The sequence below is a fragment of the Vibrio sp. Vb1127 genome (assembly GCF_033338735.1).
Classification (GTDB): Bacteria; Pseudomonadota; Gammaproteobacteria; order Enterobacterales; family Vibrionaceae; genus Vibrio; species Vibrio alginolyticus.
Map to the genome: position 1 here is coordinate 172,262 of NZ_JAWOTF010000002.1, position 57,360 is coordinate 229,621.

A 57,360-nucleotide genomic window follows, 5' to 3' on the forward strand; every position below is an offset into this window, starting at 1 on the left:
CGACCGCGTTGCATCTTTGCATTGCACAAACGATAGTTAATATTTTTCGAATCCAGATAACGTTGAGCATCTTTGCAGTGAGGGCATTTGTCTTTGACGTAAAGGACGACACGTTTCATTGAGTTTCTCTCCATTATCATTGGGAGGCGAAGTTTAACGGCCTTTCACCATAAATGAAAGGCGAAAGCTAAGGTGAAACTGTCCTTTATCTCAGGTATATTGAGCGCCTTTGTTTTGTCATAACAGACGTTAATTCTATGCATCCGTCACTTCGATACATTCAAGGCTACCCACAAAACATCGTAGAGCAGGTGAGCTCATTGATAGCGAGTGGCAAGTTTGTTCCTTGGTTCGAGAAGCGTTATCCCGATAGGCACCAAATCAAAAGCGAAAGGGCGCTCTATGAGTACGCCATGGCAATCAAAAACCGCTACATGAAGAAAGCCGCGCCAATCAGTAAAGTTGTCTACGATAAGAAAATTCACGCGGTAAACAACGCGCTTGGTTTGCACAGTGTAATCAGTAGAAACCATGGCGGTAAGCTGAAGTCGAAAAACGAGATTCGCATTGCCAATGTATTTAAAGATGCGCCCGAGCCACTATTAAGGATGCTGGTGGTACATGAGTTGGCACATACTCGTGAGAAAAACCACGACAAGGCGTTCTATCAGTTATGTTGCTACATGGAGCCTGAGTATCACCAACTCGAATTTGATGCTCGTTTGTTTATGATTTATCTCGATTTAAAAGCGAATTTGAATGAAGAACAATAATCACAACGCGAAGCAAGCAAAGCCAAAGGCTTCAATGGCGGCTCAGAAGAAAGACGCGAATAAAGACAAGCCGAAGCGTGTTAAAGACAAAGTTGCGCGCAAATCCCCTCAGCCTGCAGGAAAGAGCGAAGTCGAGTTCATAAAAATAGCGAAGAATGGTTTGCATGAGCGTAATGTTCATCGAGGTCGTTACGATTTTAAAAAACTCGTGGAAAGTGAACCACAGTTAAAGCCATTCGTTATCAAAAATCCGAAAGGGGAAGATTCCATAAACTTCTCTGATCCTAATGCTGTTAAAATGCTCAATAAAGCATTGCTTGCTGCGTATTATGGTGTCGAGTTCTGGGACATTCCCGACACCTACCTTTGCCCACCGATTCCGGGCCGCGCTGATTACATTCACCGAGTGGCAGAACTACTTGATAGTGAAGTAAAAGGTCAGTACGCGCACCAAAAAGTGAAAGCGTTGGACATTGGCGTGGGAGCAAACTGTATTTATCCGATTGTTGGTGTAACAAAATACGGTTGGCACTATACGGGCAGCGATGTCGATCCAAAATCCATCCAATCGGCTCAAACGATCGTAGAGCACAATCGTGTTTTGACGGGAAAAATTGCACTGATACAGCAACACAATGATGCCAATATTTATCGAGGTATCATTCAACCGAATGATCGTTATGATGTGACGACATGTAATCCGCCATTCCACCGTTCGGCGGAAGATGCCGCTATGGGCAGCCAGCGTAAAATCGATAATCTAAAAGCAAACCAGCGTAAGAAAGGGCTAAAACCTCAAACCGCACAAGTAAAGACAAGTAAGCCCGCGTTGAATTTTGGCGGTCAAAACGCTGAATTGTGGTGTGAAGGTGGAGAAGCGGCGTTTATCCGAAAAATGGCGAATGAAAGCCAAGCTTTTGCCGCGCAGGTCTTGTGGTTTACAACCCTTATATCCAAAAAAGACAACGTTCGCCCGATGCGTAAGCAGCTTGAAAAATTGGGTGTGAAAGCCATTCGTGTGGTTGAAATGAGCCAAGGACAGAAAGTGAGCCGCTTTGTAGCTTGGTCATACATGGATAAGCAACAGCGCAAAGCATGGATTGAACTAAAGTAACGTTGACCGTTTCACACTGAACAATAAAGTAGGAAGCCCGCTGATATCAGCGGGCTTCTCTTTTTGGGAGATCTAAAACTTAATGATGGGCTCACAATCTAGTGAACTGAGAGTGACAAAGGTATCTGTTTTGGCGTAGTACAAGCCACAGGTTTCACCTCTTATCTGCAACGTATATTGGTCTGGAAGATCCGTATAGCTGCCATCCAGCAGTTGATTGTTGTTACCTTTTACTCGTCCTTTTTCAATCAACAAATGCGGTGAGGATTCAAATACGTTATTTGCGATTCTAGGTGCTGGTGTCCCTTGGATTTCTGCGATCGCGTTTTGAATTTCTATGACTGTTTCCGGAGAGTTCTTTTTACTCAATGCTTCAACGGGTTCTTGTGACATAGCTTGACATCCTATCAAAGAAATTGAAGTGCCTAGGAAAAGCGCAACCCGAATCAGCATTCGTAAAAAGTTAGTTGATCTCAACATGAATTGCCTCTGTTCGTAGCGGAGAGCGAAGATCGCTTAACTCCGGAGATGAAATGTTACGCGGCATGGCGTTGAAACTTGAAGGGGATACTGGCGGACAGGTTCCTGTTTCCATGTAGTTTAGCGCCGCAGAAAGCATACCTTCAGACGGATCGCCTAATGGTTTTGTTAGGTCATCATTGACCCAGCAACCTTCCACTCTATTGTTTAAGCCTAGCTCGGTATTGATTTGGCTCTTTGGAGTAGGAATAAAACCATCAGCGAAGTCGCCAAATTTTTTCTCGTTCGCCGACTTGAACTGAATAGTGTAGTACATAGTGCCGCAGTTTTGTTCTGGTGAGAACCCATACGGTTTACCTGTGGTTGTTGAACCTATTTGGATAACCTCCACGTCAATGCCGCGCAAAGCGTTGATTAGCAGTTCACTTGAGGAAGCCGTGCCTCCTGAAGTCAGCACATATACGCGCTTTTTGTTCAGTGTCGGAAGCACTTGATCCGAATATTTCTGTGCTGCCCAGTCTATTGCTAGATTCGTAAAGCGATAGATGTTATCCCCATCTTTAATGGTACGCATCACTTTGTCATTATGAATCAACTCACTGAAGACTCGGTTCTGACCAGCACCGCTTAGCATGTAGCCTACTTGCGAGGACTGAAGGACTAAGCCACCGCCGTTGTAACGTAAATCAACGACGATCTCGTCAACATTCTCTGCTGAGAGCGTACTGAACGCCTCAATAAGCGGGGCTTGAGCGCTTGGTTCAAAGGAGTTGTATTGCAGATAGCCGATCCGCATACCATTTTGTGTAATCACTTTGGCATTTTTAACTGGAGAGGTCATGACATCAGAGGCGGTAAGCGTCACGGTTTTCTCTAGACCGCCAACACTCTCAAATGTGAAGGTGTAATCTTGATTGATGTCAGGGTTAAAGAGCGTTTTATTAATAAAATCAATGTCGGACTGACTACCGGTGTTAACCACATCAATATTATTGATTTTCAGAAGCTTATCACCACGAGCAATGCCGCTTCTATCAGCTGGCGAGGCTTCTTCAGTGTAGGAAATACGAACGTCTCGAGGTTGTACGCCACGTAGGAATGCCCAGTTAAAACCAAATCCAGCAACTAAACCGGATTGCGATGATTTCATATCATCCTCATAAGGGACGGTAAAATGGAAGCGATCTTTTGGTTTACCCGTCGCGGTAGTAGCAGAGGTGACCAGCGTATTGAAGTAATCAGTAACAGTTTTGTAGTTTGCTGGATTATTATCAGGAACCTCGTCATACCATAGATACGTTTCGTTAGTAAAAGCTCTTAAAAAGAGTTTTTCGTGTAATGCAGAGCCCAATTTATCTGGATAGGCGGCATAGTTGTCATATGGGTCCAGTCCGACGCGGGGCGTTTCACATTGGTTGATAAACGTTTTCGACGGTTGGCTAAAATCATGAACTTTCCACGTTGGACCGTTTGCACTGCTAGTGGACGGAGTAGGTGATGAGCTATCACTGCCACCACCGCCACAGCCTTGTAATAATGCGAGAGTGACTGCCGTTGCTAAAGAATACTTAAATTTCACTTTTCTATGTCCTTATAAATAATAGAATTATAATTATGTGTTTTGCTTTTGTTTTTATTAGCTAGGTGAATGTATTAATTTAATTTGTTCGTCTGCAAATTTATAGTTAAATAGTGTGAGGTAAATAACGTAAAAAAGTTGTCTTTTATACTTAAGCTAAATTAGTCATTACTTAAGTTTTCTGTCTATTTCAAAAGAGCTAACAAGACAATTAATAAGTGTGAAATTAAGACAAGTTCTTAGTTGACTAAGCGACGCTTGCTAAATAAAAAATCAGAATTAGATTCAGGAAACGCTTTGAATCAATAGTTTGGTAGGGATATATGATGTTATCTCGGGGGTGTTTGATTTATTTATCTGATGCTTTAACTTAATTTAGTGAGTTGAGCGACGTGCTTTAATAAGCTTCCGTCAATGTTAGGTAAATCATCAGCGAAAAATATCTGAGCACCGGGAGTGCAGCGCATTAATATATTTGTTAGTTCACCTTCATTGTTGGAAGTGTTAACTGCGTTAAGTTTCGCTAATTTATTACAAAGCTCGTCCTCTATTTGCACTTTCTGCTCTTCGGTGAGCCTAATGCGACCTATACATACGCCTGGGTTGATATCATGAGAAAGCGAATCTTGTTGAAATCGCTCTTTGAATAAGGTGTCTAATGCCGTACCTTCTTCCATAATAAATCGACGACCAGAACGGTAAAACAAGCCGTCTCCGAAGTTTTCGACATATCCTAGAATTTCCGCGATACGCAAATAGAATCGTAAGCTTGTATCAGAAAGTCCGTAAGTTTGGGCTATCTCTTGCGGTTTAATATCACGAGAAGTCAGCATATAAATAAAATCAAGTAAATAAGGATGCTCAACGAAAAGGGCGCTCTCTTCATCTGTTAGCATTTGCTCGTTTTGGTGCTGAAGCTCGTTGGCTAAGGTTGCGAGTTCGACGAGATCGGTATTCAGGTAGTTCAGATAAATAAGTACTTTATCCAAACCTAAAGCTGGATTATGTAGGTGGCGTTTAATACTAGATAAAGGGATGCCACTTTTCTCTGACAAGGAATTGTAGCAAAGCCCTTCTTCTTTAATCTTTTGTCGTAGCGCTGCAAGTAAAAACTTTGGTCCAACATTCATCCTTGAATATCACCTTATTCGTTATTCCGTTTACTGGCTGATATTTTGCCTTTCAAGCAGCAGGTTTCGAATCGCTGTGCCCGCTTCTAGAATGTGTTTTTTCAGCAGGTACTTGGCGCCTTCGATATCGCGATTTTGGCACATTTCAAACAAGCTTAAGTGCTCTTCTTCTGCCTTTTTAATGCCTGTAGTAAACAATAGCTGCATGCGTATGTATCGGTCACACTTTGTGTTCAGGTTGTAAATGACGTCCATAGTTTCAGGCATGTTGGCTGGCGCATATAGGGCTTTGTGGAACTCGTAGTTGTAGTTGCTCCATTCTTCTACTTCGTCACCACTGTTCACTACTGACTCGAAACGTTCACGAACTTCGCGCGCGCGTTCAAGGTCAGCGTCTGTCATATTTTGAATCGCGCGCTCTAAAATGTGGCATTCCACGACAGCGCGCAGTTCAAATAGCTCATTGATTTTCTCTGGAGATAGCTCAGTGACCGTCGCACCTTTGTGAGGTTCAAAGCTAACGAGTCCTTGTGCTTCCAATTGAACTAACGCTTCACGCACAGGAATTCGGCTAACATTAAACTCTTTTGCTAACGCATCTTGACGTAAAGGTTGACCAGTTTTTAACTCGCCCTTCAAGATCTGAGTTCGAATTGCTTCCTCAACGAGCTGAGTGCGCGTTTTAAAAACAGGTTTCTGTGACATTGAAGTCTCCCGTGAAATTAATATTGTATCCAATCCATTTTACTTTAGTAGTTTATTGTTTTTCTGGCACAAACCAACTAGGAAAGAAGGTTTTGAGAAGTAGAGTGAAATAAAAGGCATCAGTTGATGCCTTTTTGAGCCATTTGTTGATCTTATTGGGACACACTGCCATCTATGGCGCGTTGGATACCCAGTGGGTTCGACGCTTTTAATGAATCCGGCAATAAAGATTCTGGCAAAGCTTGATAAGAGACCGGACGCAACCAACGATGAATAGCCTCCGCACCGACAGATGTTGAGGCAGAATTGGTTGAAGCCGGATATGGTCCACCATGAACCATAGCGTAACCAACCTCGACGCCAGTTGGCCAACCGTTGAATACAAGGCGTCCGGCGATTTCTTCCAAACTTGGAAGCAGTTGCTTGGCTTGTTCTTCGTCTTCAGCGGTAGCGTGAAGGGTTGCGGTGAGCGATCCAGTCAGTGAATCACTCAGTTTCAACATGTCATCGAAATCTTCACAGATTACGATTAACGATTGAGGACCAAATATTTCTTCCTCCCATTGCGGGTTTTCACGCCAGTTTTTACTGTCCGTCACGAACAGTGCTGGTGAGACATTGGTCGTTTCTGCTTGTTCAGAACGAGTGACGTTAATGCCTGTTTCGGAAGCTCGCTTATCCACTTCGGATTCATACGTTTCTCGGATTCCTTGCGTTAGCAAAGTGGCCGTTGATTGTTGTCGAATTAACCCTTGAGCGATTTCGATAAAGGCTTGCGTTTCTGGGCTATTCAAGACAAATACAACGCCTGGTTTTGTACAAAATTGTCCACAGCCCAAAGTCATAGAAGCCACAAACTCTTCAGCCAATGAGGCGTTTGCTCGTATGGCTGAAGGGAGAATAAATGTTGGATTAATCGCCCCTAGTTCACCATAGAAGGGGATTGGCTCTGGTCTTTGCTGAGCTAGATTGAACAGCGCACGGCCACCACCGACGGAGCCTGTAAACCCAACCCCTTTAATTTTTGGATGGGTAACGAGTGCTTGGCCAAGTGCGCGTTTGTTACCTTGCAATAGCGTGAAGATGGCTTGCGGTAAGCACTCTTTCTCAAGTGCAGCCTCAATACACTCAGCAACAAGTTGACTGGTGCCAGGGTGGGCGGTATGGCCTTTTACAATCACAGGGCAGCCAGCAGCCAGTGCCGAAGCCGTATCACCACCTGCAGTAGAAAATGCGAGCGGAAAATTAGACGCACCAAACACGGCGACAGGGCCAATTGCTATTTGCTGACGACGAATATCTGGTTTTGGCAGTGGTTGGCGGTCTGGGTTTGGCGTATCGAAGATTGCTTGATAGTGATTACCCGAGCTCACAACCTCGGCAAATAGTCGTAATTGGTTGGCGGTACGTCCTATTTCACCGCTTAAACGTGCTTCGGGAAGGGCAGTTTCCAAATGAGCACGAGCAACGATTTCTTCACTCTTCACTTCCAATTCAGAGGCGATAGAGCAAAGTAAGCTCGCTCGCTTTGCATTGCTTAGTTGGCGAAACTCACGCGCAACGCTTTGGGCGGCTGAGGCGGCTTGATTAACTTCTTGCTCTCCATGTACCGGAAACGCTATAGGTAGAGGCTCACCAGTAAAGGCGTTGACTGCGTAAAAAGTGGTTGGTTCTTGTGGGTTCATCATTCTTCCTTACTATCCTTATTACTTCACTTCAAATCCGTACGCATATGGGTCTTCATCGTCTACCCATATCGTGTTGTGACCGTATACTTGTGCCCATCCTTCAATGCTTGGCAAAATAGCGGCTTTGCCATTCACTTCGGTAATGCCTTCTATACGTCCTTGAAATAGGCTGCCGATGATACTTTCGTGAACAAAGTCTTCCCCTTGAATGAGTTTGCCTCTTGCATGCCATTGCGCCATACGTGCACTTGTTCCCGTACCACATGGCGAACGATCCAATGCTTTGTCGCCGTAAAACACAGCATTTCGGGCGGTGGCGTTTTCTTGAGTGGGCTCTCCGGTCCATAGCACGTGAGAAACACCGCATACTGTTGGATCTTCTGGATGTACGCACTCAACCGCTCGAGATACCGCTTCGCGAACTTTTGGTGAAAGCATCAAAATTTCATCTGGAGAGTAGTGTTCAAGTCCGGCATAGTTTTCTTGAGGATCGACGATTACGTAATAGTTTCCGCCATAAGCAACATCGACAGTGAGCTCACCTAAGCCCTCTATGTCCACGGTTACGTCTTGGTGGGCAAGGTAAGCTGGTACGTTAAATATCCTCACTGACGTGACCTTGTCACCTTTTGTTTGGTAGTGCACTTCGATTTGTCCTGCTGGGACATCAAGTATCAAACGGCCTTCTTTTTTGGGAGTGATAAGGCGATTCTCGATAGCGGTAGTGACGGTTCCAATGGTGCCGTGGCCACACATTGGTAAGCAGCCACTGGTTTCAATAAACAGAATTGAAGCGTCTGCGTTATCGCTGCAAGGAGGCAAGACAACTGACCCCGACATCATTGAGTGTCCGCGAGGCTCAAACATGAGTGCCTGACGAATCCAATCATAATGCTCAAGAAAGTATTGGCGCTTTTCGCTCATGGTCTTGCCTTCGAGTGGAGGCACACCGCCTGCGACCAGCCTAACTGGGTTGCCGCAGGTGTGGGCATCAATACAGAAAAAAGTTCCTTGTCTCATTTTTCGCTCCTTGCTGAAAAAATGGTTGAATTAAACAATAGCGATGTTAACGTAATGTAAAATATATTGTATACAATCTGCGTTTTCAAGTGTGACTCGGAGCATATTTATGTTGGTCAAGGATGAAACAAAAAAGGAAAGGATCGCCGTGATAGGTGCGGGGATTATTGGCTTATCAATTGGATTGAAGTTGCAGCAGCAAGGTTATCAAGTCACAATTTTTGATCCCAATGGCGTGGGGAATGGATGCTCTAAGGGAAATGCAGGTCATATCGCGACTGAGCAAATCTTCCCTCTTGCAACGCCAGCGCTGCTTCCACAATTACCTAAAATGCTGCTAGATCCCAAAAGTCCGGTTTCGATCCGTTGGCAAGATATTCCAAGCACTATCGGGTGGATGATTCGTTTTCTATTACAAACAAAGCCATCAGCCGCGGAGCAGGCAAAAAACGCGATTAAAACTCTTAACGAGCGGTCAGTGGCAAGTTGGCGTGGCGTGCTTGATTCAATCGGAAAAGCGCATCTAATAAAAATGAATGGTTCATTGCTCACTTTTGAAAACGAGAAACTGTTTAAAGACTACCAAAGTACGCTTAACTCACTGGCCAAAAACGGTGTGGCGTATCAAGTTTGGACGCAAGAGGCGATTCGAAAGCGGATACCTGATCTCAGCCATAAGGTTCGTGTCGGCGTCTTTTTTCCCGATACAGGACATACGCTAGACCCTTATCAGATCTGTGTTGAGCTAAGTGAAGCTTTTGAAGCTCTTGGCGGTAAGATTTTACAAAAAGGTGTATCTGCGTTGGAGAAAAATGGTGATGTGTTGGTTGAGTCTCAAACACATTCATTTGACCGAATCATTGTTGCCGCTGGTGTACATTCTAAGCCTTTGATATGGCAGCTAACCGGAGTCAAAGTGCCTATTCAAGCCGAGCGTGGTTATCACCTAATGGTGGATGACAAGCGTGATGTACTGCCATTTCCTATTAGCTCTGCCGATAGAAAATTCATCATGACTCCGATGTCTGGCGGGCTACGCTTGGCAGGCACTGTTGAGTATGCCGATGTAGAATCACCACCCAATATGAAACGTTCAGAAATGCTTTTTCAGTTAGGTGATGAGATGTTTGAATCGGAGTTAAATCCACTCAAGCAAGGAGAAAAGTGGATGGGTAATCGGCCTTCAACAGTCGACTCGTTACCGGTTATTGATAGCATTTGGGATGGAAATGTATTACTGGCATTTGGCCACCAACACCTTGGATTAACTCAAGCGGCGATTACGGCAGATCTCCTTTTAGAGCTTATCGAAGGAAAGCCGACATCGATTGATCTATCACCTTTTTCATTACAACGATTCGCCTGAAAAATTTAATATTAAATATTGTATAAAATATATTAAGTGCTAATGTTAACTTAATTTTAACAAAAATGGTGTCCAACAGCCGTACTCGGATGCCTCCAGAAAAACAACCAAAAGGAGTAAAACATGTCACGAATGACCAAAGCACCATTGGCGCTGTTGATTTCAGGAATGCTGTTGGGGGCCTCTGCTTATGCTGAAGACAAATTGACGGTCGTATCTTGGGGTGGTGCATTCACCAAGAGCCAAGTGGAGGCATATCATAAGCCTTTCATTAAAAGAACAGGTGTTGAGATCGTATCCGAGGATTTCAGCGGCGGATTAGCTGAAATTAAAGCACAGGTGGAAGCGAACAACGTGCGCTGGGATTTGGTTTCTCTCGACAAGCCAGACATTGTTCGTGGTTGCGCCGAAGGGTTACTAGAACCAGTGAACCCAAGTATTTTGCCTCCGGGCGCAGATGGAACACCAGCACAAGAGGATTTTATTGATGGTGCGATTCACGAGTGCGCAATCAATACCATCGTAGTGTCCACTGTATTAGCGGTGAACGAAGACGCGTTTAAAGGTAAGGCTTTGCCAAGCAAGTTGACCGATCTTTTTGACCTAAAAACTTTTCCAGGTCGACGTGCATTGCAAAAACAACCTCAGGGCAATCTTGAGTGGGCACTATTGGCTGATGGTGTAAAGCCAGAAGAGGTCTACAGCCTGCTCGAAACCGAAGCGGGGCGTGAGCGTGCTTTTGCTAAGTTGGATACGATCAAATCAGAAGTACTGTGGTGGACAACAGGTGCCCAGCCACCTCAAATGCTTGCAGACAAAGAAGTGGTGATCGCCTCGGCGTTTAACGGCCGAATCCACAATGCCCGTAAGGATGAAGGTCAACCATTTCGGATTATATGGGACCGTCAAATGGGTTACATGAATGGATGGGCGATACCTAAAGGGAGTGAGAACACAAAGCTTGCATTGGACTTCATTGCTTTTTCTTCAGGAACAAAACCATTAGCTGATCAAGCTAAGTACGTTGCCTATGGGCCTACGCGTAAGTCGTCTTCGGCGGAGGTGAACCCAGACATTTTAGCGAACCTTCCTACCGCACCTCAAAACTTCCAAACCGCCTTCCTGATTAACGATGAATGGTGGTCAGACTACGCGGATGAACTCAATGAAGAGTTCAATACCTGGCTGCTTAACTAGGCGTTAATTTGTGTATGGGGTCGAGTTTTCATCCATAAGCGAGGTTCCGTACTTTCCTCAACTGTATTTATGTTTTCGGAGAAATGATGAAAGTCATCGAAGCACAGCAAGTCGCGCAATGTTTAACAATGAAGTCTCTTATTGAAACGATGCGTGAAATGTACTCGCGGCCAGCAACAATACCTCAACGCCGAGTCATGCCCTTAGAAGAGGGAGAATACGAGGCGTTTGCGCTACTTCCAGCTTGGAACCAGGAGTTGATTGCGGTGAAAGCCTTTACGTATTTCCCGCATAACCCTGAGCAAGGCAAAGATACGCTTGCATCTAAGCTGCTTGTTTTTAGACGAAACGATGGTGAGCCGCTCGCACTCGTGGACGGTAAAGTTTTAACGTTTTGGCGCACCGCCGCAGCTTCTGCGTTGGCAGCGGACTATTTGGCGCGTCCCGATGCTGATCGTCTGTTGATCTGCGGAACGGGCAATCTTGCGCCTTATTTTGCGTGGGCATACGCTGCGGTTCGCCCACTTAAGCAGGTTTATATTTGGGGGCGTAACTCAGATAAAGCCGAGGCGACGGTAGATGCCATTGTGTCATCTTCAGAGTATCAGTCGCTTCCTGATGAGCGTCGGTTTCGCGTTTCAGTCGTAGAAAAAGTGGACCACGTTATCAAACACGTTGACATCATCAGCTGTATTACTGCATCAGCAGAGCCTTTGTTTAATGGCGCAGACGTGCAGCCGGGCACCCATATTGATTTGGTCGGTAATCATGACTTGGACAAGCGTGAATGTGACTCTGAAGCAGTGCAACGAGCACAGGTGTATGTTGATAGCCGTATTAATGTATTAGCCGAAGCGGGCGATCTTCTCATTCCAATTCAAGAGGGCGTATTCACGTCAGACGATATCAAAGGGGAATTACCGCAGCTTTGCGCCCAACAAATCTCAGGACGTCAAAACGATGAGGTCATTACTTTATACAAATCAGTTGGCAGTGCTTTGGCTGATTTGGCCGCTGTAAAGGCGGTGTTGTTAGAAAATGGCATAGATAGCCATGTCTGAGCATTTTCGCTCGTTTATTTAAATTGCATACAATATACATATAAGGAAAGTAGTTCATGAAAATTGATTGGAAAGGTGTTTATCCGGCGGTCAGTACGCAATTTCGTCAAGATCAGTCAATCGACTTAGACGCAACGCAAACCGTTATAGACAACCAGATTAAAGATGGTGTGAATGGCATTATCTGCTTGGGTACCGTCGGTGAGAACTGCGCGTTGTACCCGGAGGAGAAACGCCAGGTCTTGCAAGCGGCAAAAGAAGTCGTAAATGGCCGTGTGCCTTTGATTGCTGGTACAGCAGAGTCTATTACCACAGCAGCTGTTGATTACATGCAGGATGCGTACAAAATTGGTATCGATGGTTGTATGGTGATGCCTGCCATGGTTTACCGCACGTCTGAGAGCGAAACGTTCGAATATTACCGCACGCTAGCAGAAGCAACGCCAGAAATGCCAATCATGATTTACAACAACCCGGTTGCTTATGGTGTAGATGTAAACCTCGATATCATGGCGAAACTGGCTGAGTTTGAAAGCATTGTAGCTATCAAAGAGTCGACCACTGATACTCGTCGTATCACTGAGCTTTACAATAAATTTGATGACCGCTTTACCGTGTTCAGCGGTGTTGATGACATCGCTCTTGAATCATTGATGCTAGGTGCGACCGGCTGGATTTCTGGTTTAACCAACGCATTCCCAGAAGAATCCGTCGCGATTTATAAACTGGCAAGCCAAGGTCGTTATGCTGAAGCGTTAGAAATCTACCGTTGGTTCTTACCGCTACTGCGTTTAGACACCATTCCTACGCTGGTTCAGTGCATTAAATTGGCCGAGCAAGTCTGCGGACGTGGCTCTGAACAAGTTCGTGCGCCACGCCAACTCTTACAAGGTGAAGAGCGTCAACAAGTCATTCAAATGGTTGAACACGCGTTAGAAACCCGCTTAGACCTATCCAAATACAATCTGTAATTGTGCTGTTTAGTAGAGCGTTAACTGACGCTCTACTCATTCGTAATATTCAAAAAATGAGAAGAGGGAAGTCATGAGCACGGAAAACAAGGACTATGTAAGCTTTCAACACGTTAAGAAAACCTACGATGGCACGAATTTGGTGGTGAAAGACTTCAACTTAGATATTGCTCCTGGAGAGTTCGTTACTATGTTGGGGCCGTCAGGATCGGGCAAGACCACTTGCTTGATGATGCTAGCAGGCTTTGAAACTGCGACCGGTGGAGACATTTATATCGATGGCGTTCCTGTCAATCATCTCGCGCCGCACAAGCGCGATATTGGTATGGTGTTTCAAAACTATGCGTTGTTTCCACATATGACCATTGCTGAGAATCTTGCGTTTCCTTTAAAGGTGCGAAAACTCGACAGTGACACGATTCAAAGCAAAGTTCAGAGTGTATTAGAAATGGTCGAGCTTGAGCATGTTGCGACTCGATACCCGAAGCAGTTATCAGGTGGTCAACAACAGCGTGTTGCGTTAGCGCGAGCATTAGTGTTTGAGCCTAAACTCGTATTGATGGATGAACCACTAGGCGCGTTAGATAAGCAGCTGCGTGAGCAAATGCAGATGGAAATTAAACATTTGCATGAAAAGCTTGGCATTACCATTTTGTATGTGACGCACGATCAAGACGAAGCTCTCACTATGTCCGACCGTATTGCGGTTTTTAATCACGGTGAAGTGCAACAACTCGCGACACCAACCGAGCTTTATGAATCTCCGAGTAATACGTTTGTTGCGCAGTTTATCGGAGAAAACAACCAACTCTCAGGTTTAGTCAAAGAGTGGAACGGAAAGTATTGCCAAGTGCTCGTTGGGAAAGAGTTATTTACTGCGAAACCTGTCAGAGTCTCTGAGCAAGGGCAGAGAACAACACTTTCCATTCGACCAGAAAAGATTGTTATTCAACCAGAGAAAGCGTCTTGCGAGAACCAAGTCTCGGGCGTCCTACGAGAATTGATTTATCACGGTGATCATTATCGTCTGGTCGTCGAAGTAGAGAGCGTTGGTCACTTCATCGTTAAAGTACCTAACGATAATCGTAAACACTTGCAGTTAACGCCTGGCTCAATTTGTCGTATTGGTTGGCAAAGTGACGATTGCCATGCTCTTGATGGGACACAAACTCAAAGTAGCGAGGTAGCAGCATGAGTCGAGAGCTAACCGCATTAGATTCTGTATTGGAAATCGAACGCCAAGTTCATGAGCAAGAAACCAATCTGAAAGCGCAGTTGCAAAAGGCCGAGCGCCGAAAAAAGCTTCGCTCCATTATGCTCACAACGCCATTGGTGTGTTTTATTCTGCTTACGTTTGCTTTTCCTATCCTCGACATGCTTTATCGAAGCGTGGATAACCGAGAAATATCCCTGTCACTACCACAAACTATTCAAGCCTTAGAAAGTTGGGATTATCAAGGTCAGCCTCATCAAGAAGTCATTGAGGCATTCTCTGTTGAGGTACTTGCGCTTTATCAAAGCAAAGAGCTACCGAAAATAGCCAACCGGATGAATATTGAAGAGTCTGGTATGCGCAGTTTACTCATGAAAACCGGCAGAAAGTTGTCTCGTTTGACGTCGCTGCCGAGCTCGGTGACACAGCTAGCTAAGCTGGATAAGCGTTGGGCTAATCCTAAATATTGGGCGGCGTTTAAGAATCTTAGTGGCGCATTAACATTCAGTCATTATCTTGCAGCGCTAGACTTGCAAGTGAATGAGTTTGGAGACATTGAGCCCCAACCAGAAAAACGCCAAATATACGTCGACCTTTTCTTTAAAACTTTTTGGATGTCTATTTCAATCACCTTAACTTGTTTGGTGATGGCGTACCCCGTTGCTTACCTGCTTGCCAATTTACCTGATAAGCGCGCGAACTTACTTTTAATTATTGTGCTGCTGCCATTTTGGACATCATTGTTAGTCAGAACCACGTCTTGGATTGTTCTGCTGCAAAACCAAGGGGTCATTAATGATCTCCTTATTTGGTCGGGTTTTACTTCTGAGCGAATTCAGATGATTCACAATACCTTCGGAACGGTGGTGTCTATGGTGCACATTCTGTTGCCTTTTATGATCCTGCCTCTGTATAGCGTAATGAAAGGAATTAGCCCAACTTATTTCCGAGCCGCTCGTTCTCTAGGCGCGACGCCTTTCATTGCGTTCATCAAAGTTTATATGCCGCTTACGTTACCGGGTATAGGTGCGGGGGCCTTGCTTACTTTCATTCTTTCTATTGGCTTCTACATTACGCCCGCTTTGGTTGGTGGAAGAAGCGGACAGATGATCTCCAATATGATTGCCTATCATATGCAGACATCACTGAACTGGGGGATGGCTGGCGCATTGGGTGGACTGCTTTTGTTCGTTGTACTGGTTCTGTTTTATATGTTCAACCGTGTGGTTGGCATTAACAACCTTAAGGTAGGGGGATAACCATGGCATTACCAAACTATGCATCAAAAGTAGAGCGAGTTGCTTACGCAGGTTACTTAGCTTTTTGTGGGGTGGTGCTGTTCTTTTTAATCGCTCCAATTCTGACCATCATCCCGTTATCGTTTAATGCAACGCCTTACTTTACTTTTACCGAGGGGATGTTAAACCTTGACTCGGCAGCGTATTCTACTCGCTGGTATCAAGAAATGTTTACTAGTGATCAGTGGCTGTTGGCGCTGAAAAACAGCACGTTTATTGCTTTTATGGCGACACTCGTTGCAACAGGGCTAGGAACTCTGGCGGCGTTGGGTTTAGCAAGTAGTAACTTGCCTTTTCGCAATACGATTATGGCGCTGTTGATCTCACCCATGATCGTACCAGTCATTATCTCTGCTGCTGCGATGTACTTTTTCTACACACGCTTTGGCTTATCACAAACTTATTTAGGCATCATTTTGGCACACGCTGCGTTAGGTACGCCTTTTGTCGTCATTACCGTTACTGCGACGTTAAGCGGCTTTGACCATAGCTTGGTAAAAGCGGCGGCTAGCTTAGGCGCAAACCCTGTTTATACTTTCAGACACATTACCTTTCCGCTGATTCGTCCGGGGATGATATCTGGCGGCTTGTTTGCTTTTGGCACCTCGTTCGACGAGGTTGTGGTGGCGTTATTCCTGACTGGGGCAGAACAAAAAACCGTTCCGAGGCAGATGTGGTCAGGAATTCGAGAGCAAATTAGTCCGACCATATTGGCGGTCGCTACGTTGTTGATTTTTATGTCGGTGTGTTTGCTCGTGACATTAGAAGTTTTGCGTAGACGTAATGTACGCATTCGAGGCATTCAAGAGTAACCAAACTTTTTCTTTGTTGGTCACTTTGCACTTTTGTTTAGGGGCACCTCAATTTTTGACCAAATGCGCCTCATTGTAGGCGCTTGTCTTTTTTGTGTATCTTCAGCGATGACTGACATATCACTCTGGTAGCTTAATGCCAGCTTGCTCGAAACGTGCCAAAGGCGACTTGTTTGATTGCTGATACCAACTAGCTGGCATGTTTGATTTAAGTCGCGCTTTTTCTTCCTTGCTAATCACAACATAATGCAAAAACGTATCAAGTGTGGTTCCCATCACGTCAAATGTCATTTCCCCATCTTTGCTGATGGCTTTCAATAACCCAACCACGGCTTCCTCAGGGACTAACGGTTCAACCACCGCCTTTTTTCGCTCTTTTATTGATGTTGAAGCGGGCAGTCTTGCACGTGCCGTCTCCCAACAAACTTTGTTGGTTTTACTGACAAGGTTGTGCTTGTAGCAGTAGTAACTGAATAAAAAGCGTGGCAGGTTTTGCCAGCGTTCGGCTTGGACTTCTAACCAAAGATGTTGTAGCTCAATATCAGCGTCGGTCATAGGAGTTGTTTAGCAAAAAGAAAAGAAACCTTTTTATCGCTTTTGTGAGGAGCAATAAAAGATATTTGAATGGAAAGATAAACAACTAGTTGATCAATATTACTAAAGCAAATCGATTTCTGGCAAGCTCGTGCAACGGCAACTCGAGTACCAAAAACTGACACCGTCACGTTCAGTTGTTAACAAAATGTTTCATCTTGTCTTGCGAGTAGATTATATGGAGATGCTCTTGCAGTAATAAGGGCAGTGGCGATGCAAAAGACGTAATGCATTTAAGGAAAACTCAATATAGAAGAAATTAGATGGAACTGAAGACTTTGAGTGTCGCGATTGCGACAACATTAACCAGCACTGGCGTATTTGCGTTAAGCGAGCCAGTTTCTCAAGTTACAGAGCAACATGCACATTCGGCTCATACACACGGTGTTGAATCCAATCGAGTTGAATACCAACCAACCGCAACTCTCCCTATTCAGCCCTCCAAGGCAACTCGAGTACAGTCACTTGAAAGCCTTGATGAGTCGAGCACTGCTTGTGATTTGGAAGCATTGGTTACCGAAAGCAGTAACCAATTGATCAGCGAAATTTTAAGTCAGGGCGCGACGTGCGTGAACCAGTTATTCTCTGCTGAAAGTCGGATTCAGGAGTCGGTATTTAGCTCCGATCATATGTACAACATTGCGAAGCGCACTACGACATTGGCGAAGGGGTATACAGGTGGCGGGAGCGATGAACTCGAAACGTTTTTCTTATACTTGCGCGCGGGTTATTACGCCGAGTTTTACAATGACAACATCTCATTTATTGAATGGGTTACCCCAGCGGTGAAAGAATCCGTGGATGCGTTTGTTAATAACGCAAACTTCTATGAGAACAGCGACCGTCACGGCAAAGTGCTTAGTGAAGTCATCATCACTATGGATAGTGCGGGCTTGCAGCACGCGTACTTACCGCAAGTGACCCAGTGGCTTACACGTTGGAATGATCAATACGCCCAGCACTGGTATATGCGCAATGCAGTTAACGGTGTTTTCACTATTTTGTTTGGTGGGCAGTGGAACGAGCAATTTGTGCAAATAATTGGCAACCAAACGGACCTTGCCAAAGCTTTAGGCGATTTTGCTCTGAGGGCATCATCAATCGGTGCTGAAGATGAGTTCATGGCCGCGAATGCGGGGCGAGAGCTCGGGCGTTTAACCAAGTATACGGGTAACGCGAGTTCTGTTGTGAAGAGTCAGCTGAGTCGAATCTTTGAACAGTATGAAATGTATGGTCGGGGTGACGCGGTTTGGCTTGCGGCGGCGGACACTGCCTCATATTACGCAGATTGTAGTGAGTTCGGAATTTGTAATTTCGAAACTGAGCTAAAAGGCTTAGTGCTATCGCAAACTTATACTTGTAGTCCAACAATTCGAATATTGTCCCAGAATATGACGCAAGAGCAACACGCGGCCGCATGTTCTAAAATGGGTTACGAAGAGGGTTACTTTCATCAGTCATTAGAAACTGGTGAACAGCCGGTAAAAGATGACCACAATACTCAGCTCCAAGTCAATATCTTCGATTCAAGCACCGATTATGGTAAGTACGCAGGGCCAATTTTCGATATTAGTACTGACAATGGCGGTATGTACTTGGAAGGCGATCCTTCCCAGCCGGGGAATATTCCCAACTTTATTGCTTATGAAGCCTCTTATGCGAACGCGGATCACTTTGTCTGGAACTTAGAGCACGAATACGTGCATTACTTAGATGGTCGATTTGATCTCTATGGAGGGTTTAGTCATCCAACTGAAAAAATAGTGTGGTGGAGTGAAGGCATTGCAGAGTATGTCGCTCAAGAAAATGACAACCAAGCAGCACTTGAGACGATTTTAGACGGCTCGACATATACCTTAAGTGAGATTTTCGAGACTACTTATGATGGGTTTGATGTCGATCGAATTTATCGTTGGGGGTACTTAGCTGTACGTTTTATGTTTGAAAATCATAAAGATGACGTAAACCAAATGCTGGTGGAAACACGCCAAGGGAATTGGAGCAATTACAAAGCAACGATCACCCAATGGGCGAATTTATATCAAAGTGAGTTTGAGCAGTGGCAGCAAGCCCTTGTCTCAAATGGTGCACCTAATGCAGTCATAACCGCAAACAACAAGGGGAAAGTCGGTGAAAGCATTACATTTAGCAGTGAAAACAGTACAGACCCAAACGGGAAGATCGTCAGCGTCTTATGGGACTTCGGTGATGGCTCGACAAGTACACAAACCAAGCCGACGCACCAATATGGGAGTGAAGGGGAGTATTCGGTCAGTCTAAGTGTGACAGACAGTGAAGGCTTGACGGCAACCGCCACTCATAGTGTTGTTATCTCAACGTTGGGCGGTAATGACACATTGCCACAAGACTGCGCGGTGCAAAGTAAAGTAAGCGGTGGACGCCTAACAGCAGGAGAGCCCGTTTGCTTGGCAAATCAACAAACCATTTGGCTAAGCGTGCCAGCGGTGAATGAGAGCTCAAATCTGGCGATAACGACGGGGAATGGTACGGGCAACCTAAAGCTTGAATACAGTAACTCTGGTTGGCCGGATGATACTAATCGTCACGGGTGGTCAGATAATATTGGTAATGGAGAGTGTATTACGTTGTCAAATCAGAGTAACTACTGGGGCTACGTTAAAGTCTCTGGTGACTTTGAGAATGCCGCCATCGTCGTTGATTTTGATGCTCAGAAGTGTCGTCAGTAGGGCATTTTAACTGCATCATTTTAATTTAATTGATCGCCTCGCTAACATTGCGGGGCGTTTTTGTTTTTCACGCCGTTATCTCTATAAAAAAAACCAGCCCGAAGGCTGGCAAACAAGGAGTTTGAGATGAAAATGAAAACGTTATAAAGCTTGCTGATATCCTATTTCTCAATAAGTTGGGTTGTGCGTTGAAGCCAGTTTTTATCTTGCGTATCAAGAAAAGGGCTAAGTGCTTGATAGACTCGTGAATGGTAATGATTGAGCCAGTCTAGCTCTGCTTGATCTAGCATTGATAAATCAAGGGCGTTGGTCGCAATTGGAGCAAGAGTGATGGTCTCAAAACCGTAGAACGTGCCGAACTCATTTTGTTCTACTTCTACAACTTTAAGAATGTTCTCTATTCTTACCCCGTACTCACCTTCGCGATAAGCGCCTGGTTCATTAGTAATGACCATACCCGGTTTTAGCTCAACCTCATGGTGGCTTTGCGAGAAATTTTGTGGGCCTTCGTGAACATTCAAGCAAATGCCCACGCCGTGTCCAGTGCCGCACTTGTAATCAATACCATGTTGCCATAAGACGCCACGCGCCATGATATCAAGATTGGCACCCGTAGAGCCTTTCATGAATCGAGTCTGAGTCAGTCGGATGACCGCTTTGAGCACCAAGGTATAATCTTTGCGCTGCTTAATGGTCGGTGACCCGAAGTGGAAAGTACGGGTGATGTCTGTTGTCCCGCCAAGGTATTGGCCACCAGAATCGACGAGAAAGAAGTTGCTTTCATTGACTGCCGCATTGCTTTCTTCATCGGCGGCATAATGCATTTTTGCCCCGTGAGCCGCGAAGCCTGCGATAGTGCGGAAACTGTCACTCACATAATGTCGGGTTTGACGGCGATAGTGGTTCAGTTGTGCCTCAGCAGACAATTCTGTAACGAATCCGCTTGGAACTTGCTCTTCGAGCCAGTTCATAAACCTTACGATTGCCACACCATCGTCTGTTAATGCCTGCTCTAGGCTGGTTAGTTCGGTCTCATTTTTTATGGCCTTCATTGCCGTTACAGGGCAAGCCATTGGTTTTAGATTCACATTCCCTTCAATCGAACTCACCAATAAGCTGTCTGTGTGGGTCGGGTTAAAAGCGAGCGATAATCCCTCACATTGCTGATTCAAATACTGACTTACGTAGTTGTAATGGCGAATGTGTACACTCTGCTCGGTCAGCGCTCTTTCAACGTCTTGAGGCAGTTTGGCTTTATCAATAAACAGTGTCGCAAGTGATTGCTCTACGACTAGATAGGCTTCAGAAACTGGGCAGTAATTCGTATCACCACCTCGAATATTCATTGTCCACATGACATCATCTAGCGTTGACACTAATAAGCTATCTACTTGGTTCTCGGTTAACCAAGAACGGATTCTCGCTAACTTATTTTCAGTGTCAACGCCAGCAAAAGCGGTGGGGTGCTCGAATACGGGTGCACTTGGGCGAGGTGGTCTTTCAAGCCAAATCGGTGTGAGTAAATCCAGGTCGACAATGATCTTAATGTTTTTCGTTTCAAAGGCTTGTTTGAGGCCTTGATAAAAAGCGTAACTGATGGCGCGCCCGTCAACCGCGATAATACTGTTTTCTGGTAGCGTGGTAGCCAGCCATTTGGCAACTGTCGGCGTTTCTGGTTGTTTGGCTTTAAACAGTTCAAGTCCTGTGCCGTGTAACTGTTCTTCAGCTTGGATATAGTAACGACCATCAGTCCACAGGCCACCACCTTGTTGGGTAATGACGACATCGCCTGCTGAGCCGGTAAAACCTGAAATCCAGCTTCGCGCTAACCAATGATTCGCTGAGTATTCACTGTTATGTGGGTCATTGTTGGTCACGATATATGCAGACACGTTGTGAAAGGACATTGCCTCACGCAATAACGTAAGGCGTTGGTTTACTGAGTTAGTATTGTTCATTAAATGGTTCCTAAAGTCATATTTGAGCAATAGATATGATGCTGCTCCGAGCCTGTTTTTATTGGGTTCTGTTGCCCGCATACTTCTGTTGCTTCTGGGCATCGAGTACGAAAAACGCAACCGCTAGGTGGGTTAAGTGGAGAAGGAAGGTCGCCGGGCAATAGTTGTATTTCACGGTCACGTGCTAATTGCGGATTAGCTATCGGGACAGCAGATAACAGTGCTTTGGTGTAGGGGTGTTGTGCATCATCAAATACTTTATCGTAACGTCCTACTTCCATAGGTTTACCAAGATACATCACCATAACGCGGTCGCTGATGTGGCGCACCACGCTTAAGTCGTGCGCAATCATCACCAGTGTTAACCCCATTTCTTGTTTAAGATCATCTAGAAGATTGATGACCTGAGCTTGTATGGAGACATCTAGCGCACTAACGGGTTCATCACACACGACCAAATCTGGATTGAGAATTAACGCTCTAGCAATGCCCACACGCTGACATTGACCTCCGGAAAATTCATGTGGATAGCGGTTTCGCTGGCTCGCCAAGAGACCCACTTTATCCATCATAGCGATGACACGCTTTTCTACCTCTGCCCGTTTAAGTTGCGGCTCATGGGTGAGCAGTGGTTCGGCGATGCATTCTGAGATGGTTAACCTCGGATTCAAACAAGCGGATGGGTCTTGAAACACCATCTGAAATTCTCTACGTCGAGAGGAAAGCTCTTTCTTACTAAACCCGAGCATGTCTTGACCTTTCCAAGTCAACTCGCCATGTGTAGGTTCAATTAAGCGAAGTAAGGCGCGTGCAAGCGTTGATTTTCCGCAGCCTGATTCCCCCACAATGCCAAGTGTTTCGCCTCGATAAACATCTAAGTCGATACCATTGACCGCTTTCACGATTTTACGTCGACTTGGAATAAGGTGACGTGACACAGGAAAGTGGACGTTTAAATCACGAGCAGACATGAGGACTTCTTTTTTATTCATAACGCCTCCTTAAGCTTTTATTTGAATAGGAGTGATAACACTGGGTGCGTTAACGTGACAGGCAATGGACTGGCTCGTGTTTAATGGAGAAAACCGTGGGGTTTCGTATTGGCAACGCGTCTCTCGATGCTCGCACCGCTCTCTAAACGGACACCCTTGATGGTTAATCAACGCACTTGGTGGGTTACCTGGGATGGTTGGTAAACGCGGCATATCTTCAGTGATGGAAGGAATCGCCTTTAGCAGGCCTTGAGTATAGGGGTGCGCAGGTTGAGCGAACAATGTCTCGGTATCTGATTGCTCCATTTTTTGACCACCATACATGACCAATACGCGATCACACATCTCGGCGACGACGCCCATATCGTGAGTGATCAGTAAAATTGCGGTGTTGAACTCTTGTTGTAAGTCTCGTAATAGCGTCAAAATTTGAGCCTGAACGGTTACATCTAATGCGGTGGTTGGTTCGTCTGCAATTAATAACTCGGGCTTACACAACAACGCCATCGCTATCATGATTCGCTGACGCATTCCGCCAGATAATTCGTGAGGGTATTGATTCATCCGAGTTTCGGGAGAGGGAATACGCACCGCATCCAACATGTGAATCGATTCAATTTTTGCTTGTTTTCGGCTCATTCCTTTATGAATCATGAGAACTTCACAAAGCTGCTTGCCAATTTTCATGAATGGATTAAGTGACGTCATCGGATCTTGAAAGATCATTCCGATTTTCTCTGCACGGATGCGGTTGAGCTGCTTTTTCGACATCGCGAGTAAATCATCACCGTGGAACATTGCGCTTCCAGACACGGCGCCGTTATCCGTGGTTAACCCCATTAATGCGAAAACAGACTGGCTTTTTCCCGAACCTGATTCCCCAACAATCCCAAGAGTTTCGCCCGCTTTAATCGAGTAGGAGAGATTACTGACCGCTTGCACTTGCCCATCTGGCGTATCGAAGCGCACGTTCATGTTTTCAATAGATAGCATGGGTTTGTCCTTATCGGTCTTTCGGGTCAAGAGCATCACGCAAGCCATCGCCGATGAAGTTAAAACAAAAGAGGGTGGCAACTAAAAACAGAGAGGGAAAAAGCAGCATCCACAATGCAACGTCAATCGTTTTTGCGCCTTCGGAAATTAGGATTCCCCAGCTCGTGTCGGGTGGTTGAACACCAAGCCCTAAGAAGCTCAAAAACGATTCGAACATAATGAATCCTGGTACCATTAAGGAGGAATAAACCATCACGATCCCAAGCACATTAGGCAGAACATGGCGTCGGACAATTGTTAATTTAGAAACCCCAATAGAGTGTGCGGCTTCGATGAACTCTCGCTTTTTTAGACCGAAGGTGACACCACGTACAACACGGGCAATGCCCAGCCAAGATACCATTCCGATCACGATAAAAATCAGGTAGATGTTGTTGCCAAAAAGGGTAACAAACAGGATAACCATAAACATAAATGGCACCGAATCGAGCACCTCAATAATGCGCATCATTACGCTATCGACAACGCCGCCAAGATAGCCGGAAATACTTCCCCAAATCGTACCAATAACAACGGCGACTAAGGCGCCAACAAAACCTACCAAAATAGAGAGCCTGCCACCTTGCATCGTGCGAGCGAAAACATCTTGCCCGAGATCATCGGTACCAAAGTAATGACCACTGCTCAGTGAAGGTTTTCCTAGCTCGTATGGATCGATGAGCACTTCCCAGTCAATTTCATCATGGCCAAAAGCGGCAAGAGAGGGGCCGAAGGTGATGCATAAGGTAATGAACGCCAAAACATACACTGATGTCATCGCGGCTCTGTTTTTACGAAATCGAGTCCATGCATCCTGCCAAAGACTGCGACCTTCGACGGCTTCAATATTGTCGACGACTTGATCTTGAAGAGCTTGTGTATCCAGTTTTTTGATCGTTAACATGCCGTACTCCTAAACGCGTATACGAGGGTCGATAATCGTATATAGCAAGTCGACCACAAGGTTAAAGAAGATAGTGAGTGAAGCGACAATCAGAGTAATGCCCATTACTAGGCCGTAGTCGCGGTTGAGAGCACCAGACACAAAGTGTTGTCCCATGCCACCTGTACCAAAGAAAATGTCGATAATCACCGAGCCTGTCACAACAGACACAAACGCAGGGCCGAGCATCGCAACGACGGGAATAAGGGATGGTCGCAAAGCATGATGGAATAAAATGTAGGTTGTGGACAAACCTTTGGCCTTTGCCGTTCGAATGTATGGTTGGTTGAGTGTTTCAATCATTGCGCCACGCATGACGCGTGCAATACTCGCAATGGAGCCAATCGCCAGGCTGAGCACGGGAAGAACAAGAAAAGCCAGCTTTCCTCCTTCCCAACCACCAGCAGGGAACCAGCCGAGCTGAATGGCGAAGATCATGACTAAAACTGGAGCAAGCACGAAAGCCGGAACCACAACTCCAGTCATCGAAAGTGTCATCAGGCCGTAATCTAGGCGGCTATTTCGGTTCAATGCCGCAATGGTGCCAAGCAACATGCCAAGTGGAACGGAAATGCAAAAGGAGAGTACGCCTAATACTGCTGAAACTGGCCATGATTGTGCGACGAGCTGTGTAACACTGAAGTCTTGATAAACGAAGCTCGGACCGAGATCTCCTTGTATGAAATTACCAATGTAAATCCAAAACTGAGTAAGGAAGGGCTGGTCCAAATGGAATTTTGCTTCGATATTCGCACGTACCACCTCTGGCATAGGCCGTTCCATATCAAATGGCCCCCCTGGTGCAATGTGCATCAGCCAAAATGATACGAGTGCGATGAATAGAAGCGTGGGGATAGCGATAGCTAATCGCTTAACAATGTACCAAATCATGATCCATCATCCTTTGGTCATCCGAAATCACTTCGAACGGTTATGAATAAAAAATGGTCTGAGCTCAGGTTGCCTTCTCCACCGAGAGATATGAGGAACGGCAAGTAAACATTGAACTTGCCGACTCAGACCGAAAACATGCTTTTAGTGGGCTTTGACATAGACATTCTTGCGGTAGTACGACGACTCAGGGTTTGTCAGTTCGTAGCCGCCCACGTAAGGCTTGATGAGGTATTGATCGTTACCCGGACGATAAATAGGAATAATGGCCATGTCTTCAATCAGCATGCTTTCTGCTTGTAGATACAGTTCTGATGGGTTGCTCATGGTCTTTGAGCGAGCCATTAACTCGTCGTATTGCGGGTTGTTATAACGAGAATCGTTGTACTCGCCATTAGAAACAAAGATATCTAACCACGTAGAGGCTTCATTGTAGTCGGCTGTCCAGCCGCCGCGAGTAATGTCGGTCGGCTCTTTAAGTGCGTAGAACACTTTCGGTTCTAGCTGTTTTATCGTGACTTGCGCACCCAGTCGGCTTTTCCACATGCCTGCCATGGTGGTTGCCATTTTTACGTCCATCGAGAAAGTTGGTACGGTAAACGTTAACTTAAGCGGATTGCTTTTATCGTATCCAGCTTCTGACAGTAATTGCTGCGCTTTTTCGATACGTTTATGGCGGTTCCAAGTTGCGAACTCAGGAGTGTGAGATTTAAAACCATCTGTTTGAGGTGGCACAAGGGTATACATTGGAACCCCACCGTTTCTCAAAATAGCACTCGTTAACAGTTGACGGTCAATGGCATATGAGAGGGCTTTACGAACCCGCACGTCTTTTGTTGGCCCTTGTTGAGTGTTGAGGTAATAGAATGTGGAGCCAAGAGAAACACTGGTGCTTGCCACTTCTTGTGGGCGTTGTTGAATTAACTTTTTCTTCTGGGCGGCAGGAATGGAAACCGCTTGGTCTATCTCACCAGCTAGGTAGCGGTTTAGCACTACGTTTGCATCACCAATTGGTAGCCAAGTGACTTTTTCCAGCACTACATTGCTTGTGTCCCAATAATGTGGATTTTTAACCATCACCAGTTTTTCGTTAACTTTCCATTCAGAGACAGTAAACGCACCATTTGTAACTATATGCTCAGGCTGGGTCCAACGGTTGCCATGTTTTTCAACGGTCGCTTTATGAACGGGTGCAAGTACGGGATGACTTAATAGTTTCGTAAAGAAGGGAATAGGCTCTTCGAGTGTAACCTGGAATGTTTTTTCATCCAGCGCCTTCACGCCCAAAGACTCAGGCTCGGCTTCGCCCTTCATAATGGCTTGCGAGTTTTCGATATTTGGAATGGCCGCAAACCAAGCGTACGGTGAAGCAGTGCTTGGATTCAGTAAGCGTTGCCAGCTGTAGACAAAATCTTGTGCAGTGACCGTTTCGCCATTTGACCATTTTGCATCACGTAAGTGGAAGGTATAAACCGTATTGTTGTCATTGACTGACCAAGACTCAGCAACACCAGGAATGGTTTTACCTTGCTTATCTTGAATGACCAGACCTTCAAACAGGTCTCGACCGAGATTAAAAGCGGGCTCTGCGGCTTGCTTGGCTGGGTCAATAGAAGTAACTTCAGCTCCATTGTTTAGCGTAATTTCTTGTATCTCAGCGAGGGTCACACCTGCGGGATACGGTGCGGCATAGCTTGATGTTGCCAGTATTGGGCTCATCATCGACGCTAATAAAAGCAACTTAGGTAATTTCATCCTTGTCTCACTCTTTTCATCCTGAAAGATGCCAAAAATGTATATTGTATAAATTGTCTACACAATCGAGTTTTAACATTACTCTAACAGGGTGTCAGGTGTTGAGCTGTCTGGTCTCAAAAAGTGAGCTAGGGGAATTTCTTTGAAGATCTGATATCAAGTTGGCATGACGGGAAGTAATTTTGCTTCGATACAAATTAAAATCCCCTTCAAGCACAGGCTAGAAGGGGAAGATAGTCAGTCTGCTCTTCAAAAGGCACGACGTTAACTGACTAGGAAATGTTTCACGAACTCAGTGATTTTGACCATATCACTTACCGCGATAAACTCTTCTGTCGTGTGTACTTTTGCCATGCCAGTTGAAAGGTTGACCGTTGTGAGACCTTTCTTGTTAAAGTTATTGGCATCGCTACCGCCGCCAGTGCCTTTTGTGAAGGCGTCAATTCCCAACTCTGAAAACGCTGTTTTTATAGCGTTTACGTGTGGGTGGTTTTCTTCAATAACAAAAGCGTCGTAGGCTCGGCTAGATTCAATTTCGACTTCTGCACCGTGTTTTTTACAGACAGACTCTAATGTTGAGATCATATGATTGACCTGAGCATCTAGTTTATCGCCATTCAGGGAGCGTGCTTCTGCCACGATTTTTAATTCAGGCATAACAATGTTTGTGGCCTGACCGCCGTTAACCATACCGATGTTGGCTGTCGTTTCTTCGTCGATGCGAAGTAGCTTCATTTGGTTGATAGCATCAGCCGCCACCATGATCGCACTGATGCCTTCTTCTGGCGCAAGCCCTGCGTGTGCTGGTCGACCTTTGATTTTTGCCATGATCTTTTGCTGGCCTGGGGCTGCGGTCACAATGGTGCCAATAGGGCCACCCGTATCTAACACGATTGCTTCCGTTGAAGTGACGTGTGACATATCGAAGTATTGTGAACCGAATAAACCGCCTTCTTCATACACGGTGAAAGCAAGTTCTAACGTTTTGTGCTCACGGTTTTCCGCTTGAATACAACGAACGGCTTCCATGATGGCAGCAATACCAGATTTATCATCGCCACCAAGAATCGTATTGCCTTTTGAACGGATAACGCCGTCTTCGATGAGTGGCTCAATGCCAATACCTGGAGTGACCGTATCCATATGACAGCTCATTAGAATAGAGCCGTCTTTTTTGCCGTCTAAACGGGCGTACACGTTAAAACCGTTAGAAATGTGCTCAGGTACTGGAAGTTTGCGTACGGTAAAGCCTAGCTCGCCTAGCTGTTCTGCCAGTGTTTCTGCAATTTGTTTTTCGTTTTTTGATTCGCTGTCGATACGTACTAGTTGGCAAAAGTGTTCAACTAAGCGTTCTTGATTGATGTGTGTCATTAGATGTCTCTTTTTCTGATCGAGCGTGAAGCCTTGTGGCTCGGCTCGATAGGGAACAGAGCACCACTTATGGCACAGTTACTTTTGAATAAAACTGAGGTGAATCAATAAAGGGGTATCCATGACACGATTCTGACCGATGAGCCTTTCGAACTGTATGAAGCGTCACGAAATATTACTTTTGATGTTTTGCAGGATCAAATGAATAAATCGGATAGAGATAGGGTGCAATAGACTTTCCATCCCCTTTTGCTTTTTGAGCTACGTTGCCAAGATAAAATGCCAAAGTAACAACTTGTTTACATTTTATGTGGTGGCGTAAAGCCGAAAATATCAATCTAATATATTGAAAATAAGCAGTTTGTTTGATGTTTACGAAAGTGGGTTCGACGTGCTCTCTATGTGTAACATATATTTTACAATTATGCGTAAAAATCGCCAAGATAAAGATTTCTCCCCACGTATTCCAATTTCTCAAGACCTGCGCCAAGTTAGAAAAATAAGTCCAAACAAAAGCTACTGAGACAAGGAGAAAGTCATGGTTGATGCATATAACCCACTAGGAACAGACGGATTTGAGTTTGTTGAATATACCGCTGCTGACAACAAAGGCATTCAACAGCTTAAAGATCTGTTTATATCGTTAGGTTTTGCGGAGATTGCAAAGCATCGCTCAAAAGAAGCGTGGTTATATCGACAAGGTGACATTAGCTTTATTGTGAATGCGCAGCCGCATAGCCAAGCTGAGGGATTCGCCAAAGTTCACGGTCCGTCGGTTTGTGGCATGGCATTTCGTGTGAAAGACGCCACCGTTGCTCTGGCGCATGCGTTAGAGAATGGCGGTAAAGAATATAAAACGGAAATTGGGCCGATGGAGCTTAGCATTCCTGCTATTTATGGCATCGGTGAAAGCTTGCTTTATTTTGTCGATCGTTATGGAAAGCAGAGCATTTATGATGTCGATTTTCGTTTTTATGATGATGCTGATGAGCGTTTATCAAAAGCGAATGTTGGTCTTTACGAAATCGACCACTTAACGCACAACGTTAAGCAAGGCAACATGGATGTCTGGTCAGGTTTCTATGAGCGCATTGGTAACTTCCGCGAAATTCGTTATTTCGATATCGAAGGTAAGCTGACTGGTCTTGTCAGCCGTGCGATGACCGCACCTTGCGGCAAAATCCGAATTCCTATCAATGAGTCGTCAGATGATAAATCACAGATTGAAGAGTTTATCCGTGAATACAATGGCGAAGGTATTCAACACATCGCATTGACCACTGACGACATCTACGAAACGGTCAAAACCTTGCGTGAGCGAGGCATGGACTTTATGCCAACACCAGATACTTATTACGAGAAAGTCGATCAGCGTGTTGAAGGCCACGGCGAAGATGTAAGCAAGCTTCGTGATTTGCAGATTCTTATTGATGGTGCGCCAACGAAAGATGGCATCTTGCTACAAATCTTTACTCAAACCGTTATCGGCCCTGTGTTCTTCGAAATCATCCAACGTAAAGGCAATGAAGGCTTTGGCGAGGGTAACTTCAAAGCGTTGTTTGAATCGATAGAAGAAGACCAAATTCGCCGAGGAGTATTGAGCGATGCATAAATGGATCACATTCCCTCATCGGGAGGGAGTGTGCTCTAAACAAGCACATGCTGACTTCCCGGAAGAGGCAATTTATGAACGTGAGGCAGGTCGAAGTGGCTTCTTCGGCCCCGCAACACATTTTCATCATCAACATGCCCCAACGGGGTGGTCTGAGTGGGAGGGCGAGCTACGTCCACGAGCGTTTGATTTTAATCTAGTCGAAAAAGCCAGCCATATTACCCCTTGGGCAGTCCCGCATCTATTACACAACGCGAATTGTAAAGTTCGTGTTTGGCGTATGGATGAAAAAATGGACTTCTTGGTGAGAAATGCAGATGGCGACGAACTGCTATTCATCCACCAAGGTACGGCAGATCTCTACTGTGATTATGGTCATTTGAAAGTGAGCGAAGGGGATTATGTCATGATCCCGCGCTCAACGAGCTGGCGTTTAGAACCAAGCGAGCCGATGTTCATTCTGATGATTGAAAACACCGATGCGGCTTATACATTGCCCGAAAAAGGCATGGTTGGAAACCACGCGGTGTTTGATCCGGCGGTTTTAGAAACGCCGTCGATCAACGATCAGTTCCGTGCTCAATATTCTGAGAATCAAACACAGGTTCAGGTGAAACGCTACGATAAAGTCAGTGTTATCACTTACCCATTCAACCCGCTGGATGCGATTGGGTGGCATGGTGATTTGGCGGTAGTAAAAGTGAACTGGCGTGATATTCGTCCACTTATGTCACATCGTTACCATTTACCGCCTTCTGCACATACTACATTTGTAGGAGCAGGATTTGTGGTGTGTACCTTCGTTCCTCGTCCAATTGAAAGTGATCCTGGAGCGCTCAAAGTACCGTTCTACCACAACAATGACGATTATGACGAAGTCTTGTTCTACCATGCAGGTGATTTTTTCAGCCGTGACAACATTGAAGCAGGCATGGTGACATTCCATCCAGCAGGATTTACGCATGGTCCTCACCCGAAAGCATTCAAAGCAGGGCGAGAGCATAAGAAGACTTTCACCGACGAAGTTGCGGTCATGATTGATACGCGTCACGCACTTCAGTTTTCGGATGAGCTGGAAAAAGTAGAAAACAAAGAATACGTCTATAGCTGGCAAGAGAAGTAAGAGGCAAGGATGAAATTAGCAACCAAGAAAAATGGCACTCGTGACGGTTTGTTGATGGTCGTGAGCAAAGACTTAACGCGCTGCGTACCAGCGACAGAAATTTTCCACCCCATGAACTTAGCACCGACGATGCAGGTGGCACTTGATAACTGGGATACGCTAGCACCGCAACTGGAAGAGCTATACGTTGCACTGAACAATGGCACGGTTGCAGGGTATGAAGAGTTTGAAGCGCACTACTGCGAGTCGCCGCTTCCTCGCGCTTATCAGTGGGCTGATGGCAGTGCTTACGTAAACCACGTTGAGTTGGTTCGAAAAGCTCGCGGCGCTGAAATGCCAGAGAGTTTTTGGACGGATCCGTTGATGTACCAAGGAGGCTCTGATGCCTTTATTGGTCCTTGTGACAACATCGAGTTTGCGAGTGATGAATGGGGTATTGATTTCGAAGGTGAAGTTGCTGTGGTAACTGGTGACGTACCAATGGGCGCGAGTGTTGCAGAGGCTCAGGAGTCGATTCGTTTGATCATGCTGGTGAATGATGTCTCACTACGTGGCCTAATTCCGGCAGAGTTAGCTAAAGGGTTTGGTTTTTTCCAATCTAAACCTTCTTCTGCGTTTTCTCCTGTGGCAGTAACACCTGACGAACTCGGCGAAGCGTGGTACGAAAGCAAAGTGCATTTACCATTGCTCTCGACCTACAACCACAAGCCGTTTGGTCGCCCAAATGCGGGTATCGATATGACGTTTGATTTTGCAGACTTAATTGTTCATGCGACTAAAACGCGCCCGCTATCTGCTGGGGCAATTATAGGTTCTGGCACGGTATCTAATAAGCAAGGCACCGAACATGGCACTTCGATTGAGGAGGGTGGTGTTGGTTATTCATGTATCGCGGAAGTTCGCATGATTGAAACCATTCGTGATGGTAAGCCGTCGACTAACTTTATGTCGTTTGGAGATTCAATCAGATTGGAAATGTTCGATGCGGATGGCAACAACATATTCGGTTCGATTGACCAACAAGTTAGCCAATATCTCAAGCACTAATAGTGCTGGTTGGGAGACGATATGAGCGATAGCATGATTTTATACGGATACTGGCGATCATCGGCGGCGTATCGTGTGCGTATTTGCTTGAATCTTAAAGAGTTATCGTATGATTCAAAATCGGTACACTTGGTGCGCAATGGTGGCGAACAACATAGTGACGAGTACCATGAGTTAAACGCTTCTGAACTGGTTCCTTTGCTGGTGGATGGGGAGGTTCAGTTAACCCAGTCACTGGCGATCATTCAATACTTAGAAGAACACTACCCGGATGTCACTGTGATCCCCGAGCAAACGCCGCTTCGATACCAAGCGCTAGCTTTGGCTCAGGATATTGCAATGGAGATTCATCCCCTGAATAACTTGAGAGTTCTACAGTATTTAGAGGGGGAGTTAGCTTGCGAGCCAGAGCGCAAAGTCGCTTGGATTCATCACTGGATCCACAAAGGTTTTACAGCATTAGAAGAGAAACTTCAGAAGCATCGTAAACTAAATGGTGATTGCAAGTTTAGCCTGACAAGCTCGCCATCTATTGTCGATATTTGTCTGGTACCACAATTTTATAACGCACAACGCTTTGGTGTAGATACCTCTCTTTATCCAACCATTAACGCTGTTGTGCAGTCATGCAATCAACTGCCCGCTTTTATTGATGCGATGCCAGAGAATCAGCCAGACGCTAATAGTTGATTCTTAGCATACATAATGTATTAACAAAATTTAAACGAGCCAATCCAAGTGTGTGATTGGCTTGTTTTTATTGGTGAGCAAAATTTTCTGTTTCTCGCTATCGTCGTGGCGCCTCAAAATTGCGAGGTTTTGTTGCTCTGCATAACATTTCCATTTACGCTTTGAGCAACGAGTTGTTTTGGATGCACTTTATTTATGACCAACATTTTTATCATTGTTGTTCTTCTGGTTTTATTCTTCTTTGTTATTCAAAAGTACGTGATTAAGCACGATGACACGCGTGATTATCCTTATCGCTCGAAAGGCCCTCTGCTCAGAGGTCAAGAGGGTGCGTTCTATAATGCGTTAAGAGCTGCGGTCGGGGAGCATGCCGTAGTATTCGCGAAAGTAAACATGTCCAGTTTGGTTACGCCAAAAGAAATCAAAAATAAGAAGCAGTTTTTTGTCGCGAACAATCGTATATCTCGAAGCTATTTTGATTACGTTATTTGTGACCCAAGGACACTAGAGCCGCGCGTTATCGTTGAATTGGATAATGGGCAGGAGCTAAACAAGGGTAAGATAGAAAGACAAAAGTTATTGATTCATGTTTGTAAGACGGCCAACCTGCCTTTAATTGGCGCCTCGGTAAAGCACAGTTATCAAGTTGGGCGATTACGTCGTTTGCTTGCGGCACACATTGATTTGATTGAGCCTGATAAAGAAGTGCGCTTTTGCAAAAAATGCGGCAGTCCGATGATCATTAAAACCGCAAGCCAAGGTGAGTTCAAAGGGAGACGTTTCTTTACTTGTAGCCGTCAGCCGAATTGTACATACACCGAAAATTATAACGTTGTGTTTGAGGCGGACGACTAAACACGACAATTAACCTGCAGAAATAAGGGGCTTTGATTAGAGATGATCAAAGCCTTTTTTGTATCTGTCCTCAAGGCAAGACCTATACTTTGAAAAAGAGTGCAGAATAGGGCAGCCATATGCGATACGGATGGATTTTGTCAGCATTGTTCATCGCATCTAATGTTAGTGCGATACCTAATTTGAAACCACTGGAGTGTGAATTGACAGAGACACCCCAAGATCATTTCTTGTTTTACCGAGAGCAAATGGTTTACCACAGTGAGCAGTTTGTCATATTTCAAAACTTCAAAGGCAGGGTGAGCACTCAAGTGGACGTCAAAACAGGAGAGTTGATTCGTACAACCTATATCGGCGAACCATTTAAACCTAAATATCAGATTTTGTTCGGCACTTGCCCTAAGGTATCGCAAACCTTACAGATTTGGATGCTCAGTGAAGTGCCTTACGACAATTAAGTGAGATAATAAAAGTTATATAGATCACACTTTTAAACCCTGCAGGCCCAGTTCTTGTCGATAAAATCATCTGAAAACGCGTGTTGAGTTTACATTTTCGCCAAACGGTTCAAAGTTGGCAAATTTGTGCTTGCACCGTCGTTCGCTTATAGCTAATATCCTCGTCGTTCCAGAGAAATGCGTCCGTAGCTCAGCTGGTTAGAGTATCGCCTTGACATGGCGGGGGTCGGTGGTTCGAGTCCACTCGGACGCACCATTCTGAATTGAATGGTTAGGAACATAAAAATTTGGGTCCGTAGCTCAGTTGGTTAGAGTACTACCTTGACATGGTAGGGGTCGGCGATTCGAGTTCGCCCGGACCCACCAAATTTTAAAAAAGCCCACCTTTTGGTGGGCTTTTTTGTGTCTGTAATTCATTGATACTCAAGTAAAACTACTTCTTTTCTTGTCCCTTGTTTTTGCTCTGCTTTAGCCCCTTGTCAGAGATAAAAGCGCACTACTTGATCCGCAACACAACCTCAAAACCCTAAATGCAATGCATAAGGTGCATACGCTTCAAACCCACTAGAGCCGTCTATAAATCATGTTGCGTGCCACTAGCCGTGGCATTAGAGACACTGACTATTAATCTAAATTATCTGGCGTGTGAAGATTGGTGCCGCATATTGTACATTTGTAGTCACCAGTCGCTTCGCCTTCCATTAATGAGCTAATTATTGCTGCAAATAGACCTGAGAAGAAACCTTTAGCTTTTTTCTCGGTCTTTTCCTGCGCTTTAGAGAAGCTTTCGTACCGATGTAGCGTTACTTCTTTACAATTACAGCAAAACGCTCTTGTCTCTTCAGAACCGTACATTTTTACCAATTGATTTACTCCCTGTAAGTTAATTTCCCCAAGTGGCGTTATGTTCAAGGGTAAGTCACACAAGACTGATGTGTGACTTACCCTAAACACTAAAACGAACGTAATGTAAAACACCACATGTTATGAATGATTATTTAATGCCTTGTGATCCGAGCTTGCTAACTCTGCTGATTGAATAGTTGTGGCAATAAGCTCTTCAAACAGCTCTAATTGCCCAGCAGGTATCAATTGATTTTGTATAGCTTTTCGTTTGTTTGAGTCAAATAGCCGCTCTGTTAACCAACCAATTAGATACATCAGTGAAAGGCAGCCACCGGCCGTCGCTACATTACCGTCTATCACGAGAGGCAGATCCTGAACATCTCCTCCCATACTTTGTAGAACATCCTTTGCATCTGGGTTTGTTGTTAATCGCTTGCCTTTTAGTAAACCGAGTTCATGGAGGATGAATGATCCCGCACAAATCGAACCTATTAGCTGCCTATTTGGATCAAGATTCAACGCTGACATAAATTCAGCATCTTTTAAAGCGGCTGGAATACCCCGTTTGCCGCTTGTAATAAGAACGACATCTTGATTCGTCACCTCAGAAAGGTGTCCGTCTGTTTTAACTTTCATACCGAGGTGGGAATGATGTTCAGATTTAGTTCCAAGTATACTTACTGTCCAACTGTCGGTTGTGCGCCCCAGCAAGTCATACATAAGAAAGAAATCGACATCCGTGAAATCATCAAATAAAACAACGCCGATTTTATACATAACATTTATCCTTTTGGACTTACTCGTAAGTCGCAAAATGTGTAGTAGGAGGGGAGGGGCATTCGATACACAAGCTTCTGCTAAGCACCTTAAATACCAAAGGCGGTGCAAACTAACAATGCCATGTGTACCAAATCCCTATTATAAAACTTTGTTATGTTTGTTTTATGAGCCTGCCCAGAAAAACTCAACCCCAATACCACTTGGGTCGTAACACATTAAATGTTTTGCGGGTCTTGTTTTAACAAGCTCGGGACCAAACTCAATTTCGATTCCCGACGCCATAAATTGATCACGCAACTCATAGAGTTGCTTCTCAGTCTCTACGAGTAAAGCTAAGTGATGCAAACCAATATTCGTTTTTCTGTCAAATGGAGTGGCGGCATCAGCCTTAGCCGCCCATAGTGTAAGCATGATATGCCCATCACTCACAAATATTGCCGGGTAGTCTGGATTTCTTTTTACTTCACTCCAACCTAATTGTTCAGTGAAAAACTTCGCGCTTGCTTCTAGGTTAGATACGGTTAAACCTACGTGGTGTATGCCTTTTGTTAACACAGTCACTTTGTTTCCTTACTCGTTTTAATGGCTATCAAACAAAGATAACTCGATAAAAAGTAAGCATCAATACACATATGTTGATTAACTTCGTCAATCTATTCGAATACGGTAATCCAACTGGAAACATAACATTGTAAACACGAAACCCAACCTTGAACTAAAAATTAAACTTTGAGTTCATTCTTAAGGGCTTTATTAATCAAATGCATTAATAGCCATAATATTTAAGCCAGCCTATAGGGCATATCATTCCATTAAACGTTTGAATGTTCTTATTCAAGCTAACGTCTTCCAATTTGTAACAGTGAACAACATTACTAGTCGAAGTAGATGCTGGTGTTGAATACGTCACAGGTTTAGAAGCGTTTGCTTTATGTATTTCATGTGCTCGCTGCTGGTTTATCGCCACTTGATTCTTATGATTGTTAACTTCTCGCAATCCAGATTCTAAGGGTAGGTGCCAATCCTTACATGTTGTTCCTAAACCATCATTCTGAGACTGATATTCTGATAACGCTACACGAGCTTCATTTACCGACTGATCGATATCGGACTGATCGACTAGCCAAGTAGAAAAAGAATAGTTAATGGCCTCTCGATAGTTTACCGATTGCTCTAAGCTATAAGCATCGGAATGAAAACAGGCCTCTACCACTGCCCATTGAGTCGATAGGTTTGATAATACGTTTTCAGGTATAGGCTGTAGCTGGCTTTGCGTAGACTGGCAACCGGCTAGAAGAAAAGGGACAGGGAGTAGTTTTAGAAAAAATTTTTGGTTCATTTTAATCTTAAAATTAATGCAATCTTTTTCATTATCATAATACAGGACGATTGAAGAAAGTAGCATTTCTATCAGTAAGGGAATGTGGCTAACGCACTGATAAGGTGTGAGTAAAGCGATATCAAAGCCCTCAACACACCTTAACTACGAATACTACCGCATAACAAAGATGCTATGCGGTAACGGTAGTATTCAGGCTTGAACAGTTTGTCGCACGTTGCTCTCGCCTGACAGCACGGAAATTCTCTCAAAATCTCGACTCGGAAAGTCAGGATCTACGTACACAAACATACGACTTATCATTTTTCCTTCAAACTCAAATACACTACAAAAACGCCCTGTGGAAACTTTGTTGTCCGGCCAAGAGGTACCATCACTCATTACGCCGCCTTCCTGTCCTTCAACAATGACCTTGTTTCCAGCAGTCGTTATTTGAAAGCCGTCTATGTCGTGCCAGATACTAATCAACGAGCTACCAATCCTATTGCCAAACTCCACTAAGGCACTCTTTCCTTTCACTTGCCCAAATTTAGGAAAGAAAAAGTCAACATCCTCTGAGAATAGATCCAGATAGCTAGGATCACCGGCATCTATTTTCTCGAAATACTTAACTACTAGCCCAACTAAATCGTCTTTTTCCATAATTATTTCACACCCATATAAGCTTTACGCACAACCTGAACGCTTGCATCTTAAACACAGAGTACATTTAAACTGAAATTGCCAAGAGTTGCGAATCTTATTGAAGTGCCTTGTTAGATGTAATCCGTTTAGCCTACGTATACACCATTGAAGTATTCGACGCGTTCTAACGTCATTCTTAACTTACATTCTTCAATCTGGACACCTTGCCAGGGTGAGGGTGTGGAAGACAGGCCCGTAAATTCACATTCGGCGTCTCTGTATTTTAGCCAAGCTCTTTGGGCCTTTCGAAATGGCTCTACCAGTTCGGTCTGAGACCATGTTTCCCTTAGTGCTTTTTCTTCCTCACCTATTCTAGCGATTGCTTCCTTGTAACTTTCGTTAAGCTCTTTATCTGCAGATTCCATTTTCTTTTCTACACACTGATAACCAGCCATAACGCCACCGCCTTTTACTTTGCAGGGATCTTCAACATCATCAGAGGCCAAGCAAGGTAAAGAAACCAACGCAAATATCATAAGTAATTTGTTCAAAATTGCCTCCAAGCTTCGAGTGCTTGTTAAACCGTTATCCGCTATTTTTCCTTTTCAATCATGCAGCTTTTTATCTGTGCCTTCAAAGATAAAATAGAAGGTTAGTGATTCTAGTGCCTAAATAGAAGGTAAAAGAGATTGATACACAGGTTAAATGACGCCGTAATCTGAGTTATTTTTAGTGGGCGTTTGGTGTTAATCTTTTCTGTGGAATCATTAGTTTGATGGCGTCTGAGGATGTTAATATGACTCCCATGGAATTTATTATCGCCCTGAAACACCTAGGTTGATTTAAGTGGTGACTATTCCCCTCCAATCATGAAGTTGATTCAAAGGTAGGGCGATAAATGTTGCGATTCGTAATAAAAATTTATGCCAAGTGCAGTTCGCTATCGCGGCTTATATTGAGTTGGGCAATAACCTCTAATGATGTCTGAGTTTCGTAGCTTGTTGTGTTTTGTATTGCGCCCCGAAACCCTTTTACGCCACAATTTAAAGCTACTTGATTTGAGCCGGCTACGCATAAACTGAATCACGTCGGATTCATTCAAACCAAATTGAAATTCGATAGCCTCAAATGGGGTGCGGTCTTCCCATGCCATTTCTATTATTCTTGACTCAGTTTCCGAGGTCAGTTTCATTTCAAATAACCTATTTTAGAAAAGACATTGTTACGACGGAAATTGAGTCTTGGTTCAAATGTTCTTATATGCGTGCTTAGTGTTTAGCGACTTAACACCTACAAAAACTTCTCAATGAGGACTTCGTCTACGTATTTCCCACGAACTTTTGCATGCTTCTTCGCGGTCCCTACGATTTCGAAGCCTTGTTTGAGATAGGCTGATAACGCTCGCTCATTCTCGCTGCGAACGTACGCAAATAGTTTTTCGTAACCCTTTTGTTTGGCTACTTCGAATGTCGATTTGAAAAGCTGTTTAGACACACCTTGGCCACGAGCACCGTCACTAACAAACGTACCAATTATGCCAACATGGTCAAAAGCTTTTGTATATTGTGCAAAGGGCTCGATATTTTGGAAACCAATGACTTGTGAGCTATTTTCGGATAAAGCGACTGTAAACACGCCCCGTTCTGGGAAATGAGTAATGAACTCTTTTTCTTCTTCAGGTGTGAAAGGCGTATCTAATACAGTGTATAAACCTTCAATAATGATGGGATTGAGGACGTTTGTAATGCCTTCAGCATCACCTAAAGTTACCTGACGTACAATTAAATTCATGCCACTTAGCTCCTATTAAAATTAGGGCTGTTTTGTACATGAGTTGGAGACTTGCGGCAACAAGTAACGTCATTAAGTCGTAAAGAATATACCTATTACACTTAAACGGCGGTTAATAGTGCTGATTGTTACTTTAGTATTTCTGATATATCACTTTTTAAGTGACGGCTTAACTTCTACAGAATATTTCCACATCACGATCCCGTTTTCTACAAGATCATAACTCGCGCTTTGACCCTCGGAGTTGAGTACAAATACCGGCATTTCCATCCTTGACGTAGCGCCATCTCGGTTGCATGACATGGTAGCTTCAAGCTGTATGCTATTTTTGCTCGGTTCTGAAAGGGTTCCCAAGTACGTGCAGCCGTCGAAAAAACTGGTTTTGCTTTTTCCTTTAGAGGATATTTCAAAAGTCGGAAAAATGAATGTTGATTGAGGCTCTGTTACTACCACATTGACTTGATAGTTCGTCACTGAAAAAGCATTGAAATGAGCTCCAAGCATAAGTAAGAACAAGATTTTTGATTTCATAAACTCTTCTTTATTTCGATATTACTAGTTTGGTTACGGAGCTATTAACGTGACCACTTAATCTAAAACTTTACTGCGGAAGCATTAAAAAGGATACAAAGGTAGAGTAGTTGAATATGGTTAATCGGCCGTAAATAGTTTTATTAAGCGATTTTACATACCTAAAAGAGGTAAGTTCTTTCGCTTTTGATAGGTTAATGCTAATTCTAAACAGGTCTTGATTGAAGCTTCTGGCAAAGGTGCTGATAAAGATAGAATTATTGCTCGATTACCCTGAAACTCAAGTGAGTCACTATACAGTTCGCGGAATGTGTCGACGAGCTTAGTTTGGCAATTAAAGAACAGATAATAACGACTAGGCGTTTTCTGTTTCCAATCCATCCTTACCGGGCTACCTGTTTTCACACTGTAGCTTGGCTCTCCCCATTTTAGAGATTCTTCAACTTCCCCCAGTTTTAATTCAGAAGCGATAGTTAAGACGATATTTCGTAGCTCTTCTATCCGAATACGCACATGTTTTGGATACTCATCAAATCTTGCCTTCACTGCATGGTTCATTGGTATCTCCTATAAATAGCGCTGTTTTGGGGTGAAGCCCAAGCATACTTTGGCTATGTAGCAATTACGTCATAATGTTATTAATCAATAAATCTAGCACATAGCCAAAATACTAAGCGTAAGGGTTTCCCTCGGTTACGTTTAGGATGCTCTGGGTGAAAACATGATGATTGACATGCCAAGCATAGCGACAGAAACCCCCACTATGTCCCAGAGCGTTGGTCGAACGCCGTCGATACACCACAACCATAGAATTGCGACAAAAATATAGACACCACCGTAAGCGGCATAAACTCTGCCAGTTGCGGTAGGATGTAAAGATAGAAGCCAAGCAAACATAGCAAGGCATAGCGCTGCTGGTACCAAAAGCCAAACTGACTTATCTTCCTTTAACCAGAGATAAGGTAAGTAGCAGCCTAATATTTCTGCAATGGCGGTTATAAAGAAAAGCCCAATGGTTTTGACTTCAGTCACTTAAACATTCCTATCTTTCTCTACAAATATATGATGCTTGTTAAATGGGCAATTGTTCGACTCATTACATTTCGCCCAGCTTAATCTTGGATTGAGCCTCACTCACGGTTTGTTTACCGAATAACAAATCCATCATCGAAATGATTCGTTTGTTGTCTTTACCCCATTTATCTGGATTCGCGCTGTTTGGTGCTTTAAATTCAACTTGTCCTACTTTTTCGTTATTTTTGTAGGCTTTGATCTGAGCATCAGCGATAAATGTTCTAAAATCCCAGCTCCAGCGTGATACGTAAGTAAGTGTTAGCTCAGAGCTAACAGGAGGCGTGCCGTCGCTTACGACTGTGCATTTATGGGCGGTATCCAAACACCAGTCTTGCATCGAATCTAAGAAAACATCTCGCGTGGCGTTGTCTTTTACGATGGTGATTTCCTTGCTCTGATTTTCTTTCGAGATTGTTTCTACCGTATACTTTGGTGCCGCACATGCGGCTAATAGAATAGGCAAGCTTAGAATGATGAGTTTTTTGTGCATCTTATGTCTCTTTTTTAAATTTATATATTCAAACAACTTCAAGATACTGAGTTCAACGAGAATAACTAACAAGCATGGCAACTGTTATTAACAAAACCTTTAGAGTAGAAGGGTTTGTTTCGGGAGTATGCCAATGTCTCGAAGCAAATTATTAGTAAGAGATTGCTATAGCGTTATGTTAACTCTTGAACTTATGTCCGTACCAATGTCCAGAATTCTTCGCATTGAAGTTTTTGAAGTGCAATTCTAACGGAATTTTAAATTGCTGCATAATGCTCAATTAAGAGGAACAGGGGATCTTATCGTTAAACATAACGTGTAGTTCTGTAAATTCCCCCCTAAGACTAAGCTAAAAGGGCCTAATGTTTTAAAATAGCTTCTTGTCTATTCTGTTGTGTGAGTTTTCAATGCAGTCTCATACTAGCCACTTAAAAGAGCGCTGTAAGAACTCGTCTGCATTATCAAGGACGATTTCGCCGTGAGCCATAACCAATATATTAGGTTTCCAAGACAGCAATTTATTTAAGTGTTTTCGAGCCTCTTGTTTGCTAAACATAAAACTTAGGCGCCAATCCAAAGGCATTTTTCCATTCGGAGCAAGAATACCGGCCCCTTTAGCCACAAACCGCTGCCAGTAGTTAAAGTTCTGGCCAGAAAAATTCTCGACGAGGTCAGTAACAATTAAGGTCTTTGAAAGTCGATGATAAAACACACACTCTTCCATTAATGGAGAGCCAGAAAATAGTTCTTGTTCAATCTCAGAGTTCCAAGCATTACCGCCTTGGTTAAGTGAAGCGTGAAAGTGTATATCACGGCACTTCTTAATGACTTCATTTGTGCCATAAACTTCTGCGCTAGGATAGGCAGATACCCATTCAGATAAGAACAAGTGGTGTAAATGATTAGGAGCGATTAAGTATTTCACTTGGCCTAGATTGTTGATTTGCTCTCTAATCGAATTTGATAACTTAATTGGACTATGAATCCAAAGGCCGCCATCAGAAAGCCTAACAATAGTCATACGAGTGGTGTATGGGAGTCCTAAGAATTGGACGGGATCTCCGTCAAATATCCATATCTCATGGGCTAACTTTTTCATGTCTCTCCAACCGTTAACACTGTATTAAGGCGGCATTTAAGTTACTCAAAAGCTGCCTTGTTGCACAATAAACGCTTCGCTAAGCGTAAACCAAAAATATTAGGTTTACCAAACCCTTATTGAGTGCAGCTGTACATCTTTGAGTATTTTTATACTGAACGCGCGTAAAGTAGTTTTAAGAGGATCATTTGACTTGATAGAACAAAACCCCGCTATTTTTGAGCAGGGTTTTGCAATTAGATAAAGGGGCTAACCGATGATGAAGAAGAAAATCGCGGTTGCAACAATACCAATCAACGCATAAGGAAACTGTGTGGTTGCGTGTTGCATTGCTGTACAGCCTGAACCTTGTGCAGATAACACGGTTGAGTCACTAAAGAAACAAGAGTGGCTCCCTGCCGCTGATGCTGAAAGCAGCGCTGCAACGGTTAAGTGTAGAGGCACACCAAGCTGTTCGCCCAAAGGTAGAACAATTGGCATCGCTACTGCAAACGTTCCCCAAGACGATGCCGTTGCAAATACCAACGCGCCCGTAATCATAAAGATAATCGCAGGGAAGTAAGACGCTGACAGGTAAGGGCTGACGGTCTCAATGACATACTGCGTGACGCCCAATGAGTCGTTGACCGATTTCAACATGAAACCACCAATAACGGTCGCAAGCGGCAGTAGCATAACTTTAATGCCATCATAAACAGCTTCGAACATGTCGTTCATCGAGATCAGTTTTTGTGCGCCGTAAAAGCTAATAGTAAAGATTAACGCGACGAAAACACCAGCAAGTAGATCGATACCAAAATACCAACTTGCGGCAACAAGTACGATCATTGGTAACAAGAAGTTGACAAGGCCCATGGTTGGGTTGGTATGTGCAGATACATCGGGACCAAAGTCGACATCTGTTGCACCGTCTGGACGAACTTGACCATTCTTCGCACGCTTTTCTGCCTTTTTCATCGCACCTAGATCTGGGATCTTTTCCATTGCAACCAGCAAAACAATCACCAGCGTTACCCAGCCGTAAGCCATGTATGGAATAGCTTCAATGTATGCTTTGATACCATCTCCCGCTTCTGCTACTCCGTTTGCTTCTAGCAACGAACTGAAGAAAATTGCCCAAGTGGAAATCGGTACGAGGATACAGATAGGCGCGGCGGTTGAATCCACAAGATATGAGAGCTTTTCACGCGAGATTTGGTAGCCGTCCGTAACTTTTTTCATTGAGGAAGAAATTGCAATCGCATTCAAATAATCGTCGATAAAGATCAGAATACCTAAAGCAAAGGTCATCAGCATCGATTGCTTACGGCTTTTTACTTTCGTGACCAGCATGTCGGAGAAGCTTAAGATACTGCCGCCTTTCTCCAAAATAGCAATTAGGCCGCCCATCAAACCACAAACGAGGATGATCCAAGCAATAGTTTCATCCATCATTACACTCATGGAAATATCAACAATCTGTTCCACCGCTTCAGTTGGGTTAAGCAGAAGAACACCGGCAATAGCGCCGCTAAAGAGGGCTTCCACAGTTCGGTGTGTTGTCAGCGCAAAGACCAATACCAACGCCGTTGGTAAAAGACTCATCCATCCGTAGGCTTCGCCTTCCTCATGGTTCAAACCGATTGTGGTAAAAAAGACAAACGTCGCAACCGAGATTAAAGAAACAATAATGTGTTGAGAGTTGATTTTAAGAGGCGCATCCAGCGCCTTGGTCTGCGTAGTCATAAAGTTCATTTCCTTTGTTTATGCCGAGTGCAACATCCAGTCGATTTCCAATGGAGTAATCGCTCGCTCAAATTCTGCGAGTTCACTCTGTTTGCAAGCTAGATACAAATCGATAAAATCTCTTGAGATGTATTGAGCTAGCTCACTGTGCTCCAGTCGCTCTAGAGCTTCTGACATACGCAGAGGTAACTCAATTGCATCATCACTGAGAGTCGGTGGACATTGATCTTTGGTGTAGCTTTCACTCGCTAATACTGCGGAAAGTACTACTGCAGCGAGAATGTATGGGTTAACGTCAGCGCCTGCTATACGATGCTCTATACGGCGATTTTTGCTATCGCTGATAGGCACACGCAACGCAACACCGCGGTGGTTTTCTCCCCAATCGGCTTTGGTTGGGACGTAAGCGCCAGGAACAAAGCGACGGTAAGAGTTAACGTTAGGACAGATTAGGGCCATGGCATCGGATGTTTGTGACAGCATCGCTGCCATGGTTTGATAGAAGAAGGCGCTCGCTTGACCGTCTGGTTGGCTAAAGTGGTTGTTACCATCTGTATCAACCAAGCTGAGGTGAATGTGCATGCCATTACCCGCTTGCTCACTAAAAGGTTTCGCCATAAATGTGGCGTCAAATCCGTGCTGATGAGCGACCTGGCGAATCAAGCGTTTTGCGATGATGATTTCATCACATGCTCGAAGTACATCTTTAGAATGGTTGAAGTTGATTTCGAACTGCCCTGGTGCCGATTCAGATAGGGCTCCGGAAGTGTTTAAACCTTGTTCTAATGCAATTCGATTAAGGTCGGCCAAGAAATCAGCGTAGTCATCTAGTCCATCAAGGTCGTAAACCTCGGTATCTTTTTCTCGAGTTTTTTTCGTGGGGTTAATTGCCGTTAATGGTTCGCCATTTTCGCCGCGGGTTTTGTCTATTAAATAGAACTCCAGCTCGAGCGCGACACAAGGATATTGGTCTTTAGCATGCAGTGTTTGCAATATAGAAGCGAGAATGTTTCGGATGAACAGTGGGTTAGGGTGCTGCCCGGTTTCATCCATCATACTAAGCAGTAGCTGACCAACTTGTTCTTTTGCCGTCGGCATTAAGGTGCCGCTGATTGGATAGCAGAGGTTATCTGGTTCTCCGAGATCTTCTCCCAACCCGGCTGTTTCAACGACGTTACCTTTGGTATCTAGGGTGATGGTCGAAAGGGGGAGGGCAACACCTTTATTCAGTTTTTCTAGAGCATCTATCGGGATGCGTTTTCCTCTTGGGGTGGCATTTATATCGGTAAAGATGAGATCGATAAATTCAATATCGGGCCATTTTTGTTTAAAATTTTGTACTTCCTGTAGATACGATTCCATTTTCTTCTCCAAATAGCCTGACGAGTAGAAATTAGAAATAACCAAATTAACAAATAAATTACAGTACTCTGAGCGAGTTGTTTGTTTTTTAGGTTATTTTTAATTTAAACATGCACTTACACTGTGTTTTTGATGTTTAACGGCTGGTTCTTATGTCTTTCTGTTAACTATTTTGTAACAGTTGGTTTTGTTTTGTTCAATATAATGAGCATAAATATTCAGTTTTGAAGCCTAAAAAGTGCGTCAGATCACGTTGTGACGATAATAATGGTCATCTGTGTTGATAATTTTGTACATGGTTTGTAGGGTTTGTGTTAAATAAATTGAACATGGACATATCATGGCAGATACACACAAACCCATCATTGGTGTGGTTAGCTGCGCTAAAGAGTTGGGTGGCTATCAGATACAAGCGGTCAACGACTTTTACCTTCGCGCCATAAAGGATTTTGGAGGGCTACCGATTATGTTGGCTCCCGACATGTCGGGCAATGACGTAACCACCATCCTAGACATATGTGATGGTTTTCTTTTTCCTGGCAGCCACTCTAACGTTGCGCCACATCGATACAATGCAACGCACGAAGAGAGCTACAAAGATGAAGCTCGTGATGAACTCTCATTCACGTTAATTCGTCATGCGGTTGACCAAAACATTCCGTGCCTTGGTATTTGCCGCGGCTTTCAAGAGATGAATGTAGCACTCGGTGGCTCGTTAAACCCAGCCGTTCATGACTCCGGCTTCAATGACCATCGTGAAGCGCCTGTTGAAGATTTCGAACAAAAATACGCGCCAGCACACGCTGTGCTAGTTCAAAAGCAGAGCTTATTTGAACAATGGCTGGTGCAAAATCATTGGGAAAATACCACCTTCTTTGAAGTGAACACACTACACAACCAAGGCGTCGATCAGCTTGCTCCTCTATTACAAGTAGAAGCTAAAGCCCCGGATGGCTTGGTAGAAGCATTTAGTCTTCCTAATCAAAAATTTTTCGTTGGCGTGCAGTGGCACCCAGAATGGGAAGCAAAAACCAATCATTTCTCTCAAATTTTGTTCAATGAATTTATGATGGCTACCTCTCGTTAAACGTTTGGAGCTGTATGAATGGACAATCAAGAGATTGGTAAAAATATTGTTCAGTTACGAAAAAAACATGGATTGTCACAAAGGGAACTAGCCGAGCGCGCTGGTATTACCCACAGTGCAATCTCATCCATTGAAAATGGCAAAGTGAGCCCGTCGGTCAGCTCACTACAAAAAATCGTTAATGTATTTTCTTTATCGTTATCAGAGTTTTTCACTTTTGAACAACCTTCGAACGATGAAGTGAAAGTAGTCATCAAGCCGTCAGATCTTGTGGAAATCGGGAGCGAGACGGTGTCCATGAAACTGGTAACGAATGGCGACAAAGATCAAGTCATCGGATTCTTGATCGAGGAATACGCACCTTATGGAACCACTGGTGCGGCAGAAATCAAACACGAAGGCGAAGAGATTGGCACCGTATTAGAGGGTGAAATCACTCTGGAATATAAAGGGCAATCTCATGTCATAACAGCGGGCGAGTCGTACATTATTGATACGACGAAGCCCCATCGATTTACAAATCACACAGACAAGGCTTGTCGAATGATAAGTGCGCATACGCCAACCACATTTTAGTGGGGGCTTGCCTTGTGTGATCACAAGGAGAGCGTATGAAAACCCAAGAGCAATGGATTGAACTAAAAAACAATCTAAACATCGAAAACAGGGCGTACATTAACGGTGAATACAGTGCCGCTTTAACAGGGCAAACCATCCCGGTAGTTAACCCAGCAACAGATGAGATATTCACCGAAATCGCCCGTTGCCAAAATGAAGATGTTGATCTCGCGGTTTCATACGCTCGCCAAGCATTTCAATCCGGTCAGTGGAGCGAGAGCAGCCCAGCTCATCGCAAAGCAGTGCTTAAACAGTTTGCTGACTTGATTGTTCAACACCAAGAAGAATTGGCTCTGCTAGAAACGCTTGATACCGGTAAGCCTATCTCTCACAGCTTCTCTACCGATATTCCTGGCGCGGCGAGTGCATTACGCTGGTACGCAGAAGCAATCGACAAAGTATACGGCGAAGTTGCCCCAACCGAAAAAGATGTACACGCTTTTATTTCTCATCAACCAATTGGTGTGGTTGCTGCGGTTGTACCGTGGAACTTCCCCCTTTGGCTTGCGTGCTGGAAGCTTGGTCCTGCTTTAGCCGCTGGTAACAGCGTGATTCTAAAACCGTCAGAAAAATCTTCTCTCACCGCGATATTTCTAGGTCAACTTGCTTCTCAAGCGGGCTTACCAACAGGCGTTTTCCAAGTCATTACGGGTTTTGGTCATGAAGCTGGCGACGCGCTGGCGAAACACCAAGACGTAGACTGCATCGCCTTCACAGGCTCGACGCGCATTGCAGGCCAACTGATGGTCAGATCGGGTGAGAGCAACCTAAAGCGCGTGTTTGCAGAAGCGGGCGGCAAGAACGCGAACATCGTGTTTGAAGATTGTGATGATTTAGACCGCGCAGCAGCAGAAACCGCCGCAGGGTGTTTCTACAACCAAGGTGAGGTGTGCGTCGCGGCAACCCGCCTGCTTGTTCACGAAAGCATCAAAGATCAGTTCTTAGAAAAAGTTATTCAAGCGTCGAAAGCGTTCACGCCAAAAGACCCAATGGACCCAAGTTCATCCATGGGAGCGCTTATCGATCAAGATCATAAATCAAAAGTGTTGGAATACATCTCGTTAGGTGAATCAGAAGGTGCAAACGTACGTTGTGGCGGCGATGTCGATGGGCAAGGTGCATTTGTTTCCCCAACCATTTTAGACAACGTCGACAACAAAATGCGTGTCGCTCAGGAGGAAATTTTTGGTCCGGTGCTGTGTGTCATTCCATTCAAAGACGAAGCGCAAGCAATTGAGATCGCTAACGATTCGAAGTACGGCTTAGGTGCTGCACTTTGGAGCAGCAATATCAACCGCGTTCATCGCGTAGCAAAACGACTGCAAGCCGGCTCGGTTTGGGTCAACAACTACAACGAAGGTGATATGACGGTCCCATTTGGAGGATTCAAAATGAGCGGAAATGGTCGAGACAAGTCTCTCCACGCGATTGAAAAATTCACCGAAACCAAAACCACTTGGATTCGCCTCCATCCTTAAGCCTGCTGACGATTACGATAAATAAAGGAATAGTTCTATGAACAAGCATACGGATTCGTTCTACGCGCACTCTGTGCCAAACATGCCGGAATACCCACAGTTGCAAAACGACATCGAGTGCGATGTGTGTGTAGTCGGTGCGGGATTTTCTGGTCTTTCTTCTGCACTACACCTTGCAGAAAAAGGTTTTAAAGTCGTTGTGCTAGAAAGCGCAAAAGTGGGCTTTGGAGCAACTGGTCGTAACGGTGGTCAAATCGTTAACAGCTACAGCCGAGATGTTGACGTGATTGAAAGCCGTTACGACCAAAACCAAGCTAAAGCTCTGTGCGATATGATTTTTGAAGGCGGCGATATCATCCGTGGCCTGATCGACAAATACGACATCAACTGTGATTACAAGCAAGGCGGCTTGTTCACGGCACTGAACAGTAAACAACTCAAAGGGCTAGAAGAACATAAGAAGAACTGGGAGCGTTACGGCAACGACCAACTGACTCTGCTTGACGCAGGAGAGGTAGAACAAGCGGTAGGCACTAAAGTATACACTGGCGGCTTGTTGGATATGCGCGGTGGTCACATTCACCCGCTTAAACTCGCGTTAGGTGAAGCCGCTGCGTTTATTTCTCTGGGTGGCCAAATCTTCGAACAGTCGGCGGTCGTATCGATTGACAAAGGGATTAACCCAGTAGTGAAAACAGCGCAAGGCAGCGTGAAGAGCAAGTACGTGGTACTGGCAGGTAACGCCTACCTTGGTGGTTTGGCACCAAACATCAGCAACAAAGCGATTCCGTGTGGCACACAAGTGGTGGCGACTCAGCCTTTGAGTGATGAGCAGCTAAAACAAGTGCTGACCAGTGACTACTGCGTTGAGGACTGTAACTACTTGCTTGACTACTTCCGCTTAACCGCCGACAAGCGTTTGTTGTTCGGAGGTGGCGTGGTTTACGGCGCACGTGACCCAGAAAACATTGAAGCATTGATTCGTCCGAAGATGGAGAAAGTCTTCCCACAATTGAAAGGCATCAAGATTGATTACACCTGGACGGGTAACTTCTTGCTGACTTACTCACGCATGCCGCAATTTGGCTCGTTTGCAGACAACATTTACTACCTACAAGGCTACAGCGGTCACGGTGTAACGTGTACTCACCTAGCAGGCAAGTTGCTGGCTGAAACCTTGACTGGACACGCAGAACGCTTTGACGCGTTTGCCGCTCTGAAACATTACTCCTTCCCGGGTGGCCGCCACTTCCAAATTCCGTTTACGGCAATGGGCGCGGCTTACTACAACCTACGTGACAAACTGGCGATTTAAGAGATAAGGAATATCCAATGAGCAAAGTAGTGAAATTTGCAGCCCTTCAACTGACGAAAAGCTGGGATCTGGAAGATAACTTAGCCAAAGCAAAAAATGCGATTCGTGAAGCAGCACAAAACGGTGCGAACGTGATTCTTCCTCAAGAGCTGTTCGCCGCACCTTACTTCTGCAAAAAACAAGAAGCGAAGTATTTCGAGCTTGCAGAAGAAACGGAGAATTGTCGTCTTATTAAAGAGATGAGTGCGTTGGCTAAAGAGCTCGGCGTGGTGATTCCTGTCAGCTACTTTGAAAAAGCGGGCAATACGTTTTTTAACTCGCTAGTAATGATAGATGCCGATGGCACGGTACTAGATAACTACCGCAAGTCACACATTCCTGACGGCCCGGGCTACAGCGAGAAGTACTACTTTAGCCCTGGCGATACCGGTTTCAAAGTGTGGCAAACCAAGTTCGGTAAGTTCGGTGCTGGCATTTGCTGGGACCAATGGTTTCCAGAGCTTGCACGCAGCTTGGCTCTGCACGGCGCGGAAGCGATTTTTTACCCAACTGCAATCGGTTCTGAGCCTCAAGATCCGACACTGGATTCACGTGACCACTGGCAACGTACAATGCAAGGTCACTCGGCAGCAAACCTCGTTCCAGTGATTGCGTCAAACCGAGTGGGCACTGAAGTCGATGATGGTATCGAGACGACGTTCTACGGCTCTTCTTTTATCACTGACCACACTGGTGCAAAAATTGCCGAAGCACCACGTGAAGGTGAAACCATCATTTACGCAGAAATCGATCTCGCTGCGATAGCGAAAGCGCGTCATGCGTGGGGCTTGTTCCGCGACCGTCGTCCAGACCTTTACACCAGCGTTGGTAAGCTAGCTGTTTAAAGAGGCGTTAGTATGAAGTTATCGACAACACCAGCGCAAGATGGCTTCTATTTTCCGGCTGAGTTTCAGCCGGTTAGTGAAGTTTGGCTAGCGTGGCCAGAAAGGAAAGACAACTGGCGTGATGACGCATTACCCGCGCAAGAGACTTTCGCCAGAATCGCGAACTTAATCGCGGAAGTGACCAAGGTGTGCGTGGCGGTATGCTCGCACAACTTTGACCGAGCGCGTCAAATGCTCCATTCAGACGTACGTTTGGTGGAAATCCCATTTAACGATGCGTGGATGCGCGATATTGGGCCGACCGTGCTTGTTAATCAGGCGGGTGAGCGCCGTGGGATTAGTTGGCAATTTAACGCGTGGGGCGGCGAATACAACGGGCTTTACGATAACTGGCAGCAGGACGATCTTGTCGCTGGCTCGGTGTGCGACATCATCGGTATTGATTATTACCGCACACCGTTTGTACTTGAAGGTGGGGCGATTCACACCGATGGTGAAGGCACCCTTTACACCACAGAGGAGTGCTTACTCAGCCCAGGACGTAATCCTCAGTTGAGCAAAGCGCAAATCGAAGAGCAGTTAAAGGCGTACCTCGGTATCGAAAAAGTCATTTGGTTGCCAAATGGTTTATTCAATGACGAAACAGACGGCCATATCGACAACCTGATGCACGTTATCGCACCGGGTAAAGTGGTACTAAGTTGGACCGATGACCCAAGCGATCCGCAATACGCGTTATCTCGTCAAGCGGAACAAGTACTGAAATCTCAGCACGATGCGAGAGGGCGCGAGATTGAAATTGTCCGTTTGCCATTACCGGGTCCGTTGCATTACAGCGAGCGTGAAGCCAATGGCATTGACGCCAGTTCAGGAATGAGTCGACAAGCTGGCGAACGCCTAAGTGCCTCTTATGCCAACTTTCTTATCGTCAACGAGCATGTGTTCTTGCCGATGCTGGACGAAGAGACCGACGCTATGGCGATCGATATTTTGCAAAACGCGATGCCGGAATACCAAATCATCGCGATACCGTCGAGAGAGGTTCTACTCGGCGGAGGGAACATCCACTGCATTACGCAGCAGATCCCTGCTTAAACATAAACTCGCCGCTGGCTTAGCGGCGATGATGAGTTGTCAAAAGGAATGACCATGCAACAGATACAAAACCAAAGCCTTGTTTCGTTTATGGTAGCGAATCCACAACAGGGCATTGCAGTGACTAATCCGGCGACCGGAGAACTCCTCGGGTACGCACCAGTCTCAACCGAAAACGACATTTTAAATGGCATTGAACGTGCCAGTGTGGCGCAGAAAGAGTGGACGGCACTGCCAGCAAAAATGCGTGCTGGCATGCTCAATCGTTGGTTCCAACTCCTGTTAGAAAACAAAGCCGACCTTGGCCGTTTGATGACGTTAGAGCAAGGTAAGCCGCTAGCGGAAGCTCAAGGTGAAGTGCTTTACGGTGCGAGCTTTATCGAATGGTTTGCTGAAGAAGCGAAACGTACCTACGGTGAGACGATTCCTGCCCCAAGTGCTGACAAGCGTTTGGTGACCATCAAACAGCCAATTGGTGTCGCCTGTGCGATTACACCGTGGAACTTCCCAATTGCGATGATCACGCGCAAAGCAGGTCCAGCTTTAGCGGCAGGCTGTAGCTTTGTCGTAAAACCATCTGAATCTACGCCGCTGTCTGCGTTTGCGGTCGCAGAGCTTGCCTATCAAGCGGGTATCCCTCGCGATGTGCTGCAAGTGGTATTGGGGGAAAACTCCCGTCAGGTCGGTGCTATCTTCACTTCACACCCGTTGATTCGTAAGTTGTCTTTCACTGGCTCTACTCAAGTCGGTAGCGTGCTGATGCAGCAAAGTGCGGCTGACATCAAACGTACCTCAATGGAGCTCGGTGGCAACGCGCCATTTATCGTATTCGATGATGCGGATATTGATGCAGCTGTGGCAGGCGCGATGGCGTCGAAATTCCGTAACGCAGGTCAAACGTGTGTTTGTGCGAACCGTTTCTATGTACACAGCAAAGTGTATGACGAATTCGTTGCTAAGTTTGACGCTGCGGTTCAGCAGCTCAAAGTTGGTAACGGATTGGAAGAGGGGGTCAACATTGGTCCAGTGATCAGCGAGTCAGCGAAGCAAGGCATTCAGACGCTTATTGATGGTGCTATCGAGCAAGGCGCGAAGCCGGTTTCAGAGCTTAAAAAGCTCGATGGTCTATTTATGCAGCCAGTGGTTCTCAAAGACGTTACTCACGACATGAAGATTGTTTCCGAGGAAATCTTTGGCCCTGTCGCGCCAGTGATTCGTTTTGACAGCGACGAACAGCTAGTCGAAATGGCGAACGACACCATCTACGGTCTCGCGTCGTACTTCTACAGCCAAAACATTCACCGTGTTTGGAAAATCGCAGAAGCGCTCGAATACGGCATGGTCGGCATTAACGAAGGTATGATCTCTACTGAAGTGGCTCCTTTCGGCGGTGTTAAGCAGTCTGGCATCGGACGCGAAGGAGCAAAACAAGGTATCGATGAATATATGGACGTGAAATATCTCTGCTTTGGCGGCAACTAATTAAGGACAAAACAATGACAAACCAACAACTGCACGAAAGAAGAAGCCAAGTTATCGCTCAAGGCATGGGCGCACTGTACCCACTTTACGTAGAGAAAGCAGAAAACGCTTACGTATGGGATATCGAAGGCAACAAATACATAGACTTTGCAGCGGGTATCGCGGTAACTAACACCGGGCATTCTCACAAGCGCATTAGCGAAGCGGTAAAAGCTCAGCTGGACAATTTCTCACACACGTGTGCGATGGTTACGCCATACGCGTCATTCGTAGAGCTGGCTGAAAAGCTGACAGAACTTGTACCAGGTGAGACTAAGAAGAAAGCGATCTTTCTAACCACTGGTGCCGAGGCGGTCGAAAATGCCGTAAAAGTGGCACGCGCTCATACAGGCCGTAGCGGCGTGATAGCGTTTAAAGGAGGCTTTCACGGTCGCACAAACATGACGATGGGGTTAACTGGTAAAGTTGCGCCGTACAAAGCGGGCTTTGGTCCTTTCCCGAACGAAATCTACCACGCGCCTTACCCAAATGCGTTTCACGGCATCAGCGTTGAGCAAAGCTTACAAGCGATCGACGATCTATTTGCTTGTGATATTGAACCATCACGTGTTGCGGCGATCATCTTCGAGCCAGTACAAGGTGAGGGCGGCTTCTACAAAGCACCTGAAGCGTTTGCACAAGGCTTGCGTCAGCTGTGTGACAAGCACGGTATCATGCTGATTGCCGATGAAATCCAAACGGGTTTTGCTCGTACCGGTAAAATGTTTGCAACAGAGTACCTAGGCATTGAACCAGACCTAATGACAATGGCGAAAGGCATTGCTGGTGGTTTCCCAATCTCAGCGGTAGTTGGGAAAGCGGATGTGATGGACTCTGCACTACCCGGTGGTTTAGGTGGCACTTATGCGGGCTCGCCACTTGGTTGTGTTGCTGGTCTTGAAGTGCTGAAAATCATCGAAGAAGAAAACTTGTGCACTAAAGCGATGGGCATTGGTGAAGTGGTCAATGCACGAATGACTAAGCTGCAACAGTCAGTACCTGCTATCGGTGAAATCCGCACTACTGGTGCAATGATGGCGATTGAGTTTACTGACCCAGAATCAGGCAAACCACTGCAAGAGATGACCAAAGCGGTGATTTCTAAAGCGCAAGAAAACGGCCTTATCCTGCTTTCTTGTGGAGTAAAAGCGAACGTGATTCGTCTGTTACCTCCACTGACCATCGAATCTGACGTGCTAAATGAAGGCCTAGATAAGTTGGAAAAAGTGATTCTTGAAGTGGCGTAATTCACGCACTTTTAAATAGCAATAACAAATAAAGGAAGCGGTTGGCATCAATCGTTTCCTTTTTGTTTTTTAGCGTATCTGCTGCCTATCTAAAAAGTATTGCTCAAGATCCAAGTTGTCACTTTTATTACGGATGACTTAACAGTTGGGCTCGTTCTTACTTTTCACTTAGTCGCTACTTTGTTCTCCTCGAATGTGGTTTGGTGCCCACATTCTAAATCCCGACATCTGAAAGCCACTTGAGTCTATAATTTTATTGAGCGTCATTCCTCACTTTTTGGACTATAAAAATGAGATAGTATTCATATCCCACTTAGGTTGCTTGACAGATTAGCAGGACGAACTTTGATAACAAAGAATACAAGGTATGCCATTTTACTCGGCTTAGTTCCCATCGCCATATTTGTAGTGGCCTTTCATTCGATAACCAACTTTTACGTCAACTCGGTAAAAGCGTCGAAAATAGATGCTTACGTAGATTATTTAAATCAAAGGTCTGCCTATTTGGACGGAGCAATAATGAAGCAGATTGCTCAGTTAGATTTTACTTGTAGTGATAGTGATGTAAGAACTTTACGCGACCCACGTTTTTATAACCGTTACATTCGTTTTATTGCGATGACCACAGAAGGCGGAAAAACGTGTTCCACGGTTGGTAGTGAAGTGTCTCGCCCATCTAGTAGTGAACGATTTCAGATGGATGAGAACTTTTTCGCATCACTTATTTTGCCGCAACAGAATGACCAAATAGAGTGGATGGTCATTTATGATAATGAACACGTTGAAGTCTTCTGGGTGCTTGATAACAGTTGGGTTAACGAGGTAATAAAAACGCCTTGCAAAGACTGCCTATTTGTAGAGTTTAAGTATGATGAACCAATATTTGGTGATTTAACGATAAGCCGTGGCAAAGCGAATATTGCAGGAGAAGAAAACGCACTCTCAAAAGAGTTTTTCTTTTCAGGAGAGTCTCAAGCCAACATGCTCATCAAGATATACAGCGGTGAAAAACTTAAAAATTATGCTCAGGAAAGAGTACTTTTGTGGGGCGGTCTTGTAAGTGTGCTTGCTGGTCTTGCGACTGCCTTTGCATACATATCTGGTAAAAGCTTGAGAAAATCCATTACTGGTCTAATTGAAAATGGGATTAGTAATGCAGAATTTATTCCTTACTACCAGGCGATTGTCGATAGTCGCGATGGTAAGACAGTAGGATACGAAGCTCTGATTCGATGGTTGCGGCGTGATGGAATGGTGCCACCAAATATGTTTATTGGTGCTGCAGAAGAAAGTGGCCTGATTATCCCGATGACCAATCAGCTTATTCGTAAAATCATACAAGACTTAAGTGACTTGCCCGAGCATACGTGGGTCAGCATCAATATTGTTTCCTCCCATTTAGAGTCAGGTGTATTAACGAAGTTGCTGTCGGAGTTAAATTGGCCAATCTCTAATAGAATTCATTTTGAGTTGACCGAGAGAATACCAGTAAAAGACACTGAGGCCGCGAAAAAAGAGATTTTGTATTTAACGAATAAAGGCTACAAGTTCAAAATTGACGATTTTGGTACCGGATATGGTGGCTTTTCTTACCTACAAGACTTGGGCATCCGATGTCTAAAAGTGGATAAGATGTTCATTGATCCAATAGGATCTGACGACCAAAAATTGAAAGTGCTGGACTCAATTGTGTCTGCAGCGAACAAAGCGGAATGTGAGGTGATTGCAGAAGGTGTAGAGAGCCAGGCTCAAGTCGAATACCTGGCTCAGCATGCGATTTACCTTATTCAAGGTTATGTTTACGCTAAACCAGAGCCCCTGACTAACCTTGCAAGTGCTTAATAGCCATAACGTCATAACATCCCGCTTTAAAGGTGCCAGTTTCCTAGGTTAGCGCTGATTTCTGCTGGTAGGCTCACACTTGAGGATTCCTAACACTCTCATTACTTCTAGAGTGTTAGGAATTAGCGTTACTTAGGAGGAGAGTGCTGCTCTTTTCGCTTTGATTGACGTAATGA

56 protein-coding genes and 2 tRNA genes (2 of these 58 only partly in view) are annotated in these 57,360 nt (G+C 44.9%); 27 read left to right on the forward strand and 31 right to left on the reverse strand.

Features of this window, described 5'->3' with window-relative positions:
- Positions 1-119, reverse strand: partial view of a glutaredoxin family protein gene (locus R7H07_RS04710; protein ID WP_005377871.1) — the 5' portion only. 112 nt of this gene lie to the left of the window's left edge; only the first 119 of its 231 coding nucleotides appear in the window; the start codon lies at positions 117-119; its stop codon lies off the left edge, out of view.
- Between the two features lie 138 nt (positions 120-257).
- Here R7H07_RS04710 and R7H07_RS04715 point away from each other — a divergent pair, with 138 nt between their 5' ends.
- Positions 258-773 carry a M48 family metallopeptidase gene (locus tag R7H07_RS04715; protein ID WP_005377870.1) on the forward strand — a complete coding sequence of 172 codons (516 nt, stop codon included), beginning with the start codon at positions 258-260 and terminating at the stop codon, positions 771-773.
- Positions 760-1,887 carry a 23S rRNA (adenine(1618)-N(6))-methyltransferase RlmF gene (rlmF, locus tag R7H07_RS04720; protein ID WP_065274415.1) on the forward strand — a complete coding sequence of 376 codons (1,128 nt, stop codon included), beginning with the start codon at positions 760-762 and terminating at the stop codon, positions 1,885-1,887. Before R7H07_RS04715 ends, rlmF begins: the two co-directional genes overlap by 14 nt.
- 72 nt (positions 1,888-1,959) lie before the next feature.
- On the opposite strand, the gene R7H07_RS04725 is transcribed toward rlmF, so the two are convergent.
- The 6 genes from R7H07_RS04725 to R7H07_RS04750 all read right to left on the reverse strand — a co-directional run bounded on the left by R7H07_RS04725 (position 1,960) and on the right by R7H07_RS04750 (position 8,489).
- Positions 1,960-2,280 carry a hypothetical protein gene (locus R7H07_RS04725; RefSeq protein WP_053350410.1) on the reverse strand — a complete coding sequence of 107 codons (321 nt, stop codon included), beginning with the start codon at positions 2,278-2,280 and terminating at the stop codon, positions 1,960-1,962.
- Positions 2,281-2,350: 70 nt separating this feature from the next.
- Complete coding sequence (locus R7H07_RS04730) at positions 2,351-3,946, reverse strand: S41 family peptidase (protein ID WP_206959167.1); 1,596 nt, start codon at positions 3,944-3,946, stop codon at positions 2,351-2,353.
- Between the two features lie 365 nt (positions 3,947-4,311).
- A complete protein-coding gene (locus R7H07_RS04735; RefSeq protein WP_206959169.1) occupies positions 4,312-5,076 on the reverse strand; it encodes a transcriptional regulator in 765 nt (254 codons plus the stop codon).
- Positions 5,077-5,106: 30 nt separating this feature from the next.
- Positions 5,107-5,781, reverse strand: coding sequence for a GntR family transcriptional regulator (locus R7H07_RS04740; RefSeq protein ID WP_005377862.1), 675 nt, complete (start codon positions 5,779-5,781; stop codon positions 5,107-5,109).
- 152 nt (positions 5,782-5,933) lie between these two features.
- On the reverse strand, positions 5,934-7,466 hold the full coding sequence (locus tag R7H07_RS04745) for an aldehyde dehydrogenase (NADP(+)) (RefSeq protein ID WP_206959252.1): 1,533 nt from the start codon (positions 7,464-7,466) through the stop codon (positions 5,934-5,936).
- Positions 7,467-7,487: 21 nt separating this feature from the next.
- Complete coding sequence (locus R7H07_RS04750) at positions 7,488-8,489, reverse strand: 4-hydroxyproline epimerase (protein ID WP_065274418.1); 1,002 nt, start codon at positions 8,487-8,489, stop codon at positions 7,488-7,490.
- Positions 8,490-8,598: 109 nt separating this feature from the next.
- Here R7H07_RS04750 and R7H07_RS04755 point away from each other — a divergent pair, with 109 nt between their 5' ends.
- The 7 genes from R7H07_RS04755 to R7H07_RS04785 all read left to right on the forward strand — a co-directional run bounded on the left by R7H07_RS04755 (position 8,599) and on the right by R7H07_RS04785 (position 16,407).
- The gene (locus R7H07_RS04755; RefSeq protein ID WP_033905157.1) at positions 8,599-9,855 is read left to right on the forward strand and encodes an NAD(P)/FAD-dependent oxidoreductase; all 1,257 of its coding nucleotides are present in this window, start codon (positions 8,599-8,601) and stop codon (positions 9,853-9,855) included.
- 123 nt (positions 9,856-9,978) lie between these two features.
- The gene (locus R7H07_RS04760; RefSeq protein WP_033905158.1) at positions 9,979-11,052 is read left to right on the forward strand and encodes a polyamine ABC transporter substrate-binding protein; all 1,074 of its coding nucleotides are present in this window, start codon (positions 9,979-9,981) and stop codon (positions 11,050-11,052) included.
- A gap of 86 nt (positions 11,053-11,138) precedes the next feature.
- Positions 11,139-12,113, forward strand: coding sequence for an ornithine cyclodeaminase family protein (locus R7H07_RS04765; protein WP_005377853.1), 975 nt, complete (start codon positions 11,139-11,141; stop codon positions 12,111-12,113).
- A 56-nt stretch (positions 12,114-12,169) separates the two neighbouring features.
- Positions 12,170-13,084: a dihydrodipicolinate synthase family protein gene (locus R7H07_RS04770; protein ID WP_005377851.1), complete on the forward strand. Its 915-nt coding sequence runs from the start codon at positions 12,170-12,172 to the stop codon at positions 13,082-13,084.
- A 73-nt stretch (positions 13,085-13,157) separates the two neighbouring features.
- Entirely contained in the window at positions 13,158-14,279 is a 1,122-nt protein-coding gene (locus R7H07_RS04775; RefSeq protein WP_048626301.1) for an ABC transporter ATP-binding protein, read from the forward strand.
- Positions 14,276-15,556, forward strand: coding sequence for an ABC transporter permease (locus R7H07_RS04780; protein ID WP_171344740.1), 1,281 nt, complete (start codon positions 14,276-14,278; stop codon positions 15,554-15,556). The genes R7H07_RS04775 and R7H07_RS04780 overlap by 4 nt, the downstream gene beginning before the upstream one ends.
- 2 nt (positions 15,557-15,558) lie before the next feature.
- Complete coding sequence (locus R7H07_RS04785; protein ID WP_171344739.1) at positions 15,559-16,407, forward strand: ABC transporter permease; 849 nt, start codon at positions 15,559-15,561, stop codon at positions 16,405-16,407.
- Between the two features lie 120 nt (positions 16,408-16,527).
- On the opposite strand, the gene R7H07_RS04790 is transcribed toward R7H07_RS04785, so the two are convergent.
- Positions 16,528-16,962, reverse strand: coding sequence for a hypothetical protein (locus R7H07_RS04790; RefSeq protein WP_017820898.1), 435 nt, complete (start codon positions 16,960-16,962; stop codon positions 16,528-16,530).
- A gap of 302 nt (positions 16,963-17,264) precedes the next feature.
- Here R7H07_RS04790 and R7H07_RS04795 point away from each other — a divergent pair, with 302 nt between their 5' ends.
- The gene (locus R7H07_RS04795) at positions 17,265-19,709 is read left to right on the forward strand and encodes a collagenase (RefSeq protein WP_206959171.1); all 2,445 of its coding nucleotides are present in this window, start codon (positions 17,265-17,267) and stop codon (positions 19,707-19,709) included.
- A 161-nt stretch (positions 19,710-19,870) separates the two neighbouring features.
- Here R7H07_RS04795 and R7H07_RS04800 read toward each other — a convergent pair whose 3' ends face one another.
- The 7 genes from R7H07_RS04800 to R7H07_RS04830 form a co-directional block, all read right to left on the reverse strand.
- Entirely contained in the window at positions 19,871-21,667 is a 1,797-nt protein-coding gene (locus R7H07_RS04800) for an aminopeptidase P family protein (RefSeq protein WP_206959173.1), read from the reverse strand.
- The gene (locus R7H07_RS04805) at positions 21,667-22,659 is read right to left on the reverse strand and encodes an ABC transporter ATP-binding protein (RefSeq protein ID WP_053306923.1); all 993 of its coding nucleotides are present in this window, start codon (positions 22,657-22,659) and stop codon (positions 21,667-21,669) included. Before R7H07_RS04805 ends, R7H07_RS04800 begins: the two co-directional genes overlap by 1 nt.
- Positions 22,660-22,668: 9 nt before the next feature.
- Positions 22,669-23,652, reverse strand: coding sequence for an ABC transporter ATP-binding protein (locus R7H07_RS04810; RefSeq protein WP_206959174.1), 984 nt, complete (start codon positions 23,650-23,652; stop codon positions 22,669-22,671).
- A gap of 10 nt (positions 23,653-23,662) precedes the next feature.
- On the reverse strand, positions 23,663-24,595 hold the full coding sequence (locus R7H07_RS04815; RefSeq protein WP_005377839.1) for an ABC transporter permease subunit: 933 nt from the start codon (positions 24,593-24,595) through the stop codon (positions 23,663-23,665).
- A 9-nt stretch (positions 24,596-24,604) separates the two neighbouring features.
- Positions 24,605-25,525, reverse strand: coding sequence for an oligopeptide ABC transporter permease OppB (gene oppB / locus R7H07_RS04820; RefSeq protein WP_005377838.1), 921 nt, complete (start codon positions 25,523-25,525; stop codon positions 24,605-24,607).
- 144 nt (positions 25,526-25,669) lie between these two features.
- A complete protein-coding gene (locus R7H07_RS04825; RefSeq protein WP_206959175.1) occupies positions 25,670-27,280 on the reverse strand; it encodes a peptide ABC transporter substrate-binding protein in 1,611 nt (536 codons plus the stop codon).
- Positions 27,281-27,544: 264 nt separating this feature from the next.
- Complete coding sequence (locus R7H07_RS04830; RefSeq protein ID WP_206959176.1) at positions 27,545-28,651, reverse strand: M20/M25/M40 family metallo-hydrolase; 1,107 nt, start codon at positions 28,649-28,651, stop codon at positions 27,545-27,547.
- A gap of 538 nt (positions 28,652-29,189) precedes the next feature.
- Here R7H07_RS04830 and hppD point away from each other — a divergent pair.
- The 8 genes from hppD to R7H07_RS04870 all read left to right on the forward strand — a co-directional run bounded on the left by hppD (position 29,190) and on the right by R7H07_RS04870 (position 34,802).
- A complete protein-coding gene (gene hppD / locus R7H07_RS04835; RefSeq protein ID WP_005377835.1) occupies positions 29,190-30,263 on the forward strand; it encodes a 4-hydroxyphenylpyruvate dioxygenase in 1,074 nt (357 codons plus the stop codon).
- Positions 30,256-31,386 carry a homogentisate 1,2-dioxygenase gene (locus R7H07_RS04840; RefSeq protein WP_186584309.1) on the forward strand — a complete coding sequence of 377 codons (1,131 nt, stop codon included), beginning with the start codon at positions 30,256-30,258 and terminating at the stop codon, positions 31,384-31,386. The genes hppD and R7H07_RS04840 overlap by 8 nt, the downstream gene beginning before the upstream one ends.
- Before the next feature lie 9 nt (positions 31,387-31,395).
- Positions 31,396-32,433: a fumarylacetoacetate hydrolase family protein gene (locus R7H07_RS04845; RefSeq protein WP_170897123.1), complete on the forward strand. Its 1,038-nt coding sequence runs from the start codon at positions 31,396-31,398 to the stop codon at positions 32,431-32,433.
- Between the two features lie 21 nt (positions 32,434-32,454).
- Positions 32,455-33,123, forward strand: coding sequence for a maleylacetoacetate isomerase (maiA, locus tag R7H07_RS04850; RefSeq protein ID WP_005377832.1), 669 nt, complete (start codon positions 32,455-32,457; stop codon positions 33,121-33,123).
- 195 nt (positions 33,124-33,318) lie between these two features.
- The gene (locus tag R7H07_RS04855; protein WP_047100684.1) at positions 33,319-33,978 is read left to right on the forward strand and encodes a DUF2726 domain-containing protein; all 660 of its coding nucleotides are present in this window, start codon (positions 33,319-33,321) and stop codon (positions 33,976-33,978) included.
- A gap of 119 nt (positions 33,979-34,097) precedes the next feature.
- The gene (locus R7H07_RS04860) at positions 34,098-34,436 is read left to right on the forward strand and encodes a hypothetical protein (RefSeq protein ID WP_005377830.1); all 339 of its coding nucleotides are present in this window, start codon (positions 34,098-34,100) and stop codon (positions 34,434-34,436) included.
- Positions 34,437-34,615: 179 nt separating this feature from the next.
- Positions 34,616-34,692, forward strand: a tRNA-Val gene (locus tag R7H07_RS04865).
- A 33-nt stretch (positions 34,693-34,725) separates the two neighbouring features.
- Positions 34,726-34,802: transfer RNA gene (locus R7H07_RS04870), tRNA-Val, on the forward strand.
- A 258-nt stretch (positions 34,803-35,060) separates the two neighbouring features.
- On the opposite strand, the gene R7H07_RS04875 is transcribed toward R7H07_RS04870, so the two are convergent.
- The 15 genes from R7H07_RS04875 to R7H07_RS04945 form a co-directional block, all read right to left on the reverse strand.
- Positions 35,061-35,291: a hypothetical protein gene (locus R7H07_RS04875; RefSeq protein WP_017820907.1), complete on the reverse strand. Its 231-nt coding sequence runs from the start codon at positions 35,289-35,291 to the stop codon at positions 35,061-35,063.
- 129 nt (positions 35,292-35,420) lie between these two features.
- Positions 35,421-36,059, reverse strand: a complete 639-nt coding sequence (locus tag R7H07_RS04880) for a DJ-1/PfpI family protein (RefSeq protein ID WP_206959177.1) — start codon at positions 36,057-36,059, stop codon at positions 35,421-35,423.
- Between the two features lie 165 nt (positions 36,060-36,224).
- On the reverse strand, positions 36,225-36,623 hold the full coding sequence (locus R7H07_RS04885) for a VOC family protein (RefSeq protein ID WP_206959178.1): 399 nt from the start codon (positions 36,621-36,623) through the stop codon (positions 36,225-36,227).
- Between the two features lie 205 nt (positions 36,624-36,828).
- Positions 36,829-37,401: a hypothetical protein gene (locus tag R7H07_RS04890; RefSeq protein WP_224721297.1), complete on the reverse strand. Its 573-nt coding sequence runs from the start codon at positions 37,399-37,401 to the stop codon at positions 36,829-36,831.
- 192 nt (positions 37,402-37,593) lie between these two features.
- Positions 37,594-38,043, reverse strand: a complete 450-nt coding sequence (locus R7H07_RS04895; RefSeq protein ID WP_132936613.1) for a nuclear transport factor 2 family protein — start codon at positions 38,041-38,043, stop codon at positions 37,594-37,596.
- 128 nt (positions 38,044-38,171) lie between these two features.
- Positions 38,172-38,561, reverse strand: coding sequence for a lysozyme inhibitor LprI family protein (locus R7H07_RS04900; RefSeq protein ID WP_017820912.1), 390 nt, complete (start codon positions 38,559-38,561; stop codon positions 38,172-38,174).
- Between the two features lie 404 nt (positions 38,562-38,965).
- Positions 38,966-39,217, reverse strand: coding sequence for a TIGR03643 family protein (locus R7H07_RS04905; protein ID WP_005377824.1), 252 nt, complete (start codon positions 39,215-39,217; stop codon positions 38,966-38,968).
- A gap of 98 nt (positions 39,218-39,315) precedes the next feature.
- Entirely contained in the window at positions 39,316-39,816 is a 501-nt protein-coding gene (locus R7H07_RS04910) for a GNAT family N-acetyltransferase (protein WP_170897122.1), read from the reverse strand.
- A gap of 150 nt (positions 39,817-39,966) precedes the next feature.
- A complete protein-coding gene (locus R7H07_RS04915) occupies positions 39,967-40,347 on the reverse strand; it encodes a hypothetical protein (protein WP_170897121.1) in 381 nt (126 codons plus the stop codon).
- Between the two features lie 153 nt (positions 40,348-40,500).
- On the reverse strand, positions 40,501-40,905 hold the full coding sequence (locus R7H07_RS04920; protein ID WP_017633973.1) for a DUF1801 domain-containing protein: 405 nt from the start codon (positions 40,903-40,905) through the stop codon (positions 40,501-40,503).
- 141 nt (positions 40,906-41,046) lie between these two features.
- The gene (locus R7H07_RS04925; RefSeq protein WP_005377819.1) at positions 41,047-41,379 is read right to left on the reverse strand and encodes a YnfA family protein; all 333 of its coding nucleotides are present in this window, start codon (positions 41,377-41,379) and stop codon (positions 41,047-41,049) included.
- Positions 41,380-41,443: 64 nt separating this feature from the next.
- On the reverse strand, positions 41,444-41,911 hold the full coding sequence (locus R7H07_RS04930) for an Sbal_3080 family lipoprotein (RefSeq protein ID WP_005385757.1): 468 nt from the start codon (positions 41,909-41,911) through the stop codon (positions 41,444-41,446).
- 415 nt (positions 41,912-42,326) lie between these two features.
- Positions 42,327-43,010 carry a DUF4336 domain-containing protein gene (locus R7H07_RS04935; RefSeq protein WP_042522525.1) on the reverse strand — a complete coding sequence of 228 codons (684 nt, stop codon included), beginning with the start codon at positions 43,008-43,010 and terminating at the stop codon, positions 42,327-42,329.
- A 249-nt stretch (positions 43,011-43,259) separates the two neighbouring features.
- On the reverse strand, positions 43,260-44,735 hold the full coding sequence (locus R7H07_RS04940; protein WP_005377816.1) for a Na+/H+ antiporter NhaC family protein: 1,476 nt from the start codon (positions 44,733-44,735) through the stop codon (positions 43,260-43,262).
- 18 nt (positions 44,736-44,753) lie between these two features.
- Positions 44,754-46,097, reverse strand: coding sequence for a glutamine synthetase family protein (locus R7H07_RS04945; protein ID WP_017820915.1), 1,344 nt, complete (start codon positions 46,095-46,097; stop codon positions 44,754-44,756).
- Positions 46,098-46,437: 340 nt separating this feature from the next.
- Between R7H07_RS04945 and R7H07_RS04950 the strand changes: the two genes are divergently transcribed.
- The 9 genes from R7H07_RS04950 (at position 46,438) to R7H07_RS04990 (ending at position 57,184) form a co-directional block, all read left to right on the forward strand.
- Positions 46,438-47,184, forward strand: a complete 747-nt coding sequence (locus R7H07_RS04950; protein ID WP_169628436.1) for a gamma-glutamyl-gamma-aminobutyrate hydrolase family protein — start codon at positions 46,438-46,440, stop codon at positions 47,182-47,184.
- A gap of 18 nt (positions 47,185-47,202) precedes the next feature.
- A complete protein-coding gene (gene puuR, locus R7H07_RS04955) occupies positions 47,203-47,760 on the forward strand; it encodes an HTH-type transcriptional regulator PuuR (protein WP_005377813.1) in 558 nt (185 codons plus the stop codon).
- Positions 47,761-47,795: 35 nt separating this feature from the next.
- A complete protein-coding gene (locus R7H07_RS04960; protein ID WP_206959179.1) occupies positions 47,796-49,280 on the forward strand; it encodes an aldehyde dehydrogenase in 1,485 nt (494 codons plus the stop codon).
- A 37-nt stretch (positions 49,281-49,317) separates the two neighbouring features.
- Complete coding sequence (locus R7H07_RS04965; protein ID WP_017633977.1) at positions 49,318-50,595, forward strand: NAD(P)/FAD-dependent oxidoreductase; 1,278 nt, start codon at positions 49,318-49,320, stop codon at positions 50,593-50,595.
- 17 nt (positions 50,596-50,612) lie between these two features.
- The gene (aguB, locus tag R7H07_RS04970) at positions 50,613-51,479 is read left to right on the forward strand and encodes an N-carbamoylputrescine amidase (protein ID WP_085569515.1); all 867 of its coding nucleotides are present in this window, start codon (positions 50,613-50,615) and stop codon (positions 51,477-51,479) included.
- A gap of 12 nt (positions 51,480-51,491) precedes the next feature.
- Positions 51,492-52,574, forward strand: coding sequence for an agmatine deiminase (aguA, locus tag R7H07_RS04975; protein WP_206959181.1), 1,083 nt, complete (start codon positions 51,492-51,494; stop codon positions 52,572-52,574).
- 54 nt (positions 52,575-52,628) lie between these two features.
- Complete coding sequence (locus tag R7H07_RS04980) at positions 52,629-54,056, forward strand: NAD-dependent succinate-semialdehyde dehydrogenase (protein WP_206959182.1); 1,428 nt, start codon at positions 52,629-52,631, stop codon at positions 54,054-54,056.
- 14 nt (positions 54,057-54,070) lie between these two features.
- The gene (gene gabT, locus R7H07_RS04985; protein ID WP_206959183.1) at positions 54,071-55,342 is read left to right on the forward strand and encodes a 4-aminobutyrate--2-oxoglutarate transaminase; all 1,272 of its coding nucleotides are present in this window, start codon (positions 54,071-54,073) and stop codon (positions 55,340-55,342) included.
- A 519-nt stretch (positions 55,343-55,861) separates the two neighbouring features.
- Positions 55,862-57,184: an EAL domain-containing protein gene (locus R7H07_RS04990; RefSeq protein ID WP_206959253.1), complete on the forward strand. Its 1,323-nt coding sequence runs from the start codon at positions 55,862-55,864 to the stop codon at positions 57,182-57,184.
- Between the two features lie 132 nt (positions 57,185-57,316).
- On the opposite strand, the gene R7H07_RS04995 is transcribed toward R7H07_RS04990, so the two are convergent.
- A protein-coding gene (locus tag R7H07_RS04995; RefSeq protein ID WP_017633983.1) for a DMT family transporter crosses the window boundary here: on the reverse strand, positions 57,317-57,360 show its final stretch. Its footprint extends 844 nt past the window's final position; only the last 44 of its 888 coding nucleotides appear in the window; its start codon lies beyond the right edge, outside the window; it ends in the stop codon at positions 57,317-57,319.

What these genes read in the sequence shown, in the direction of transcription:
- R7H07_RS04740 (WP_005377862.1), bottom strand. Translation starts at nt 5,781, where the DNA reads ATGTCACAGAAACCTGTTTTTAAAACGCGCACTCAGCTCGTTGAGGAA.
- R7H07_RS04830 (WP_206959176.1), bottom strand. Translation starts at nt 28,651, where the DNA reads ATGACACACATCAATCAAGAACGCTTAGTTGAACACTTTTGCCAACTA.
- R7H07_RS04915 (WP_170897121.1), bottom strand. Translation starts at nt 40,347, where the DNA reads ATGAAATCAAAAATCTTGTTCTTACTTATGCTTGGAGCTCATTTCAAT.
- R7H07_RS04785 (WP_171344739.1), top strand. Translation starts at nt 15,559, where the DNA reads ATGGCATTACCAAACTATGCATCAAAAGTAGAGCGAGTTGCTTACGCA.
- R7H07_RS04805 (WP_053306923.1), bottom strand. Translation starts at nt 22,659, where the DNA reads ATGAATAAAAAAGAAGTCCTCATGTCTGCTCGTGATTTAAACGTCCAC.
- maiA (WP_005377832.1), top strand. Translation starts at nt 32,455, where the DNA reads ATGAGCGATAGCATGATTTTATACGGATACTGGCGATCATCGGCGGCG.
- R7H07_RS04755 (WP_033905157.1), top strand. Translation starts at nt 8,599, where the DNA reads ATGTTGGTCAAGGATGAAACAAAAAAGGAAAGGATCGCCGTGATAGGT.
- R7H07_RS04795 (WP_206959171.1), top strand. Translation starts at nt 17,265, where the DNA reads ATGGAACTGAAGACTTTGAGTGTCGCGATTGCGACAACATTAACCAGC.
- R7H07_RS04895 (WP_132936613.1), bottom strand. Translation starts at nt 38,043, where the DNA reads ATGGAAAAAGACGATTTAGTTGGGCTAGTAGTTAAGTATTTCGAGAAA.
- R7H07_RS04965 (WP_017633977.1), top strand. Translation starts at nt 49,318, where the DNA reads ATGAACAAGCATACGGATTCGTTCTACGCGCACTCTGTGCCAAACATG.
- R7H07_RS04810 (WP_206959174.1), bottom strand. Translation starts at nt 23,652, where the DNA reads ATGCTATCTATTGAAAACATGAACGTGCGCTTCGATACGCCAGATGGG.
- R7H07_RS04760 (WP_033905158.1), top strand. Translation starts at nt 9,979, where the DNA reads ATGTCACGAATGACCAAAGCACCATTGGCGCTGTTGATTTCAGGAATG.
- R7H07_RS04775 (WP_048626301.1), top strand. Translation starts at nt 13,158, where the DNA reads ATGAGCACGGAAAACAAGGACTATGTAAGCTTTCAACACGTTAAGAAA.
- R7H07_RS04750 (WP_065274418.1), bottom strand. Translation starts at nt 8,489, where the DNA reads ATGAGACAAGGAACTTTTTTCTGTATTGATGCCCACACCTGCGGCAAC.
- R7H07_RS04735 (WP_206959169.1), bottom strand. Translation starts at nt 5,076, where the DNA reads ATGAATGTTGGACCAAAGTTTTTACTTGCAGCGCTACGACAAAAGATT.
- R7H07_RS04845 (WP_170897123.1), top strand. Translation starts at nt 31,396, where the DNA reads ATGAAATTAGCAACCAAGAAAAATGGCACTCGTGACGGTTTGTTGATG.
- R7H07_RS04790 (WP_017820898.1), bottom strand. Translation starts at nt 16,962, where the DNA reads ATGACCGACGCTGATATTGAGCTACAACATCTTTGGTTAGAAGTCCAA.
- R7H07_RS04780 (WP_171344740.1), top strand. Translation starts at nt 14,276, where the DNA reads ATGAGTCGAGAGCTAACCGCATTAGATTCTGTATTGGAAATCGAACGC.
- R7H07_RS04860 (WP_005377830.1), top strand. Translation starts at nt 34,098, where the DNA reads ATGCGATACGGATGGATTTTGTCAGCATTGTTCATCGCATCTAATGTT.
- hppD (WP_005377835.1), top strand. Translation starts at nt 29,190, where the DNA reads ATGGTTGATGCATATAACCCACTAGGAACAGACGGATTTGAGTTTGTT.
- R7H07_RS04900 (WP_017820912.1), bottom strand. Translation starts at nt 38,561, where the DNA reads ATGATATTTGCGTTGGTTTCTTTACCTTGCTTGGCCTCTGATGATGTT.
- R7H07_RS04935 (WP_042522525.1), bottom strand. Translation starts at nt 43,010, where the DNA reads ATGAAAAAGTTAGCCCATGAGATATGGATATTTGACGGAGATCCCGTC.
- R7H07_RS04960 (WP_206959179.1), top strand. Translation starts at nt 47,796, where the DNA reads ATGAAAACCCAAGAGCAATGGATTGAACTAAAAAACAATCTAAACATC.
- R7H07_RS04840 (WP_186584309.1), top strand. Translation starts at nt 30,256, where the DNA reads ATGCATAAATGGATCACATTCCCTCATCGGGAGGGAGTGTGCTCTAAA.
- R7H07_RS04815 (WP_005377839.1), bottom strand. Translation starts at nt 24,595, where the DNA reads ATGTTAACGATCAAAAAACTGGATACACAAGCTCTTCAAGATCAAGTC.
- R7H07_RS04910 (WP_170897122.1), bottom strand. Translation starts at nt 39,816, where the DNA reads ATGAATTTAATTGTACGTCAGGTAACTTTAGGTGATGCTGAAGGCATT.
- R7H07_RS04990 (WP_206959253.1), top strand. Translation starts at nt 55,862, where the DNA reads ATGAAGCAGATTGCTCAGTTAGATTTTACTTGTAGTGATAGTGATGTA.
- aguA (WP_206959181.1), top strand. Translation starts at nt 51,492, where the DNA reads ATGAAGTTATCGACAACACCAGCGCAAGATGGCTTCTATTTTCCGGCT.
- puuR (WP_005377813.1), top strand. Translation starts at nt 47,203, where the DNA reads ATGGACAATCAAGAGATTGGTAAAAATATTGTTCAGTTACGAAAAAAA.
- R7H07_RS04980 (WP_206959182.1), top strand. Translation starts at nt 52,629, where the DNA reads ATGCAACAGATACAAAACCAAAGCCTTGTTTCGTTTATGGTAGCGAAT.
- R7H07_RS04920 (WP_017633973.1), bottom strand. Translation starts at nt 40,905, where the DNA reads ATGAACCATGCAGTGAAGGCAAGATTTGATGAGTATCCAAAACATGTG.
- R7H07_RS04890 (WP_224721297.1), bottom strand. Translation starts at nt 37,401, where the DNA reads ATGAACCAAAAATTTTTTCTAAAACTACTCCCTGTCCCTTTTCTTCTA.
- R7H07_RS04945 (WP_017820915.1), bottom strand. Translation starts at nt 46,097, where the DNA reads ATGGAATCGTATCTACAGGAAGTACAAAATTTTAAACAAAAATGGCCC.
- R7H07_RS04825 (WP_206959175.1), bottom strand. Translation starts at nt 27,280, where the DNA reads ATGAAATTACCTAAGTTGCTTTTATTAGCGTCGATGATGAGCCCAATA.
- oppB (WP_005377838.1), bottom strand. Translation starts at nt 25,525, where the DNA reads ATGATTTGGTACATTGTTAAGCGATTAGCTATCGCTATCCCCACGCTT.
- R7H07_RS04880 (WP_206959177.1), bottom strand. Translation starts at nt 36,059, where the DNA reads ATGTATAAAATCGGCGTTGTTTTATTTGATGATTTCACGGATGTCGAT.
- R7H07_RS04745 (WP_206959252.1), bottom strand. Translation starts at nt 7,466, where the DNA reads ATGAACCCACAAGAACCAACCACTTTTTACGCAGTCAACGCCTTTACT.
- R7H07_RS04855 (WP_047100684.1), top strand. Translation starts at nt 33,319, where the DNA reads ATGACCAACATTTTTATCATTGTTGTTCTTCTGGTTTTATTCTTCTTT.
- rlmF (WP_065274415.1), top strand. Translation starts at nt 760, where the DNA reads ATGAAGAACAATAATCACAACGCGAAGCAAGCAAAGCCAAAGGCTTCA.
- R7H07_RS04765 (WP_005377853.1), top strand. Translation starts at nt 11,139, where the DNA reads ATGAAAGTCATCGAAGCACAGCAAGTCGCGCAATGTTTAACAATGAAG.
- R7H07_RS04800 (WP_206959173.1), bottom strand. Translation starts at nt 21,667, where the DNA reads ATGAACAATACTAACTCAGTAAACCAACGCCTTACGTTATTGCGTGAG.
- R7H07_RS04770 (WP_005377851.1), top strand. Translation starts at nt 12,170, where the DNA reads ATGAAAATTGATTGGAAAGGTGTTTATCCGGCGGTCAGTACGCAATTT.
- gabT (WP_206959183.1), top strand. Translation starts at nt 54,071, where the DNA reads ATGACAAACCAACAACTGCACGAAAGAAGAAGCCAAGTTATCGCTCAA.
- R7H07_RS04930 (WP_005385757.1), bottom strand. Translation starts at nt 41,911, where the DNA reads ATGCACAAAAAACTCATCATTCTAAGCTTGCCTATTCTATTAGCCGCA.
- R7H07_RS04950 (WP_169628436.1), top strand. Translation starts at nt 46,438, where the DNA reads ATGGCAGATACACACAAACCCATCATTGGTGTGGTTAGCTGCGCTAAA.
- R7H07_RS04905 (WP_005377824.1), bottom strand. Translation starts at nt 39,217, where the DNA reads ATGAAACTGACCTCGGAAACTGAGTCAAGAATAATAGAAATGGCATGG.
- R7H07_RS04725 (WP_053350410.1), bottom strand. Translation starts at nt 2,280, where the DNA reads ATGTCACAAGAACCCGTTGAAGCATTGAGTAAAAAGAACTCTCCGGAA.
- aguB (WP_085569515.1), top strand. Translation starts at nt 50,613, where the DNA reads ATGAGCAAAGTAGTGAAATTTGCAGCCCTTCAACTGACGAAAAGCTGG.
- R7H07_RS04875 (WP_017820907.1), bottom strand. Translation starts at nt 35,291, where the DNA reads ATGTACGGTTCTGAAGAGACAAGAGCGTTTTGCTGTAATTGTAAAGAA.
- R7H07_RS04715 (WP_005377870.1), top strand. Translation starts at nt 258, where the DNA reads ATGCATCCGTCACTTCGATACATTCAAGGCTACCCACAAAACATCGTA.
- R7H07_RS04940 (WP_005377816.1), bottom strand. Translation starts at nt 44,735, where the DNA reads ATGACTACGCAGACCAAGGCGCTGGATGCGCCTCTTAAAATCAACTCT.